Source organism: Acidobacteriota bacterium (assembly GCA_004299485.1).
Taxonomy (GTDB): Bacteria; Acidobacteriota; Terriglobia; order Terriglobales; family SCQP01; genus SCQP01.
The window spans coordinates 115,344-168,991 of sequence record SCQP01000014.1; the positions used below are offsets into that span (position 1 = coordinate 115,344).

The following is a 53,648-nucleotide window of genomic DNA, read 5'->3' on the forward strand; positions in this document are numbered from 1 at the left end:
CCGAACTCGGTGTTATCGCCTCGGTGCAGCCCTATCACTGCATGGACGACGCCCGCTGGGCGGAAGCGCATATCGGACCCGAGCGTGCCAAAGGCACCTACGCCTTTCGCTCGCTGCTGGACGCCGGCGCCCGCCTCGCCTGCGGTTCCGATTGGTTCGTTGCACCTCTCGATCCTCTCGCCGGGCTCTACGCTGCTGTGACCCGCCGCGTGACCGGCGCCAGCCAGGAAACCTGGCACCCGGAACAGGCGATCACACTGACAGAGGCGCTCCACGGCTATACCAGCGGATCCGCCTTCGCCTCTGGTGAAGAAAGTGTCAAGGGAACCTTGAGCCCCGGGAAACTCGCAGACCTGGTGGTTTTGTCCAGCGACATTTTCGTGCTCGACGCCGGGCATATCCGCGACGTTCAGGTCGAATTGACCATCTGCAACGGCGAAGTCGTCTACCAAAGGGAAGCAAAGTCAGTTCCGGCTTAGACCCGCTCGAGGATGGTGGCGATGCCCTGGCCGACGCCGATGCACATAGTACAGAGGGCGAAGCGGCCGCCGGTGCGCTGGAGCTGGTAGGTTGCTGTCGCGGCCAGGCGGCCGCCGCTGGCGCCGAGCGGGTGGCCGATGGCGATAGCGCCGCCGTTGGGATTCACGCGCGGGTCGTCGCCGGCCAGGCCCAGATCGCGCAGCACGGCGAGCGATTGCGATGCGAAGGCTTCGTTGAGCTCAATGACGTCCATTTGATCGAGTGTCAGGCCGGCGCGGGCCAGCACCTTGCGCGTCGCCGGCGCCGGGCCCATGCCCATGATGCGCGGCTCGACCCCGGCGACGGCGCTGGAGACGACGCGCGCCAGCGGGTGCAAGTTAAAACGCTTGACGGCTGCGGGCGAAGCCAGCAGCAGGGCGACGGCACCGTCATTGACGCCGCTGGCGTTGCCGGCGGTGATGGTGCCTGTGGGCTTGACAATGGGCTTGAGCTTGGCGAGGGCAGCGAGGGTTGAATCGGGACGTGGATGCTCGTCGGTATCGACAATATGCGGCTCGCCTTTGCGCTGCGGGACCGGGACGGGCATGACTTCCGATTTGAAGAAGCCACTGTCGTGCGCGCGCTTCCATTTGTGCTGGGTGGCGCAGGCGAATTTGTCCTGATCTTCGCGGCTGATGTGGAATTGTTCGGCCACGTTTTCGCCGGTCTGGGGCATGGAGTCGCTGCCGTACTGCGCATGCAGCGCCGGGTTCACGAAGCGCCAGCCGATGGTAGTGTCGAAAATCGAAGCGGAGCGGCTAAAAGCAGTTTCGGCCTTGCCCAACACGAAGGGTGAGCGCGACATACTCTCGACGCCACCGGCAATCATCACTTCGGCCTCGCCGCACTTGATGGCGCGCGCGGCCTGCGCCAGGGCATCCAGGCTGGAGCCGCAGAGGCGGTTGAGCGTGACGCCGGCCACGACCACCGGCAAGCCCGCCAGCAGCGCGGCCATGCGGGCGACGTTGCGGTTGTCCTCGCCCGCCTGGTTGGCGCAACCATAGAGCACGTCCTCGACCGCGGCGGGGTCCAGGCCGGAGTTGCGCCGCAGCAGCTCGCGGATCGGGTGCGCGGCCAGGTCATCGGTGCGCACCGGCGCCAGCGCGCCGCCATAGCGGCCGAACGGCGTGCGCACGGCATCACAAAGGAGAGCTTCGGTCATCGTATTTCAGGTTAACAAACGCAGTGGCGCCACGGCAGCAATCGAGGTGAAATCGCGGTCGGAGGTCAACAGCGCATATCCCCAGCGTATACATGTCTGAGCTATGAGGCAGTCGACGTAGCCGCGAACGCTCCGCCCGCTGTGGCGAGCTTGTACAAAAAGCTCCGCAGCGGCTACAAAGTCCCAACGATCCAATTCTGGAGCTGGTCTGAGTTCCGCCATTTGTGCCCGGATTCCCATCGCCTGCGCGCCTTCGGCTCCGCAAAACACCTCGCCCATCACGATACTGGCCACCACCAAATGCTCCGCGCTCTTCAGCTCCCGGCTGAGGCGCGCCACTGCTGTGGAGTCGCGGTTACGAAAAAAGTCGATCCATACAGACGTGTCGGGCAGGACCAGCTCCCTCATCGCTTGAACCGGTCCCGCCGCAACTCGTCCAGATCGCCCTCCCACTTCACCTTGCCGCGGAGCTCGAGCAATCTTCGCCCCGCCATTTTTCTGACGTATGCCTGAAGAGCCGCGCGAACCGCTTCGGTCCGGTTCTTGCACCCGCCGAGCTCGACCGCAGTTCGAAGCAGGTCTTCGTCGATATCCAAGTGTGTTCTCATGGGACTATTTTAGGCCGATTTAGTCCCACTGGGTTCCGTGCCGGGGGAGCGGTGGTGGGCGGCGAGCTGGGCGTAGCCGAGGGCAGCGACCAGGGCGACGCCGCCGATGATATTGCCGACGACGGTCGGCAGGAAGAACGCGCTGAAGTAATGACCGGGCGAAATCTCGCGGGTCACCACCAGGTAGAACATCGCAGTTGAACCCGCGATGATGTGATTGAACGAGCCGAGGCCAATGATGTAGGTGATGATGATGATGATGGGCACGCGGCCGGTTTGGGCGCTGGGCAGGAGCCAGACCATCAGGGCGATGAGCCAGCCCGCGAAGATGGCGCGCCAGAGCGCAACGCCGAAGCCCAGGCCGAGGTGGCTGCGGCCAATCTGCAAAAACGCCTGATGCACGATGGGATCGAACATGCCCGTGCGGCCGACGATCAGCGCAAACAGGAAGGTGCCGATCAGATTGAGCAGCAAGACAATACCCCAGAGACGCAGCATCGCGATGAGCGTTTTGCGGTCTTTGCGGATCAGGAGCGGCAAAACGGAGGTGAGGGTGTTCTCGGTGAAAAGCTGCTGCCGTCCGAGGACGACGATGAGGAAGCCCAGGCAGTAGCCAAAGCGGGTGATAAGCGGCGCCCAGGCGCGGTGGGGCAAATGCGCGACCAACAGACCTTCGGCCACCAGCGAAAAACCCATGGATAGACCGGCAGCCAGTGCTGACCAGGCGAGGGCTTGCCAGCTTCGGTTGAGCTCGGCATCGCCCTCGCGCCGGATAGTCTCGTAGACGACGTTGGCGCCAATCGCCTCGCGCTCCTCAACCTGCTTGCGCTCAGCGGGAGTGGATATCGTTGCATCGGAAGGCGGCACTTCGTCCGGCATACTCGCCGGTTGGATGCCTACGCAGAGTTCACACGACGGGAGCGGCCGCGAAACAGAGCGACCACTTCGCCGGCCTGATTGGCTACGGAAACCTCGTAGACCCCGCTGCGTCCGACGAGCGCGGTTTCGACGGCCTCGGCGGTGAGCAGCTCATCCAGCAGTACGGGGCGGAGATACTCGATGGAGCAGCCGGAGGCGACCGCGGCGTAGCCGTGGCTGTTGCAGGCGAAAGCAAAGGTCGAATCGGCCAGCGTGAAGACATAGCCGCCGTGGCAGGTATTATGGCCCTGGAGCATTGCGGCGGTGACGCGCATGCGGACGCGGGCGTAGCCGGGGCGCACTTCGAGCAGCTCCATGCCGAGCGCCTGGGAGGCGCGGTCGCGGTCGAAAAGTTCACTCGTGGACATGAAAACGGCCGGATAGTACCTGTTGGCGGAGGAAGGGCGAGATGCGGTAGCGGTCTTCGCCATAGAAGGCGCCAAGCGCAGCGAGGACGGCATGGATGCGGGACAGACCGATCTTGTGCGCCCATTCCAGCGGCCCCAGAGGATAGTTCACGCCTTTGCGCATGGCCAGGTCGACGCTGGTGGCATCGGCGACGCCGAAGTGTACGGCATCGGCGGCTTCATTGGCGAGCATGGCGACGGTCCGCATGACGGCGAGGGCGGGCAGATCGCGCAGCCGCACGACGGCGATGCCGGCGGCTTGCAAGGCGCCAGCGACCGAGGCCCAGGCGCCGGGGCCGCAATGGGGCGAGACGGCCAGCGCCAACCGCTTCACCGTGCCGTAATCCAGAGCGAGATCGGCGACGACGGTGGGTTGCGGCTGATCCCCAGCCGCCAGCTCACACTCGAGCGCGGTACGGCCATCGGTGACCTGGAGCAGCGTATCAGTGGGCAAGCGAGGCTCGCGGGTGACGTTGATGCCGGCGGCTCCGATGCGGGCGGCGAGCGCATCCGTCAGAGCGTCGCTGCCGGGTGTGCCGGCGATGGCGATGCGATCAGGTTTGGGATGCGGGGGCTCGACCTGAGGCTGCGGCGGCGCGGCACTCTCGCCATAGCGGAAAAAACCGCGGCCAGACTTGCGGCCGAGCCAGCCAGCTTCGACCAGCTCCTGCTGCACGAGCGAAGGCTGAAAGCGCGGATCGCCGAAGTAGGCGTGGAAGACGGAACAGGTGACGGCAAAGTTGACGTCCTGGCCGATCAGGTCGGTCAGCTCGCAGGGGCCCATGCGGAAGCCACCAGCGTCGCGCAGCAAGGCATCGAGCGTGGCCGGATCGGTGGCTTGCTCGGCGAGCAGCCGCAGGCCTTCGGCATAGTAGGGTCGCGCGACGCGATTCACGATGAAGCCGGGGGTGGCGCGCACGCGCACCGGCGATTTTCCCCAGCCGACGGCAAGGCGCTCGATGGCATCGAGCGCGGCAGGGGCGGTGACGACGCTGCCGACAACTTCGACCAGCGCCATGAGTGGCGCGGGGTTGAAGAAGTGCATGCCCACGAGGCGTTCGGGCGCGCGCAGCGCGGTGGCGATGGCGGCGAGCGAGAGCGAGGAGGTATTGGTGGCGAGCAGGCAATCGGCGGCGACGATGGCGTCGAGCGATTGGAAGAGTTGGCGCTTGACGGCCAGGTCTTCGATGACGGCTTCGATGACCAGGCCGGCATTCGCAAAATCCGAAAGCGCGGTCGCGGCGGCCAGCCGCTGCGACGCGGCGGCGGCATCGGCAGCGGTCATCCTGCCCTTTGAGGCAAGCTGTTCGAAGCGCTTGCGAATGGAGCCGAGGGCGGCCTCTGCCGCGCCGGTGCGGGTATCAAACAGCAGCACGGACTCGCCGGCGGCGGCGGCGACCTGCGCGATGCCGGAGCCCATCGCTCCCGCGCCCACAATGCTCACCTTCATTGGCCGGTGAACCTCGGCGGACGCTTTTCCAGGAAAGCGGCAACGCCCTCGGCGTAGTCGGCGCTGTGGCCTAACTCGCGGTTCAGATCGCGTTCCATATCTAGCTGTTGATCCAACGAGTTGGAGGCCGAACTATAAAGTGCATATTTAATCGCTGCCAGGCCGCGCGTGGGTGCTTGCGCGAGCTGGAGGATGAGGGTGTCGACGGCGGTGGCGAAGTCGGCGTCGGGCACTGAACGCCAGATCAGACCCCAGGCTGCGGCCTGATCGGCGGAGATACGCTCACCCAGCAGGGTCATGGCCATAGCCCGCGCCGTGCCCACGAGACGAGGCAGGAAGTAGGTTCCGCCGGTGTCGGGCACGAGGCCCAATTTGCAAAAGGGTTCGTAAAAATAGGCCGATTGGGTGGCGATCACGAGGTCGCAGGCGAGGGCGAGGTTGACGCCAGCGCCAGCGGCGATACCGTTGACAGCGCAGACGACGGGCAGGGGCAGATCGCGCAGGCTGCGGACCAGCGGCGCGTAAAACTTTTCGATCGACGCGCCGAGATCGACGCCCTCGTCTCCGGGCTTCATGGCGCGATCGCCCAAGTCCTGGCCGGCACAAAAACCGCGGCCGGCGCCGGTGAGCAGGAGGACGCGGGCGTGGGCGTCGCGGGCGCGGGCGATGGCGTTGCGCACCTCCAGATGCATGGCCTCGTTGAAACTGTTGAGCTTGTCGGGACGGTTGAGGGTGATGCGGGCCCGGCCGTCGCTCAGCTCGAAGACGATGTTCTGATAGGGTTCCATGCGGCGAGATTCAGCGGTGCTTGAAGTTGGGCTTGCGCTTTTCCGCGAATGCCGCCATGCCCTCGCGGCGGTCGTCGGTAGCGAAGGTGGACTGGAAGGCGCGGCGTTCGAAACGCAGACCCTCGGCGAGCGGCATTTCGTAGGCGGCGTTGATTGATTCCTTGATCATCATTACAGCGGGCAGCGAAAGCGAGGCGATTTTGGCGGCGACTTTGCGGGCCTCGGTCATGAGCTCCGCGGCTGGTACGACGCGGCTCACGAGACCGGAGCGTTCGGCTTCGGCGGCATCCATGCGGCGGCCGGCGAGGCACATTTCCATGGCTTTTGATTTGCCCACCGCGCGGGTGAGGCGCTGGGTGCCGCCGGCTCCGGGCATGGTGGCGAGGTTGATCTCGGGTTGGCCGAAGACGGCGGTGTCGGCGGCGAGGATGAGATCGCAGGCCATGGCCAGCTCGCAGCCTCCGCCGAGGGCGTAGCCGGCGACGGCAGCGATGATGGGCTTGCGGATGGTTGCGAAATGCTTCCAGGCGGCGGCGCGGCCGGAGGGGAAATCACCCAGGAAAACGTCGGTGAAGCCGGCATCGGCCATTTCCTTGATGTCGGCGCCGGCGGCAAAGGCCTTTTCGTTGCCGGTAAGGATGATGGCGCCGATGCCGGGGTCGGACTCGAAGGCTTCAAGCGCCTCACCGACTTCGCGCATGAGCGGGGTGGAGAGCGCATTCAGCGCCGCGGGACGGTTCAGGGTGATGAGGCCGACGCGGTCTTCCCTGCTGACCAGAATATTCTCGTAGGCCATATCAGATGTGGGCGCGGCTTTGGGTGACGCGGTAGCGGCCAGCGACGAAGGCGGGATCGGTGAGAGAGGCGTTAGCGGAGGGATTGGCGCCGGTGCCGTGGAAATCGCTGTAGGCGGCGGACTGGTTGACGTAGACGCCGCCGGTGAGGTTTTCGGAAAGCGAGACACCGGTATCAGCGGCGATGTCGCGCGCCTGGTCGAGCACCGCGGGATCGGTGGCGTAGACCGAGAAGGTGAGCGCGCCGCGTTCGCGGGCGCCACGGCCAGCCAAGGCCAGGCTCTCGGCGGTGGAGGCGGTCGCAATCACGAAGGCTACGGGACCGAAGATTTCATGCATGAAGCTGGCCTCGTCTTTGGCGGCGGCGCGCAGCAGCAGCGGGGTGCGCACCCGCGCTTCGGGAAACTGCGGATGGGCGATGGTTTCGCTGGCCAGTAAAACCGCGCCTGCGTGCGCGGCTTTTTCGAGGCGCGCGAGGATAGCCGGGCTTTGAATGGCGCCCAGAATTTCGACGGCGCGGGCAGGATCGCTGAGCAGCTTGTGCAGCGCCTGCGCGATGCCGTCGGCCACGGCGTCGAAGCTCATGGGGCCTTCGGGCGTCTTGATACCGGCGCTGGGGACGAAAATGTTTTGCGGCGCGGTACACATCTGGCCGGAATAGAGAGCCAGCGAGAAGGCGATGTTTTTGGCGAGGCCGGAAAAATCTGCGGTCGAGTCAATCACGATGGGATTGACGCCGGCTTTTTCGGTGAACACCAGGGCCTGGCGGGCGTTGCGCTCCAGCCATTCGCCATTGGCCGGGCTGCCGGTGAAGTCGATGACTTTAACCGACGGATTCAGCGCCAGCCGCTCGGGGATATCATCGCCTTCAGCGTGGGCGGCCAGCAGCGCCAGATTGGGATCAAAACCTTGTTCGGTCAAAACCTCGCGGATGGTCTGGACGGTCAGCGCCAGCGGCAGAATCACGGCGGGATGCGGCTTCACGATCACGGCGTTGCCGGTGGCGAGACTCGCGAACAGGCCGGGGTAGCCGTTCCAGTTAGGAAAGGTGCTGCAGCCGATGACCAGGGCGACGCCGCGCGGCACGATGCGGAAGTGCTTTTCCATTTTGAGCGGCGGGTTTTTGCCTTGCGGTTTTTCCCAGACGGCGCTCGAGGGCACGCGGCGCATTTGCTGCCAGGCGTAGGCGACGGCTTCGAGACCACGGTCCTGGGCATGCGGGCCGCCGGCCTGAAAGGCCATCATGAAGGCCTGACCGGTGGTGTGCATGATGGCGTAGGCCATTTCGAAGCTGCGCTGATTGATGCGGAACAGAGATTCCAGGGCGACGCCGACCCAGGCTTCGGGGCCAGCATGTCTCCACGACGTGATCGCCGTTTCCGCGGCGGCAACCAGCGCGTCGGGGTCGGCATGGGAATAGCGGATGCCGAGTTTGGGGCCGAAGGGCGAGACTTCGTTGCCGACAGTTTTGCCGTCTCCCGGCTCCTTGAGCGCGAAGGGTTTTTGCAGCAGGGCCTCGTAGGCGGCTTTGCCGTCGTCGTTGGCGGTGGCGCCATAGGCTTTGGCGCTGGGCATTTCGACGAAGGGTGACCAGTAGCCGCGCTCCTCAATCGCCTTGACGGCGGCGTCGAGCGTGGCTTGATATTTGGCGAACAGTGGGTGGGGCATTGCTTAATCCTGATCGAAATCCACGGTCACCTTTTCCGTGACCGGATAGCTCTGGCAGGTAAGGACGTAGCCGCGGGCGACTTCGTAATCTTCCAAAGCAAAATTACCGTCCATATCGACCTCGCCCGACACCAGTTTGGCACGGCAGGTGGCGCAAACACCACTCTTGCAGGAAAAGCGCAGGTCGAGGCCGGCACGCAGGCCAGCTTCGAGGATGGTTTCGCGGCCGCGCTCCATCGGGAACTGGTACTGGCGGCCATCGAGGATCAGCATGACCTGGGTGGTTTCCGGCTTCGCGGCCACGGGCCTGAGCGCACGCAGGGGCTGCTTCTGCTGGCTGCTGGCGAACTGCTCGGTCTTGATGCGCGCGGCTGGATAGCCAGCCTGTTGGAACGCCTGCGCCAGCTCGCGGTTCATTTCATGCGGACCGCACAGGAAGACTGAGTCCATCGCCTCGAGCGGCCCCCAGTAGCGCAGCAGCTCCTGGCATTTTTGGGCGGTCAGGCGGCCATTGAGGAGATCGAGATCCTGATGCTCACGTGTCATCACGTGCACGAGGCTGAAGCGGTTGAGGTAGGTGTCTTTCAGATCGGCCAGCTCTTCCCGAAACAGGATGGAGCTGGAGGCGCGGTTACCGTAGAAGAGAGTAAAGTCGCTGTGCGGTTCGGCGGCAAGCGTGGTTTTGAGGATTGAAAGTACGGGCGTGATGCCGCTGCCGGCCGCGATGGCCAGGTAGCGGCCGTGGCGCTCGGGCGCGAGAGGGATATGGAACAGGCCCGCGGGCGGCATGACCTCGAGAGTTTGGCCGGCCTGCAGGGCATCGTTGGCCCAATTTGAGAACACGCCGCCGGGCTGGCGCTTGACCAGAATGCGCAAGCGGCCGGCCTGCACGGCTTCGCAAATGGAATAGGAACGGCGGACCTCTTCGCCCTCGATGCGCGCACGCACGTTGAGGTGCTGGCCCTGGGTGAAGCGGAAGGCGTCGTGCAGTTCAGGCGGGACGGCGAAGGTGACGGTCACCGCGTCGCGTGTCTCGGGCGTCACCGCGGCGATCTGCAGAGGGTGGTAAACGCTCATCGCAGGGGTTTGAAGTAGTCGAAGGGTTCACGGCAGGCGCGGCAGCGGTAGAGAGCCTTGCAAGGGGTCGAGCCGAAGGCACTGACGCATTCGGTCTGGGAGGAGCCACAGTGTGGGCAATGCACGCGCGGAGCGATGGCGTTGAGTTCCGGGGGGGCGATTCCGAAGCCGTGCAGCTTTTCCCTGCCCTGCGGGCTGAGCCAGTCGGTGGTCCAGGGCGGCGAGAGGCGGGTGGTCAGCTTGACGCGCGCGACACCGTGCGCGTGCAGCGCGGCTTCGATATCGTGGGCGATTACGGCAACGGCGGGGCAGCCGGAATAGGTGGGCGTGATGGTAACTTCCAGCTCGTCGCCGTGCCAGGCGGCATCGCGCAAGATGCCCAGGTCCACGACCGAGACCACGGGGATCTCCGGGTCGGGCACAGCCTCGAGCCATTCGCGGATTTTCCCGACCTCTACCATTGCGCTCCCGGATAGGCGCGCTGCAGGAACTGCATTTCGGCGAGCAGCGTACCGAGTTTTTCGGTATGAACGCCTTGCTTGCCGCCGTGCTGCATCCAGGCATCGGAGGGCACGGCCAAGGTCGCATGGGCAAACGTAGATTCAATTTCGGATTGCCAGCGCGGGCGCAGAGCTTCCAGATCGATCACGCTGCTGTCGACCGCATCGGCGGCGAACATTTCACCGGTGAGGGGCCAGAGGGCAGCGATGGCGGTTTCCATGCGCCGGTGGCTTTCTTCGGTGCCATCGCCAAGGCGGATGATCCAGTCGCGGCTGCGGCGCAGATGATAGGCGGCCTCGCGCGAGGCCTTGGCGGCGATGGCGGCTATGGCTGCATCGGAGCTCGACCCGAGCGTTTCCAGCAAGGGCAGGTGCCAGGCGTCAAAGAAGAACTGCCGCGTCATCGTGTGGGCGTAATCGCCATTGGGCTGTTCGACCAGCAGCAGATTGCGGAACGCACCCGCGTCGCGCAGGTAGGCAAGCTGATCTTCACTGCGTCCGCAGCCTTCGCGCTCGCCCGCGAGCGTGAGCCAGAGCCGCGCCTGGCCGAGGAGATCGAGAGCGACGTTGGCGAGCGCCAGGTCCTCTTCCAGCACTGGGCCGTGGCCGCACCACTCGCCCAGGCGTTGGCTCAGGATCAGGTCCGTATCGCCCAACCTTAGACAGAACTCGAACGGCGCGGTCATATGTTTTTGACCTCGGGAGGGACTTTGAAGAAGCCGGGATGGCGATAGACCTTGGTCTGGGCGGGGTCGAAGAGGGGTTGTTTGTCGCCGGGGGCGCTGGCGGTGATCGCCTCCGAGGGGACGACCCAGATGCTGATGCCTTCGTTGCGGCGGGTGAAGATGTCGCGCGCATTGTTCATGGCAATTTCGGCGTCGGGGGCGTGGAGGCTGCCCACGTGCTTGTGCGCCACGCCGTGCTGGCTGCGGATAAACACTTCATAAAGCATGGCTACTCTCCAGCATGTTTGGCGGCGTGAGCGTCAAGGGCGGCGCGGACCCAGGCGCCTTCCTCGTGCGCGCGGCGACGGGTTTCGAGGCGGTCGCGGTTGCAGGGGCCGTGGCCGCGAATGACCTGGTTGAACTCCTCCCAGGGAATGGGACCGATGTCGTAATGGCCGCGCTCTTCGTTCCACTTGAGCTGTTCATCGGGAACGCGCAGGCCAAGGTAATCGGCCTGGGGCACGGTCTGGTCGATGAACTTCTGGCGCAGGCCGTCGTTGGAGATGAGCTTGATCTTCCAGGCCATCGACTGCGCCGAGTGCGCCGAGGCGACGTCGGGCGGGCCGAACATCATCAGTGAAGGCCACCACCAGCGGTTGAGGGCGTCCTGCGCCATGGCTTTTTGCTCGGCGGTTCCCTGAGACAGCTTCACCAAAATGTCGAAGCCCTGGCGCTGGTGAAAACTCTCCTCTTTGCAGATGCGGATCATGGCCCGCGAATAGGGGCCGTAGGAGCAGCGGCAGAGCGGGATTTGATTCATGATCGCGGCCCCGTCGACGAGCCAGCCGACAGCGCCGATGTCGGCCCAGGTGAGCGTGGGGTAGTTGAAGATGCTGGAATACTTGGCTTTGCCGGTGAGCAGGTCGTCAATGAGTTGGGCGCGTCCGACGCCCAGGGTCTCGGCGGCGCAGTACAGATAGAGGCCGTGGCCGCACTCGTCCTGCACTTTGGCCAGGAGGATGGCTTTGCGCTGGAGCGTGGGGGCACGGTTGATCCAGTTGCCCTCGGGGAGCTGGCCGACGATTTCGGAGTGGGCGTGCTGCGAGATTTGGCGGATGAGGGTCTTGCGATAGGCATCGGGCATGGGATCGCGCGGTTCGACCTTGATGCCCTCGTCGAGGCGGGCCTGGAAGGCAGCATCGGCCAGGCTGGATTGTGTCACGCTCGCCACAGCTCTATTTTACGATGGGTGGCTCGCCACTTTTTGCCCTGGTCGCTCCCGTTGGTCGCTTGGAGGGCAGGCTCCGATTCCCGGCAGGGTTCGCCCGCTGGCGCTCAGGGATCCTCCAAGCCGCCGCAAGCCGTGCGGCGCGGTGTTCCATTGGTTGTTCCATTCGCGCTCCAAAGTGTGCCACTTTGCATCGCAAAGTGGCGTGTTTGCCGGAGTTCTTGCTGGAATGGGGTGGCACATGCCGAAAAATAGATGGAACAGAGGAAGGGTCTGTCGGTCTGGCGATCGATGGGTCTGGGGGTCGGCGAGAGGGGCGGGCATAGCTTGACTGTTGGATCGGCGGTGCGCACCCACGAGGCTGCGGCACACACGGGGGCGCGCTGGCAGAGCGGGGCCGGCGGGCTGCCCGGCGCTGATCCGCTATGAATAGTTAGACGTGAAAAGCCGAAGGAGGGTTGGCCAGTGGTGCAGAATTACAGGCCGGCGGAGCCGTAGATGAGGTTGAGGACCTCATTGCGGCTGGCCTGGCTTTCGACGAAGATGCCGCGGATGGCGCTGGTCACCATGGCGGTGCCGGGCTTCTGGATGCCACGGATGGTCATGCAGGTGTGGGAGCCTTCGAGGACGGCGAGGGCGCCGAGCGGCTGCAGTCCCTCCATGATGGCATCGGCAATTTGGTCGGTGAGCCGCTCCTGGACCTGGGGGCGGAGGGAAAAGGCTTCAACCACGCGGGCGAGCTTGCTGAGGCCGACCACGCGTTTGTCGGGCAGGTAGGCGACGTGGGCGTGGCCGACGAAGGGCAGAAAGTGATGCTCGCAAATGGAGTGGAAGGGGATGTTGCGCAGCAGAACGATCTGGTTGTACTTCACGTGGAAAATGGTTTTGAGGTAAACGCGGGGGTCCGTGCGCAAACCGGCGGTCAGTTCGGCATAAGAGCGAGCGATGCGGCGCGGGGTGCGTCGCAGGCCTTCGCGTTCTGGATCTTCGCCGATGGCGATGATAATTTCGCGGACGGCACGCTCGATGCGGGCGAGGTCGATTGAGTGGCGCGGGGCCTGGCGTGGCTGCGCCCGTAAACGACGCACTGCGTCATTGACCCCGGCTTGACGCTCGGCCGAGCTGGAGGCCCCGAGAGCCCCAGCTCGGCCTGCGCGTACTGTCTTCCGGCTGGCGGTGCGCATCGGGCGGGTGGTCGCCATGCGAGAATCATAACATTCGGCATTCGCACGACCCCCAAACCATGTGGACCTTGGCGCTGGAAACAGCATCGCAACACGGCAGTCTGGCGCTATTCGAGGGAGACAGATGCGTGGGGTGCGAGGGGCTGGAGGGGCGGGCGTACGCGGCCACATTGATTCCAGCCATTGAGCGGCTGCTGCGGGCGCAGGGACTGAGGCCGGCAGCATTGGGCTTGCTTGCCGTGGCGGATGGGCCGGGTTCGTTCACGGGAGTCCGGATCGGGCTGGCGACGGTGAAGGCGCTGATGGAGACGAACCATACGCCCGCGGTTGCCGTGGGAACGCTGGAGGCGGTAGCGGGCGCGAGCGAGGACGAGCACACGTTGGCGGTGATGGATGCGGGTCGGAATATGGTCTATGTGCGGCGGGACGGTGTTGAAGAAGAGGAAGCAGCGGAGGCGTTCGCCTCGAAACTGGAGCAATGGAGAGGCAAGGCGGTGACGCCGGATGCGGCGCTAACGGCGCGCTGGCCGGTGCTCGAAGCCATCGAGCCCCGGCTGGCGCCAGCGGTGGGGCGGCTGGCGCTGGCGCGCTGGCGGCGGCAGCCGGGGGCAGCCGATGATGTGCTGAGGCTCGATGCGCGCTATCTGGGAGCGCGCTGGGGCACGTAATGGAAGAGACTGCGGTTTTCCAGATCCGGCGTTCGACGCCGGCCGACGTGGACGCGATTGTCAGCGTGGCGCAGACCTGTTTCGGCGCGAGCGCCTGGGGAGCAGCGCATTTTGCGCCGCATCCTTCCCGGGTGACATTTGTTGCCGATGTTGCAGACCAGACCTGCGTCGGTTACAGCGTGCTGGAGTTTGCGGCCGATCAGGCGGAGCTGCAGGCGATTGCGGTGTCGCCCAGCTTCCGCCGGTTGCATATCGGCTCGGCGTTGCTGGAGGCGGCGCGAACGCTGGCGCGCGAGCGGGGCGTGCGAACGATGTTTCTGGAAGTACGGGAGGGTAACGCGCTGGCGCAGGAGTTCTATCGCGGCTTTGGGTTTGCGCCCTGCGGGCGCCGGCCGGCGTATTACCGCATGCCGGAAGAGGCCGCGCTGGTGATGAGCGCGGCGCTGTAGCGGTGGTTCGCCACTTTGCCCTTGTCGCTCCCGTTGGTCGCTCGGAGTGCGGGCTTCGTATCCCGGCAGGGTCCGCCCGCTGGCGCTCCGGGCTCCGCCAAGCTGCCGCCATCAGCGCGGCGCGATCATAGCCGCTGCATGGCGTCTTTGACTTGGAGTTTGAGTTTTTTTAATCGGATAGCTTCCAGTTCTTCTTCCGGCGTAAGGAAGCGCTTTTGGTGGAGATGTTCGAGTTGCGTGTCGAGCAGGGTGTGCTCGTCGGCCAGTTGCTGTTTGGAACCCGTCGCCAAAACCGAGGACTGCATGGTTGCCATCCCAAATCCTCCGTAAACTTGCCGGATAAGCACAAGCTACCACCGCTCCGTGGTAGGATCAAGCCCTTGACGGGGGCTCTAATAGTCAACAAACCAGCCGGGCTGACCTCGCATGATGTAGTGGCGAGGGTGCGTCGCATTTGCCAGGAACGCTCGGTGGGGCATTTGGGCACGCTGGACCCGGCGGCAACGGGGGTGCTGCCGCTGCTGCTGGGGCGATTGACGCGGCTGGCGCAGTTCTTTCAGGGACGGGAGAAGGAATATCAAGGTGCGATCCGTTTCGGATTTGCTACAGACACCTACGACGCTGCGGGGTCGACGGTGAGCGAGACGAGCAGTTCCCTGCCGGAGGCGGCAGCCATCGAGGCAGTACTCGTGCGCTTTCGCGGCAGTATCCAACAGACGCCGCCGCCGTTTTCGGCCAAAAAGGTGAACGGGGTGCCGGCCTACAAGCTGGCGCGGCGTGAGCAGCCGGTAGTACTGAAGCCCGTTCAGATTGAGGTGCGAGCCTTCGAGTTGCTGAGGTTCGAGGGCGACCGGATGGAGTTTCGGGTGGTCTGCTCGGCGGGCACCTATGTCCGCTCGCTGGCACACGATTTGGGTCAGGCGTTAGGGGTGGGCGCGCATCTGGCCGAACTCGAGCGCACGCGCGTGGGCGAATTCACGCTGGCGCAAAGCCACACGCTGGAGGAGCTGGCGGCCGTGGCGGAAGCCGGAACGCTTGCCGGTGCGTTATTGCCTGCGCTGCAATTGCTGCCGGAGATGCCGGCGGTGGTGGCGCCGCCGGAAGCTGCGGCGCGGCTGCTTCACGGGCAGGCGGCGAACCTACCCGAGTTCAGCAAGGCGCCGCGGGTGCGCGCTTTCAGCCCGGATGGCAACCTGCTGGCTATCGGCCGGCGCATCGCTGGGACGCTGTTTCAGCCGCAGATCGTGCTGGCTGGTTGAATCGCCATCGGTTGAGCGCTTACGGGCTGCGGCGCCAGCCGGCGCGTTCCAGACAGTCGCGCAACATCGCGTAGGCGCGGTGCAGGAGGACGGCGAAATGACTGGGAGTGACGCCGAGGCGGCGGCTGTGTTCGGAGCGGGGGGCGGAGTCGAGTTGCTCGAGGTGGAAGGCGCCGCGCTGGCGCTCCGGCAAATTGGCGAGGCAATGGCGGATGGCCGCGCCGGCTTCGGCGGCGGCGGTCAGGTCGGGGGCGGGTTGCGTGCCAGGATCAGTGGAAAGCGGCTCGAAACGGCGGGTGCGGCGGTAGGCGCGCATTTTGTTGCGCAAAATGCCGCACAGCCAAGTGCGGAAGCTGGCTGCGGCCTTCGAAGCGGTCGAGGCCGGAGAGAAAGGTGACGAAGGTCTCCTGGACCAGATCGTCGGCGTCGGCTTCGGGCACACCCCAAGCGCGCGCCACGCGGTAGAGCACCGGCGCGTTCTCAGCGACCACGGACGCCAGCACTTCCGGATCGTGGCGGCGGAGGGCTACCAGATCCGGGAGGCTGGGAGTGAATGGTAGTGCGTTGGCCAAGCTTCAGTTTAGTGCGATCAGCGAGCGACCGACATCACCGCAAGGGCGTCGGAGCCATGGCGATGGACGATGGTTCCCTGCACCGTGACACCGGGCACACCGAGGTCATCGTAAGCGGCCTCCGGCAGCGGCATGCCATCGGTCGCGGTTAGCACGGTGTAGACGTGATTGCCGTGAATGAAGACGACGGGCGAGCCCGCGGCCACGCAGGCCTTGGCGCACATCGCATGATTGTGGCCGTGCAGGCCCTGGCTGAGATAGCAGTTGGCACCGGTCAACTCGCCGGTCCAGCTCACTTTCTCGCCCTGGACGGGCATGCCGGCCATGAGCAATACGTGGTTCATTTTGGCCATTTTCATGGCGTTCATCTTCATGGCGGGGTTGGACAACATGGCCTTGATTTTGGCGTAGGGCATGTCATTCATATCCATTTTTTGCATGCCCATGGCCTGTTGAGCGTGGGCGAACAGCGCCACTCCGAACATGGCGATGAGGGCGAGCAGAAGCCAGCGGTTACATTTGCAGCACATAGGGAATCGGTCCTTTCGTTTATGCTCGCGCCGGCCTGGCGGGTATGCTTTCCAAGCCGGCGCGAGTCAGGAGAATGGTCGGACAGTAGATATGTGCCGGTGGAGCGATAGAAATTACAGAGATGGGGGATTATTTCGTGGCTTGGGGCGGTGGGAGAGTTTCCGGGCTTGGGCGAGAACCTTTTCGACCGGTTCGCGCAGGCGGAAATTGCTGGCCTGATGAATCCAGCGGATGATCCCCTGTTGATCAATCAGCACCAGTGTCGGCGTGTTGACGCTGATGCCCAGGAGATTTCGGTACTCCGGAGAGCGGGTGCCATACAGTTTCATGACCTGTTGTTTCGCATCCGACAGAATGGGGAAAGGAGTGTGGAGGTGATCGTGTACCCAGCGGGCTTTGGCGATGGGATCAACGCTGATCGCCAGGATTTGGACATCAAGAGCTCTAAACTCGCCTGCGTGCTTCGCGAACTCACCGAGTTCGCCCATGCAGTAGGGTCACCAATAGCCGCGATAAAAGTCGATGAGCACACTGTGCCCGCGATAGCGGCGCAGCTTAACCAATCCACTCTCCGCTGAGGGCAAGACAAAAGCGGGCGCCTGCTGGCCGACATGGATATGCAGGGGGGCGATTTTGTCTTGCCCTCTGGCGGAGGCAGGTCCGAAAATCGCCGTGATGGCCGCGAGGCACAGCACAACGCTGAGAGCGGTGTGGCGAGATCTTAGTTGTCGTAGCGGCTTCACAGCAGGTAGGGCAGGTTGGAGGCGTGGGTAGGATAGGTAAAGAGGGGATCGGCGAGGGCCTGGATGCGGAGGCCGGAGCGAATCGCCAAGGCGAAGAGATTGATCGTCTCTTCGGCGCCGGGGCCGAGGAGATGAGCGCCGAGGATTTTGTTGCTGTCCTCTTCAATCAGCACTTTGAAGCCAGCGTAGTTTTCGCCGACACGACGGGAGGAGTACCAGCCGCTGGTGTCTTCGCGGTGGGTGCGGAAGCGTAGGCCTTTGGTTTTAGCTTCCTGTTCGCTCAGGCCGGCGGTGGCCAGCGGCGGCACGGTGAAGACGACCGAGGCCAAGCCGGCGTAATTGGCGGTGGTGTGGTTGCCATGGAGCAAATTGGCTGCCACGACCTGACCCTCATAGCCGGCCACGGGCGTCAGTGGCGCACCGGCGGTGGCGGCCGCATCGCCGGCGGCGTAGACGGACGGGTTGGAAATGCTCTGCAAAAACTCATTGACCGCGACGCCGTGGCGGTTCCAGGTCACGCCGCCTGCGTCCAGGTTCATATCGTCAATGTCGGCGATGCGACCGGCGCCGTGCACCGCCAGATCCGTGAGGAACGAGCGGGGCGCTGACTCCGGTCCGGCACGGACGGTGAGGTCCTGGCCGGTACGCTCCAGGGAGCGCACCGGGGTATCGAGTTCGACCCGGACACCCAGGGCGCGGGTTTTGGCGACGAGCACCTCCACGAGGTCGGGATCAAAATGCGCCAGCGGGCGGGCGTCGCGATGCAAGATCGTTACTTCGGCTCCGGCACGTACAGCAATGTGGGCGAATTCGAAGGAAACGTAACCCCCACCCACAAAAGTGATCCGGCGTGGGAGCGTGTCAAGATCCAGGAACTGTTCGCTGGTGGTCAAGAGCTCTGCGCCAGGGATAGCGAGCGGCACGGGCTTGGCGCCAGCGGCAATCGCCACACGGCGCGGCTCGAGCTGTTCCTCACCGATACGGATTGTGGTTGGAGTGACGAACCGGGCGCGGCCGTGGTAGGCGGTGATGCCAGCCTTGCGGAAACTGTCTTCCCGGGCGGCAGGAACGGGGTCGGTGAAGGTGCGCTTGAAGCGCATAAGGGCGGGCCAGTCGATGGTGGGCGGGGCCAAGATCCCCTTGCCTTGCAGGCGCCGTCCCCAAGCCACCGCTTCGGCAGCGCCCGCCAGAACTCTTTTGGGGTCGCAACCGCGCAAAGCGCAGGTTCCGCCGAAGGGCCGCGAGTCCACGATGGCCACTTGCCAGCCGGCCGCACGGCACTGGTGAGCGATCGTCTGGGCAGCGGATCCGCTGCCAATTACGAGGAGATCGAGTGGCCTGGTCACGGTTCCTTATGGATGATGCGCCCGGCGCAATCCGGTTACGGTTTTTTAAGCAGCGCAGCAGGATAGTTTTTTTACATCTCGAGTGAATGTTTGTGCGGCGAGCTTCAGGCCTTCCGCGTTGGTCAAGTACGGGTGGAACATAGAGGCGAGTTCGTCGACGGGGATATGGAAGCGGATGGCGGTCGCAGCCGCCTGGACCATTTCCCCTGCTTCTGGCGCGAGAAAGTGAGCACCCAGGAGTAGACCGTTATCGCCAGCCACGAGTTTGATCATACCCCGGGTGTCGCGCGCCGCCAGCGCGCGGGGCACATAGGACATGGGCAGCCGGGCAACCCTGATGTGGCTCGCCACTTTTTGCCCTGGTCGCTCCCGTTGGTCGCTTGGAGTGCGGGCTTCGATTCCCGGCAGGGTCCGCCCGCTGGCGCTCAGGCCTCCTCCAAGCTGCCGCCATTCGGTTGCATTTTGCTCCCGGGCCTGCGCCTCGGTTAAGCCTACGGAAGCCACGGCAGGATCGGTAAAGGTCACCCGAGGCAACGCGCTCAGGTCATAGCGCCGCTGGTTACCCTGCAGGGCGTTGGTCGCAGCCAGATTTCCGGCGTAGGCCGCCACGTACACGAACATGGGATCGCCGATTACATCTCCGGCAGCGTAAATTCCGGCGTGGTTGGTTTCCAGATGATCGCTCACCAGGATCTCGCCCTTGGCGCCCAGGCGGATTCCAGCAGATTCCAACCCCAGGCCGGCCGTATTGGCGCGCCGACCCGTAGCGACGAGAAGCTGTTCGGCTTCCAACACTGTATTGGCGCTACCTTCGCGGAGGCGCAACTGGTATGCCCCCGGCTGCCCGGTGACCCCGGTCACCATGGCGCCCGCACGGATCGTCATGCCTTCGCCGCGTAGATAGTCCACCAACAGCTCACTGATTTCGGCGTCCTCGCCGGGAAGGATCCGCGGTGCGGCTTCTAATACGGTCACCTGACTGCCCAGGCGCGCGAACATCTGCGCCAGTTCCAGCCCGACTGCCCCGCCGCCCAGCACAATGAGGCGACGGGGAATGGTGCTGAGCGCCAGAGCCTCGGTGCTGGTCAGGTAGGGGACGTCAGCCAGCCCTGAGATGGGCGGCGCCCAGGGCCGCGCACCGGTGGCCAGGAGCACTTTGCCTGCGGGGACGGGTTCGCCTCCCACGCTGACGAGGCCATCCCGGCCCAACCGCGCGCTGCCGACCGCCAGCTTGACGGAAGGATATGCGGCCAGCACATCCCTGTATTTGCTTTGGCGCAAGGAGGCGACGAGTTCGTCTTTTTGCGCCACGATAGCCTCCAGCGCTACGGGCTCCGCGTGGGTACGGACGCCGGCAAAGGCGGCGTGGCCAGCGCGATGGGAAGCCTCAGCGGCTCGAATCATGGTCTTGGAGGGAACGCAGCCTACATTAACGCAGGTGCCACCCAAAGTTCCCCGCTCCACCATGGTGACCGAGGCTCCTAATTCCGCAGCCGCGATGGCCGCCGCGAACCCTGCTGACCCGCCGCCGATGATGAGCAGGTCGACTGCATCCGTGTGAATGGTTTGGGGCATCGAGACTCCTCCTATTTTTGCTTGGCTTTTTCGACGTGCGAAGGGTAACCGGCTCGAGCCGTAACCTTCTCCAAGGCTGCAACATTGGTTTTGGCGTCGTTGTAGCTGACGCGAATTTCTTTGCGGCTGAAATTGACCGTGACCTGTTCAACGCCGGGGGAGCGCTGCAGTGCCGTCTTGACGGTTATCGGACAAACCGGGCAGGTCATTCCGGGAACGGAAAGTACCACGGTGCGCGTTGCTGCCCAAGCGGGGGCGGAAAGAAAAGAGAGCAACGCGAGTGAGAGAACGGAATTGAGAACGAGACGTTTCATTGCGAGCCTCCTGAGTATCGATCAGTAAAACACTGGCGCCAGATAGGGAAAAGCAAATGCCAGCAGCAGCAGCGCGGCCACGACGAAAAAGAGGGAGCGGTAGAGCCGGCGCACCGGCGGCCGGGCGCACATTTTTGCGGGTGCGCACGCCGGGGAAGAGCGAAATATGACACGGTAAGCCAGAGCAAGCGCAATCGCGGCTACCGCCAGAAAGATGGGGCGATAGGGTTCGAGGTTCTGCAAGTGGCTTAGCCAAACGCCGCCCAAGCCTACGGCCACAAAAAGCAATGGTCCCAGGCAGCAGGCTGAGGCCAGAATGGCGAGTACGCCTCCCGCCGCCAGCCAGCCTTTGCCAGTTCCGCGCGGGTTGGATGCTTCCGTTGTTGGGTTCGCCGCCATCGCTTTTTCTGCCTCCACTGCTAGACTAGAACCGTACTTAAGTACGGAGTCAAGGGGAATGTTTGCATGCTCCTCACAGTGGATACGGCCCCGAGGATGACGGTTGGCGAACTGGCCCGGCGGGCGAGCGTCAACGTGGAAACGATCCGCTTCTACCAGCGTCGGCGCTTGCTCGCCGTGCCCTCCCGGCCACTGGGAGGGATCCGGCGCTATGGCGCCGAGGATCTTGCACGGCTGGAGTTCATCAAACATGCGCAACGGTTAGGTTTCAGCCTGGGTGAGGTCCACGAACTGCTGCGCCTGGAGGACGGAACCCATTGCCGGGAGGCGCGCTCGCTGGGCGAAAGCAAGCTGGCGCTGGTGCGCTCGCGCCTGGCCGATCTGCGCCACATCGAGCGGGCGCTGCGCGACCTGGTGCACCGCTGTGGCGACGGCGGCGGGCGCTTGTCGTGCCCCTTGATCGCTGCCCTGCAAGACCCGGGCAAGCGCGGCCGGCGCCTCAGGTAGTGGCTCGCCACTTTTTGCCGTGGCACGGCCACCTCTTTTTGGAGCCGCCCTCCCGCTGGTCGGGCTGTGGCCGAACGTCGCTCCCCGGCAACGGACGCCCGCTGGCGCTCAGGGCGCCTCCAAGTTGCCGCGACTGGTCGCTCCCGTTGGTCGCAGTGCGCACAAAAATAACGCTTGCTCCTACACCCGAGTGCAGGAATTAGCCTGAAGTTGAAAGGAGGCAATATGCCATTGGTGGAAGGAGAAGTCTACCGCTGCCCGGATGCGAGCTGCGGATGTGAGGTCCGCGTGACCCATAGCGCAAATCCGAAATGTGCGGGCCAAGGAAGCCCGCACTGCTGCTGTGGGAAGTCGATGATCAAACAGTGACACTCTCGGGCCCGGCGCGAGCCGGGCCCGTTTTCTTATGCGACTGCGAGGACAGTTCATTTTGGGATGCGCGCTGGCGCTGACAGTGACGCCTGCACTGGCGAACGGCCACGGGCCGGTGTTTGGGCTGGCCACGCCGACCAATGGTAAGGGCGCCTGGACACTGGATTTCGCGCCCATGTTCCGAGCCGGACGCGCGGGCGAGGCGGCCGAGGCAGAAATGATGCGTGCCATGCTGACCTATGGGTTAACCGCGAACTGGGAAATCTCGTTCTCAGCGCCGGCGATGCTCGGGAACACGCGCCGGCCAGCGGCGCGGCTTACCGGGATGATGGCGGCGAATGGCGAGTTTGAGGCATTGACGGGCTGGCGCTTTCAGCGGCGGGAACCCGCTGTGGGCTTGCGGCGGGAGAGCACGGCGTATTTCGGCGTGGACGTACCGGGGCCGCAGGCATCGCAGGGCAAAGGCGTTTACGCGGCGGTGGCAACGGGACTGGCCTCGCGCACGAACTATCTATGGGCGGGGGTTGGCGACCAGTACCTGAGCGCAGGTGGCCAAAAGGCGGCGCTGAACACGGCGTTCTACAGTCTGGTGTATGGGTATCGGCCGTTTGCCGCGCGGCAACACTATCCCGGGCTGGACTGGCGGGTTTTTGCCGAGCTCACGGGTGAACACGACAGCACGGTGCGCAGCTCTGGCGATCAGGTGTTTCTGGGACCTTCGGTGTTGCTGATTCATAAAGACATCGGCTTCAGCGCGGGCGTGCAATGGCCAATCTATTCTGGCGGCGGTGCGGGGTTTCGGCCCGAGCGGCACCGGGTGGTGATTGACGTGAGCTATTTTTTTTGAGGAGGGTCTATGAAGCGAGCGGGTCTGACATTGTTGCTGCTGGTGGCCGCGTTGGGCGTGGGCGCGCGGGCGCAGTACCAGCATATTCAACAGACGATCTACGGAATGGATTGAGGGGTCTGCGCCCACGCCGTGAGCGTGGCCGTAGGCAAGATCCCGGGCGTGACGGGAGTCAAAGTTGAGATAAATCTGGGGCTGGCGGAAATAACGCTGGCGCGTGTCAACCGGGTTGGATTACGTCAGATTCGCAAGGCGATCCGGGCGCAGGGGTTCAATCCGCGCCAGGCGCTGCTGAGCGCCACGGGCAAGCTGCGGCAAGAAGACGGGCACTGGGTGTTTCAGGTGAGCGGCAACGCGGAGGATCTGCGGGTTACCGGGCCGGTGCCGCGCGCGTGGGCGGAGCTGGCGGGCAAGCCGGTGCTTATGCACGGCGAGGCGCCGGCGCCGGGCAGGGACGGCCCGACAGTTCATATCTTTTCGATCGGCCCGTGAGGGCGCTCGATCAGGCCACAGATTTCGCGCGAGGAGCAGGTGGGCTGCGGCTGCTGCTGCCAGCGGGCAAGCGTGCGCTGCAGCTCGCGGCGGTACGCTCGCAGGTGCTCGAGTTTGTAATCGGTGCGCGCCAGCTCGCGCTGGGCCAGAGTCTGCACTTCAGAACAGACGGCCCCGCCGTGTTCGCGGGTTGCGAGCAGGTGGCGGATGTCGTTCAGGGCAAAGCCGAATTCCTGCGCCTGGCGGATGAAGCGGAGCCGCTGCAGATCACGCGCCTGGTAGAGGCGGCGGCCGCCCTGGCTGCGGCCGGGCGCAGGCAACAGCCCCGCACGCTCGTAGAAACGTATGGTGGAGATCTTCACTTCCGCCTTGGCCGCCAATTCCCCGATTTGCATAGTTATGAATCCTTAAGCGATGGATGCAGGCTTCTTTACTATCCTCGCCCTGAAGGCGGCGTTGGCGATAGCCGGAGTGGCTCGCCACCTATTGCCATGATCGCTCCCGCTGGCCGCCTAGTGTACGGGCTTCGATTCCCGGCAGCGTCCGGCCGCTGGCGCTCAGGGATCCTCCAAGCTGCCGCCATTTGAGTACACCCTAGACGTAGCTGAGTGCGCTAACTTAGCGAGAACAGGTCGAGTTTACCGCCGCCGAGGCAGGCGAGAAGGGAGTGGTCGAGGCAGGTGGCGAGGCTGTGGAAGGCGAGATCGACCTGGGCTTCGCCGAGGAGTTTGAGGTCGCTGGTGCGCCAGAGGCGGATGAGGTTGAAGTTGGCCTCGGCGTCTTCTTTCATCACCAGGAAGTAGTCGGAGCCGGCACCGAAGGCGAGGACGGGGAGAGTGTTGGCCTCGAGCGGCAGGAGGTTGGCTTCGACGCCGGTTTCCACGTCGATGAGGGAGACATGGCGCTCGTTGTTCTTGAAGTCGACCATTTCGGCGGCGAGGAGTTTGCCGTCGGGCGAGAGGGCGTGGACGCCGGCGCCGATGCCGAGATCGAAATTCTTCTGGACGGCGCCCAGGCGGTCGAGAGTGAGGACGCGGAACTTGCGGAAAATGAGATCGGCGCCTTCGACCTGCTGGACAGCGCCGACGGTTTCGCGGCCAAAGCAGACCCAGCCGCCATCTTTGCAGGCGAGGGCGCGGATTTGCAGGTTGGGCACGGGAAGGGCGGCGAGCGCGGCTTGCGGGTCGCAGTGCGCACCGGCGAGGGATTCGCCGGCGTTCCAGAAGAGATCGCCGGCATTAAAGGCGCAGGTTTCGACGGGACGCTGCGATTCGGAGGTCCAGAGCTGAGCACCGGTTGCGGCCTGAAACAGGCTCACGCGGCCGCGCGTGGCGGGGTGGTTGTCGCCCACGTTAGCGGCAGCGACGAAGCGGCCGTCGGGGCTATAGGCCAACTGTGCCAGCAGTTCCGGGAAGACGAAACTGGCGTGGGGGGCGCCGGTCTCGACGGCGTAGCTTTGAAATTGCTTGTGGCCAACGGCGATTTCGGAGCCGTCGGGGGAGAAGGCCAGGCGGGTGAGGAGGAACTCCTCGACTTCGAGTGAGTGAACGAGGTCCAGTTTAATCATGCCGCACGCTTCCGTGCTACGGCGACGCCGTCGCGGAGGGGCAGGATCACGGGCTCGAGGCGGGGGTCAGCATAGAGCAGGCGGTTGAATTCGATGATGGCCCGCGTTTCTTCATCGGTTGCAGGCTCGGCGACCTGGCCGCGCCAGAGAACGTTGTCGGCGACCAGCAGGCCGCCGGTTCGGAGGCGCGGGAGGGCTTGGCGGAGCGCGGCGGGATATTGCGGCTTGTCGTGGTCGATGAAGATGATGTCGAGCTCACCGGGTGTCGAGGCGAGTGACTGGAGCGCATCGCCAACGCACGTACGAATGCGATCGGCAAGGCCGGCGCGCTCGAAGTAGCCGCGGGCTTCGGCGGCCAGATCGGAACTGAGGTCGGTGTAGAACACTTCCCCGCCCTCGCCGACCGCCGAGGCCCACCAGAGAGTGGAGTAGCCGATGTTGGAGCCGAGCTCGAAGACGCGCTTGGCGCCCACGAGGCGGGTGAGGAGCGCGAGGCAGCGGGCGACCATGGGGCCGATGATGGGGAGCGAACGCTGCTTAGCCTGGGATTCCATTTCCGCCAGCACGGGCGGGCTGGGCGGCAGCAGGCCGTAGAGATAGTCTTCGACGGGAGGGTTGACAATCATATCGTCTGGCCGGGCTTTATCTCGCAGACTTCGCAGGGCGTGCCGGCGGCCTGGAGTTGCTGGCGCAGGCCGGCGGGCGTGCCAGTGAGCACCGGGAAGGTGGCGAAGTGATTGGGCACGACGTAGGGGACGCCGAGCAGGCGGCAGGCGTGCGCGGCTTCCATGGGACCCATGGTAAAGAAATCGCCCATCGGCAGGAAGGCGACCTCGGGCTGATAGATTTCGGCGAGCAGGCGCATGTCACCAAAGACGGCGGTGTCGCCGGCGAAGTAGGTGCGCAGGCCTTCGGCAAAATGAATCATGAAGCCGGCGGCCTCGCCGGTGTAGATGGCGAGCCCATCCGGACCCTTCACGCTGCTGGAGTGATCGGCATGGACCATGGAAATTTTGGCGCCGCCCAGCTCGATGGTGGCGCCTTTGTGGCAACCGATGATCTGGTCAGCGGGAATGCCTTCTTTTTCGAGCCAGAGGCCGAGTTCGAGCATGCAGACCACTTTGGCGTGCGTACGCTTGGCGAGCGCCACCAAGTCACTGGTGTGATCGGCGTGACCGTGGGTGACCAGGATGAAATCGGCCTGAGTGGGGTTCTTTTCGCTTTCCGGACAGAACGGATTGGGCGTCAGGAAGGGATCCAGATAGAAGGTTTTACCGTTGGACTGGATGCGGTAGGTAGACTGGCCCAGCCAAGTGAGTTTGATGCCGCGGGTGTTGAACATTCCCTTTTTTCTCCTATGCCAAATATAGCCCACCGTTGACGGCGAGCGTTTCTCCGGTGATGTAGGCGGCGCGATCACTGGCCAGAAAGGATACGGCGGCGGCGATATCGGCTTCACTGCCCATGCGGCCGAGGGGCACGCGCGCGAGCAGCGCCTCCTGCACCTTGTCGCCGAGCGATGCGGTCATGGCGGTCGCAATGAAGCCGGGGGCGACGGCGTTGACGGTGATCTGACGCGAGGCGACCTCGAGCGCCAAAGCTTTGGTGAAACCGATGAGGCCGGCTTTGGCGGCGACGTAATTGGTCTGGCCGGGATTGCCGCTCTGGGCGACCACACTCGCGATATTGATGATGCGGCCCCAGTGGGCGCGCACCATGCCGGGCAGGACGGCTTGCGAGGTGAGAAAGGCGCCGGTGAGATCGGTGGCGAGGACGGCGTCCCAGTCCGCTTTTTTCATGCGCAGCAGGAGCTGATCGCGTGTCATGCCGGCGTTGTTGATCAGGATGTCGCATTTGCCGAGCTGGGCGATGACTTGCTGCACGCCGGCTTTGACCTGGGCTTCGTCGGCCACGTCCATAGGGACGGCGAGGGCGCGGCTGCCGGCGGCTTCAATTTCAGCGACGACCGCGGCCAACTTTTCGGCGTTGCGCGCGGCGCACGCGATGGCGCAACCGTCGGCGGCAAGCGCCAGCGCAATCGCGCGCCCAATGCCCTGCGAAGCGCCGGTCACCAGAGCCACGCGACCACCCGACTGATGGCTGATGACTGATGACTGATGACTGATGTCAGGCATGTGCCATCGCCTCCAGAGTTTTTTCGAGTGAGGAAGAATCTTCGACGTTGCAGGTGACCGCGCCGCGGTCGATGCGGCGCATGAGGCCGCTCAGGACCTTGCCGGGGCCGACTTCGATGAAGTGGGTGACACCTTTTTCGAGCAAACCGCGCATGGAGCGCTCCCATTGGACGGGAGCGGTGACCTGACGGATGAGGCCGTCGCGGGCTTCTTCGGCGGCTTCGATCAGCTCGGCATCAACGTTGGTCATGAGCGGCATTTCCAGCTCGGAAAAATAGGTGTTCCAGAGGTCCCACTGCAGCGTTTCCTGCGCGGGGGCCATGAGGGCGCAATGGAAGGGAGCGCTGACGGGCAGCGGAATGGCTTTGACGCCACGCGAGGAGGCGAGCTCGACGGCGCGATCGACGGCGGCCTTGTCACCGGCGATCACGATCTGGCCGGGGGAGTTGAAGTTGGCGGGCGAGCAGACCTCGCTCTGGGCGGCTTCGGCGCAGAGGGCGATGACGGCCTCGGCTTCCATACCCAGGATTGCCGCCATGGCGCCTTGGCCAGCGGGGACGGCTTCTTGCATCAGTTCGCCGCGGCGGCGGACAACTTTGACGGCTTCTTTGAAGTCGAGACAGGCGGCCGCCACCAAGGCCGAGTATTCGCCCAGGCTGTGACCGGCGACGTAATCGGGCTTGAGGCCGCGTTCGGCGAGGACGCGCGCGGCGGCGACCGAGACGGTAAGAATCGCTGGTTGCGTGTTGGCGGTGAGTTTGAGCTGCTCTTCGGGGCCCTGAAAGCAAAGCTGGGAGAGGGGCTCGCCGAGGGCCGCATCAGCGGTGGCGAAAACCTCCGCCGCAACCGGAAAGTGCTGCTGTAGGTCGTGGCCCATGCCGGCGTATTGGGAGCCCTGGCCGGGGAAAAGGAAGGCAATTTTCATGGGAAGTATTTCAGTATTTCAGTAGATCAGTATTTCAGTATCAGGCTCGGGAGTCATGCCAGGGGGCGGGGGGCGGGATCGGCATCGGGGGCGGAGGCGCTGGGGGCGGGTTGGAGGCGGCCGAGTTGGGTTTCGATCTGGTGGTTGATGGCGTGGGTGGCGGAATCGGCGGCGACGCGGATGGCGCTCTTGATGGCTTTGGCGTTGCTGCGACCGTGGCAGATGATGACGCTGCCGCGCACGCCCAGCAGCGGGGCGCCGCCATATTCGGAATAGTCGAGGCGTTTTTGCAGGGCGGCAAAGGCGGGGCGGGCCAGGAGGTAGCCGATTTTGTTGCGCAGGGTGCGGGAGAGCTCGTGGCGGAGGGTGCTGCGCACGGCTTCGACCAGGCCTTCGCTGATTTTGAGGGCGACGTTACCGACAAAGCCGTCGCAGACGATGACATCGACCTTGCCGCGATAGATGTCACGGCCCTCGACGTTGCCCACGAAATTGAGGGGCAATTGGCGGAGCAGGCCCAGGGCTTCGCGGGTCAACTCGTTGCCTTTGATTTCCTCTTCGCCGATCGACAACAGGCCGACACGCGGTCCTTCGACGGCGTCTTTGCGGTCGCAGCCCAGAATCACGCGGGCATAGATCGAACCCATGATGGCGAACTGCTCGAGGTGCTCGGGACGGCAGTCGACGTTGGCGCCCACATCAATGAGGATAGCGGCGCGGCCGCCGGCGGTGGGCACGACGGTGGCGAGGGCGGGGCGCTGAACGCCTTCGAGGCTGCCCAGCATGAGCTTGCTGGTGGCCATCACGGCACCGGTGTTGCCGGCGCTCACCAGCCCCACGGCGCGGCCGGATTTCACCAGGCGGGCGCAGACATGGATGGAGGAGTCGCGCTTGGTGCGGACCGCGCGCACGGCCTTGTCCTCCATGGTGATGACTTCGGTAGCCGGGACGATTTCGATGTGCTGACGGTCGGCGGGCTTATAGGAGTCGAGAGCGTGGCGAAGGCGGTCCTCCAAACCGACGAGGAGGATTTTAACTCCGTACTCCCGAACTGCGGCGACCGCGCCATCCACCTCCGGCGCCGGGGCGTGGTCGCTGCCCATGGCATCCAAAGCAATTGTCAGTGGAGTGGACACGGAAGGGTGGAGCTACTTCTTCTCCTTGACTTCGAAGATCTCGCGATCCTTGTAAAAACCGCAGCGCGGGCAGGCGCGGTGGGGCAGCTTCTGCTCATGGCAGTTGGGGCATTCCGACAGCGAGCCCGCGGTAAGAAAATCGTGCGCCCGGCGGGTGCTGGTGCGCTGATGGGAATGGCGTCGTTTGGGATTAGGCATTGAAAATTCTCCAGATCGCTATTTGTTTTGGCCGGGCGGGCGCAGCGATTTGAGGGCGCTCCAGCGGTCGTCGGCGGCGGGCGCGCATGGGCACGGCCCTTGATTCAAGTTGGCGCCGCAGCGGGCACAGAGACCCCTGCAATCTGACTTGCAGAGCGGCTGCATGGGCAGCGCCAGCAGGATCTGCTCGCGCGCCACTTCCTCCAGGTCGACGCCGGGGCCGGAAAAGAAGGCCACTTCGGTATCGGCGGCGTGAATTTCCGCTTCGGCGCTATCGCCGATGAGGGCTTCGGGCTCGTATAAGAGGTCCACGTCGCGGTCGACCGTCATAGAGATGGGTTCGAGGCAACGCGCGCAGGCGGGGGCGATGTCGCCGCGGACATGGCCTTGCAGGCGCATGCCTTCGCCGACCAGGCGCGCTTTGCCTTCGAAATGCAACTCACCGGTGACTTCCGGCACTTCGGCCAGAGCCTCATCTTTGCCGGCGGTCCAGTGCAAAGCGAAAGGCACCGGGTGCAACCGCAGTTCCTGGACTTCAATCATCCGCACGGAATATTCCTGGTGGGCGCCACTGGGCTCGAACCAGTGACCTCGGCCGTGTGAGGACCGCGCTCTAACCAACTGAGCTAGGCGCCCCAAAACCTACAACAGTATAGGCTATCAGCCGTCAGCAATCAGCTTTCCGCCGCGACGGGCAAGCTGAAGGCTGATCGCTGATCGCTGGGTGTCCTTAGTAGCCGAGAAGGACGATGACGAAGGTGTAGAGCGCCAGCGACTCAATCATGACAATACCGAAGATGAGGGCAAAGCGCACGTGGGCAATGGCGCCGGGATTGCGGGCCGCGCCTTCAGCGGCGCCTTTGGTCGCCATGCCCTGGCCGATGCCGCAGATGCCGGAGGCAATGCCCATGCCGACGGCGCCGAGCTTAATGGCCGAAGAACCGGCAGCGCCGCCTTGCGCGAGCAGGGGCTGGGCGGCAAACAAAATGGCACTGAGAGTGGCAAAAAGGTACATCAATTTAGTACGCATGAGAGCTCCTTGTTTGAACGGCAATGAAATTCCCCACTGGAGGTGGTTCCCGTAGGCGCGGGGGCGTTACGGTCTCACGCGGCGGGGTGCTGCGGGACGGGCATGGCCTAGTGCTCCTCGGCGGTGGCGCCGGAGAGATAGACCATCGCCAAAACCATGAAGATGTAGGCCTGCAAGATGGCGATGAAGACGTGCAGGCCCATGAAGGCGATGCCGGCGATGGGCAGCAGCGCCAGAAAGATAGTGGTGATCATCTCGCCCGCGAACATGTTGGCGAAGAGACGAACGCTGAGGGAGAGGATGCGGGCGAAGCTGCTGATGATTTCGAGCGGCACCATGAGTGGGGCCAGAAAGATCATGGGCCCGGCGAAGGACTTGGCGTACTTCACGATGCCGAGCTTTTTCAAGCCGACGGCGTGGAAGTAGACAAACGTGGCGAGAGCCAGACCGAGCGTGGTTTCGATGCCGGCGGTGGGCGAATCGAGACTGGGTACCAGGCCCATCAGATTGCCGATCAGGATGAAGAAGAACAAGGTGAACAGGAAGGGTAGAAAGCGCTTGCCGCCATGGCCGATGACTTCTTCGCCGTGATCGCCGATGGCGTTCCAGCTCAGCTCGACCGATTGCTGGATGGCGCCGGGACGCTCGACAGAAAGGCGGCTGCGCACGAGGGTGGCGATAATAACCAGAATCAGGGCGGTCAGGACTTCGAGGGCGAAGGTATTGGTAATGGGCGCGGCAGGATAGAGGACGGGAATGCCGAGGAGGTGGAACAGACCGTCGACCGGCGCCGCGAAGAGGGCGTTCAGGATGTGGGTGAACCAGATTTGTTCAGGCATGCTAAACGGTCACAGTCAAAGTTTCTATTCGGAAGCCTGGGGTGCGGCCAAGAGCCGCAGTCCCTCCAGCAGCGCGGCCGCGGGAACGACAAACAAGCCTCCCAGAACCGGCGGCAGAGGCACCAAACGACTGATTAGTATAGCGTAAACGCAGAGGCCGAGCAACGCGAAGCGGACCAGAAACATCACCGCGCCGCGGTACATGGGCCGCGTCATTTGCTGCCCGGCGGCGGCGGCGAGGAGCGCATTGGCGCCCGAGCGCAGCCAGACGTAATTCAGGATGCTGAACACCGCGCCTACGAGCACGCCACTGCCGGCGGCAGCGCCACGCCAACCGCCGACGGCCACCGCGGCCACGAGGGCGAGGGCGATGGCGCCGTAGAAGATGCGCCCTTCGGGGGTCGAGGTGTCGAGAGGCATGGCTCTCTTCCATCCTATACCGGCCTATACCCGCTGTGACTTACTTGGCCGGTGGCGGACCGCCGTTGCCGCTGTTGCGGCGCATTATAGGCTCGCCATAGGCTCGCCGGCGGGCTAGATGTCGTAGTAGAGGGCGAACTCGTAGGGGTGAGGACGGAGGCGGACGGCGTCGACTTCGTTTTTGCGCTTGTAGTCGATCCAGGTGTGGATGACCTCTTCGGTGAAGACGTCGCCTTTGAGGAGGAACTCGTGGTCGGCTTCAAGGGCGTCGAGGGCGGCATCGAGGGAGGCGGGGAGCGAAGGCACATCTTTGAGCTCTTCCGGTTTGAGGTCGTAGATGTCGCGGTCGAGCGGCTCGCCGGGATCGGTGCGGTTCTCGATGCCGTCGAGGCCAGCCAGCAGCAGCGCCGAGAAACAGAGATAGGGGTTGGCCGAGGGATCGGGCGGGCGGAACTCGACGCGCTTGGCCTTGGGCGAGGACGAGTACATGGGAATGCGGCAGGCGGCGGAGCGATTGCGGCGCGAGTAGGCGAGGTTCACTGGGGCCTCGTAGCCGGGGACGAGGCGCTTATAGCTATTGGTGGTGGGCGCCATGAGGGCGGCAAGGGCGGGGGCGTGCTGCAGCAGGCCGCCGATATAGTTGAGCGCCATGGGTGCGAGGCCGGCGTAGCCGTCGCCAGCGAAGAGCGGCTTGCCTGACTTCCACAGCGACTGGTGGACATGCATGCCGCTGCCGTTGTCGCCAAAGATAGGCTTGGGCATGAAGGTCACGGTCTTGCCGTACTCGTTGGCGACGTTGCGGACGATGTACTTGTACTGCATCATGTGGTCGGCGCTCTTCAGCAAGGTGTCAAAGCGGAGGTCGATTTCGGCCTGGCCGGCGGTGGCGACTTCGTGGTGGTGGCACTCGACGTGGAGGCCGGCGGCCTGGAGGCGCATCACCATCTCGGTGCGCAGGTCCTGGTAGTGGTCGGTGGGTGGGACGGGAAAATAACCTTCTTTGACGCGCGGGCGATAGCCGAGATTGTCGGCCTCGCGGCCGGAGTTCCAGCGGCCCTCCTCGGCGTCAATGAAGTAGAAGCCGTGCTGCTCGCGCTGATCGAAGCGGACATTGTCGAAGATGAAAAACTCGGCTTCGGCGCCAAAGAAAGCCTCGTCGGCAAGGCCGGTCGAGAGCAGGTAGGCTTCCGCTTTTTGTGCGATGTAGCGGGGGTCTTTTTCGTAATGCTGGCGGGTGAGCGGGTCGCTAATGCTGCCGATCAGCACCAGCGTGGCTTCGGTGCAGAAGGGATCCAGCATGAACCAGGACGCGTCGGGGGTAAGGAGCATATCGCTCTCATGGATGGCGGCCCAGCCGCGGATGCTGGAGCCATCCATGCCGAAGCCATCCTCGAAGCTGGCCTCGCTGAGCTGGACGATGGGGAAGGTAATGTGATGCCACAGGCCCGGGAGGTCGGTGAAGCGGATGTCGACCATCTTGACGTCGTTCTTTTTGGCGAAATCGAGGATCTCTTTGGGCGTGGGCACGGGCGTCTCCTTTGGGGATAAAATACTTGGTCATCGTAAGCGGCCTGACGCGGCGGGCGCCAATCGATTCTTTTTATAGCGGCTATGGATTTTGACCAGCTTCATGCGTTTCTTGAAGTCGCACGGCTCAACTCATTCAGCCGCGCCGCCATGAGCTGCTTCCGAACGCAGCCGGCGATCAGCGCGCAGATTCGGCTGCTGGAAGACGAGCTGGGCGAACGGCTGTTCGACCGCAGCGGCGGCCGGGTGGCGCTGACCGAAGCCGGCCGGGTGTGGCAGGACTTTGCCCAGCGGCTGGTGGCCTTGCGGCAGGAGGGGCGGCGGGCGCTGGCGGATCTGGCGCAGAGCCCGCGGGGCGAATTGCGGATTGCGGCCAACGAGGGCAGTTGCCTGCACGTGCTGCCGGAGGTGTTTGCGGCATTCAAGCGGCAACATCCAGCGGTGGCGGTGCATATCCGGCGCGGGGAGCACAACGACATTCTGGAGGACGTGCTGGAGCTCCGGGCGGACTTTGGCGTGGTTTCCCTGCCGGTGCGGGATGCACGGCTCAAGGTCGTACCCTTGCAACGGGATGAGATCGTGGCGGTGGTGGCGCCGGGACACCGACTCGTGCGGAGCGGGACGGTAGACGCCGGAGAGCTGACAGGAGAGCCGCTGCTGTTGCCGCGCTCAGGACAGACGCGGGAGGCGATTGAGCAACTGCTGGCACCGTTGGGGCCGATGCAGATTTCGATGGAGTTGGACTCGACCGAGCTGCTGAAAGGGTTTGCCGCAGCGGGGTTGGGGGTGGCCTTTGTAGCGCGGTCGTTGGCGGCGGCCGAAGAACGGGCAGGAGAGTTGGTACTGATGGAAATTGCCGGGCGCAAGCTCTACCGCGAGCTGGGGCTGATTTTTCGGCGTGATCGTGCCTTGGGGCGGGCAGCCTTGGCGTTCATTGAGATCGCGGTCAGCGGTAGAGGCCGGCAATAACGTCGCGGTAGTTGGCCTCCACGGCGCGGCGGCGGACCTTGATGGTGGGCGTGAGCTCGCCACTTTCGATGGTGAAGTCGGAGGGGATGAGGGCGAACTTCTTGATGGTCTCGAAACGGGCCAGGGTGGCGTTGACGCGCTCGACTTCGGTGGAGAATACGGCACGAACGGAATCACTGGTGCAGGCGGCGGGGTGGTCGGCGCAGGCGATGTTTTGCGCTTCGAGGGCGGGCCAATTGGGCACGAGCAGGGCCACGGCGTAGTTGTGACCGTCGCCGATGACGACGGCTTCGGCGATCAGGCCGGAGGCTTTGAGTTTCGCCTCGATGGGTTGCGGGGCGATGAATTTGCCGCCGGAAGTCTTGAGCAAGTCCTTCTTGCGGTCGGTGAGGTAGAGAAAGCCGTCGGCATCGAGACGACCGACATCGCCGGTGTGGAACCAGCCGTCCTGGAGGGCGGCGGCGGTTTCTTCACGCAGATGGTAGTAGCCGGCAAACACGGCGGGGCCGCGCACCAGAATTTCGCCGTCGGGGGCGATTTTGACCTCGACGTTCTCCAACGGACGGCCGACGGAGCCCAGGCGGCGGCCGCCGGGGCGGCTGAGGGCGATGACGGGCGAGGTCTCGCTCAGGCCGTAGCCTTCATCCACCATGACGCCGAGCGCGAGCAGCAAGCGCGCAACCGCAGGCGCAAGGGCGGCGCCGCCGCTGATGATTTTGCTCAGGTGGCCACCGAGCTTGGCGCGCAGCTTGCGGCCAGCTACACGGTCGGCCAGCGCCGCCCGCAAGCGGAGCCAGGCGGGGGCGGTGCGACCTTCGAGGCGATAGGGGATCATGGCCTCGCCCGTTTTTACGGCCCAACGGAACAGGAATTGCGCCAGGGCGGATTTTTGGGCAACTTGCGCCTGGACGGCGTCAGCAACTTTTTCGTACAGGCGTGGCACGGAGACCAGCGCCGTGGGTTGCAACTCGCGCAGATAGTCGGGCACGCGGTCGAGGCTTTCGGCGAAGTACATTTCCCCGCCGTAGAGCATATCGACGTAGGCCATGTGCCGTTCGGTGATATGCGACAGGGGCAGGATCGACAGCCTCCGTTCGTCGTGACCGTAGTCGAAATCCAGGGTCGAGTAATTCAGGTTGGCGCACAGGTTGGCATGGGTGAGCAGAACGCCTTTGGGGGAGCCGGTGGTGCCGGAGGTATAGAGCAGAGTGGCGGGCTGCTCCGGCGGGGTGGTGCGCAGGCGGCCGGCGAAAGCGGCGGCGGAGTCGCCGGGTTCGTGCGCGAGCAGTTCAGTCCAGGTGGCTCGCCACTTTTTGCCCTGGTCGCTCCCGTTGGTCGCTTGGAGTGCGGCCTTCGACTCCCGGCAGGGTCCGCCCGCTGGCGCTCCGGGCTCCTCCAAACTGCCGCCATCGGAATCGGCGAAGCAGCAAATCCAGCGCAAGGCCGGCAGTGCGGATTGTTGGGCGTGGATTTTGGCGGCTTGGGCGGGAGTGGAGACGAAGGCGCCGACGGCGGCGCAATCGTTGAGGATGAAGGCGACTTGCTCGGCGGTCAGAGTGGGATAGATGGGAACGTCGATGACTCCGGCAGCGAGGCAGGCAAAGTCGGCGAGCAGCCATTCCGGGCTGCTCTCGGCGAGGATCGCGACGCGCTCTCCGGGCGCCGCACCCAAGCGCAGCCGCAGACCGGCTTCGAGGGCGCGGACTTGCGCGTAGAAGACCGCGGAATCGAGACCCTGCCAGCAGCCGTGGCGCTTGGCGAAGCGGCGCAACGGGATGCGGCCCTCGCCATGCCAGAGCAAGAGCTCGTTCAGAGTGCACAGACCCGGGGAGTGGCTCGCCACTTTTTGCCCTGGTCGCTCCCGTTGGTCGCTTGGAGTGCGGGCTTCGATTCCCGGCAGGGTCCGCCCGCTGGCCTTCCGGGATCCTCCAAGCTGCCGCCAAGGTGCTTTTATCAACGCACGCGCTGCCATGAATTGAGTGTAAACGGAGGCGCGGCCGCGCGGCTCTGCGACGCCCTCCGCTGGGTTGGGATCGCTGGCACAGCCAGGGCAGTCACGGCGGCGGTGCCCGATGCTGCTGCAAAATTACCGCTGATCGCGCTACCATAACGGATGTGAAAACCAATGCTGCGGAAAGGATTGCGCCCGCCAAGGGCAAGCTGGGAGTGCTCATTCCCGGGCTGGGCGCGGTCAGCACGACCTTTATTGCCGGGGTGGAGGCGGTGCGGCACGGTCACGCCAAGCCCATCGGCTCGCTCACCCAGATGGGGACCATTCGGCTGGGCAAACGGACCGATAAGCGCACGCCGTTGATCAAGGAATTCCTGCCTCTGGCGGGGTTGGACCAATTGGTGTTTGGCGGCTGGGATATCTACAACGACAACTGTTTTCAGGCGGCGAGCCACGCCAAGGTGCTGGATAAGGATCTGCTGCAGCAAGTGAAGCCGCTGCTGGCCTCCATCCGGCCGATGCCGGCGGTGTTTGACAAGAACTTCGTCAAGCGGCTGGATGGGCCGAATGTGAAAACGGGCGCCAATAAACTGGCGTTGGCGGAGATGCTGCGCGAGGATATCCGCAACTTCAAGGCCAAAAACGCCTGCGACCGGCTGGTGATGATCTGGTGCGCCTCGACGGAGGCCTATCGCGCACCCGGCCCGGTGCATGCCACACTGGAAGCGTTTGAAGCGGGGCTCAAGGCAAACCATCCCGACATTGCCCCGAGCATGATCTACGCCTACGCCGCGCTGCAGGAAGGCGTGCCCTTTGCCAACGGAGCGCCCAACCTGACGACCGACACGGGCGCGCTGCTGGAGCTGTCGAAGCGGATGCAAGCGCCGATTTGCGGCAAGGACTTTAAGACCGGCCAGACGCTGATGAAAACCATTCTGGCGCCCGGGCTGAAGGCGCGCATGCTGGGCCTGCACGGCTGGTTTTCGACCAACATCCTGGGCAACCGCGACGGCGAAGTGCTCGATGATCCGGAGTCGTTCAAGACCAAGGAGGAGTCGAAGCTGTCGGTGCTCAACCACATCCTGCAGCCGGATTTGTATCCGGACCTGTACAAGGATTTTTACCACAAGGTGCGGATCAACTATTACCCGCCACGTGGTGATAACAAAGAAGGTTGGGACAATATCGATATTTTCGGATGGCTGGGCTATCCGATGCAGATCAAGGTTGACTTTTTGTGCCGGGACTCGATTCTAGCGGCACCGGTGGCACTCGATCTGGTGCTGCTGATGGATCTGGCGCAGCGGACGCCTTCGTTGCGGGGCATTGGCATTCAGGAGTGGCTGTCGTTCTACTTCAAGAGCCCAATCACGCCGCCGGGGCTGTACCCGGAGCACGACCTGTTCATTCAGTCGATGAAGATGAAGAACACCATGCGGCACATCAAGGGCGAAGAGATGATCACCCACCTGGGGCTGGAGTATTACGACTAAGGGCTCGCGCCCGTGCGCACACAGGTAACACAAGTGTTACAACGGTTGCATGGATACCACAATCCGCAACCTGGACGCGAAGCTGTACCGCCGGTTCCGCGCACGAGCCACCGCAGAAGGTAAAACCGTGGGGGCGCTCGTCAACGATGCGTGGCTCGCCACTTTTTGCCCTAGTCGCTCCCGTTGGTCGCTTGGAGTACGGGCTTCGATTCCCGGCAGGGTCCGCCCGCTGGCGCTCCGGGTTCCTGCAAGCTGCCGCTTTTGTTAGGTGTGGGCAAGCGTCAAGCTGGAGGGCGCAACCATAGCAGAGGCTCCTCGAAGGAGCAGGAGCCGAAACCAAGAAAGAAACGGCGGCCGGCTTCGATGCTTGACAGGGGCCAGGGGTCGGGGGTCAGGGACCAGGGGTCGGCGGCCGCGAGCAGCTCGGCGGCGCGGGCGGGGTCGGCGCCACTTGCGAGGGCGGTGGCGGCGAGGGCCAGATTGAGGAAGCCGTACATGAGGGCCTGCGGGGCATCTGGCTCATAGGTCAGGGGATAGGAGCCGCAGAATGGGTGGTGCAAGCCGGCGGTGGCTTTGAAGCTGATGCCGAGGTCGTGGCAGGTGGTCAGGAAATGCAGCACCAGCTCGAGGCTGGGGATGGCTTCGGCGACGACGCCGCCGGTGCGGAGCTTGGCATGGACGCCGGCGCGCTGCACGGCTTCGGCGGTAGAGCGGAATTCCGGAGCAGCGGGGTTGAGCTCACAGAAGCATTCCAGGCCGCGATGAGCCGCCACGCGCGTGGCAACCGCGTGGGCATCGGGGGTTTTGGCTTCGATGGCTTCGACGCGGAGGCGGCCGTAATAGTCCTGATTGAAACGGGCGATCGCCGCGGCTTCTTCGTAGGGCTCGCCCGAGCCTGCGGCGGCGATGCGCCAGGGATCGCCGCCGTGGCCGCGGGCAATCGCCAGCTCCTGCAGGCGGCCGACGGGGCAGATGAAACGGTTCAGCGCCCAGCGATCTTCGCTCGCCAGGTAGCGGCGGTAGTTCCCTGCCGCCTGCGCCATGTCGAGCGAGGCCGGGGGAAACAGGCCTGCGTAGTCGATGGCTCCGGCGAGCAGGGCGCGTTGCGAGTCGATCATAGGCCGCCGGTAAGCGGGTGCGCGCCGCTGTCTTCGACCCAGGAGCGGTAGTAATCGGTGTCTTCGATGGCGAGGGCGGGTGCGGCGACTTGTAGCGGGCGGAAGGTATCCATCATGACGGCGAGTTCGTTGGTTTTAGGCTTGCCGAGGGAGTCTTCGGTACGGCCGGGATGAGGGCCGTGGGGGATGCCATCCGGATGCAGGGTAACGGAGCCGTATTCGATGCCTTTGCGACTCATGAACTCGGCGTTGGCGTAGTAGAGCACCTCGTCAGACATGACGTTGGAGTGGTTGTAGGGCGCGGGAACGCCCTGGGCGTCGAAGTCGAACGGGCGCGGGCAGAAGGAGCAGACGACAAAGCCATCGCCTTCGAAGGTCTGATGCACCGGAGGCGGCAGATGGAAGCGGCCGACGCGGGGTTCGAAGTCAGCGATGTTGAAGGCGTAGGGGTAGTAGTAGCCGTCCCAGCCGACCACGTCAAGGGGGTGGTGATCGAGCGTGACTTCCTGGATCTGATCGCCCTTCTTGATGACCATTCGGAATTCGCCCGCTTCATTGTGCACGGGCAGCTCGGAGGGCGCGCGGAAATCACGTTCGCAATAGGGGGCTGACTCCAGCAGTTGGCCGAATTCGTTGCGGTAGCGTTTGGGGGTGCGGATGTAGCCGGCGCTTTCAAACACCACGGCACGAAGTTCGCCCGAGAAGACGAAGCGGTGCAGGATGCCGCGCGGAATGAGGACGTAATCGCCGCGGCGGACGGGAATCGAACCCAGGAGTGACTCCAGCGTGCCTTCGCCTTCGCTCAGATAGACCAACTCGTCGGCGGAGGCATTGCGGTAATAGAACGAGTCGGGGCGGGTGGCGCGGACGACGCTCATGGCCACGTCGGCATTGAACAGCAGCGGCCGGCGGTCGAGGGTGGGACTGGCGGCCAGAGCGAGCTGGCCCGTCTTGAAATGGCGATGGCGGAAGGTGGGATCGGTGTCGGCCTCCAGCGCCTGGGTGAGCAGATGGCGAATGGCGGTGACGCGGGTGGGCGCGTGGAGGTGATAGAGCAGCGAAGAGGGACCGGTAAAGCCGTGGTTGCCGATGAGTTCTTCCGGGTGCAGCGAGCCATCCGCCTGGCGGAAGATGCTATGGCGTTTGGCGGGCAACTGCCCTAAACGATGGTAAACGGGCATGGAGAGGCGGCTCGCTTCCTAGAGATTACCGCGCACGGCCTGCTCGCGCTCGATGGCCTCGAACAGGGCCCGGAAGTTGCCCTTGCCGAAGCCGCGGCAGCCGTGGCGGTCAATGATTTCAAAAAACAGCGTAGGGCGGTCTTCGACGGGCTTGGAGAAAATTTGCAGCAGGTAGCCGTCCTGGTCGCGGTCGACGAGCACGCCGAGTTTCTGGATTTCGTGCATGGACTGGTCGATTTTGCCGACGCGGGCGGGCAGCAGCTCGTAATAAGCGTCGGGCACGCGCAGGAACTCCACGCCATCGCGCGCGAGGGCGGTCACGCTGGAGAGGATGTCGCGGGTTTGGAGCGCAATGTGCTGCACGCCGGGACCGCCATACCACTCGAGGAACTCGTCGATCTGGCTCTTTTTGCGGCCGGGCGCGGGCTCATTGATGGGGAATTTGATGGACTCGGACTCGTCGGCCATGACGATGCTCATGAGGGCGCTGTAATCGGTCGAGATGTCTTTGTCGTCGAAGCTGATGAAACGCTTGAAGCCGAGGACGTTGCTGTACCAGTCGGCCCACAGGTTCATCTCGCCCAGTCCGACGTTGCCCACCACGTGATCGATGCGCAGGATACCTTTGCCTTCCGCCTTGATTTCGGCGCGCTTGTAGCCGGGCAGGAAGGGGCCGGAGTAGCCATTGCGCGAGATGAAGGAATGCAGCGTCTCGCCGTAGGTGTGAATGGCGGCGTGGCGGACGACGCCCAGGTCATCTTCCCAGTCATGGGGCTCGATGGCCGGTTTGGCGCCGCGGGCAACGGCGGCGACAAAGGCAGCGTCAGCATCATCCACTTCGAAAGCCACGTCGTGGACGCCGTCACCATGCTGGCGGATGTGCTCGGCTACCGGGCTGTCCGGTGTAAGCGGAGTGGTGAGCAGGAACCGCGCCCGGCCCTGTTCGAGCACGTAACCGGAAAGCTTGCGATTTCCGGTCTCCAGGCCGGTATAGGCGGTCTGCGAAAACCCAAGCGCATTGCGGTAATAGAACGAGGCCTGCTTGGCGTTGCCGACCCAGAACTCGATGTGATGCACGCGCTTCAGCTTCAACGGGTTGTCCGGCATGGTGGACTCCTTCCCTAGTCATTTTACTCATACCTGTGGCGGGCAGCAGCTACGCTCATGCAACAGGCCCGCGCGTCCACGCTTCTCCTAGGTCCAATGGCTGAAAACCGAGGAGTTCTTATGCCCCAGCAACAATTCCGCAGTGTTGTTTCCGCGCTGGCCACAGCGCTGGTGCTCATGACCTGCGGCGCAGTCGCCCGCGCCCAATCAAGCCGGTCGCAGGATGTACAGCGCATCCAGAACGCGACGGCAATATTCCGCTCCGCTTTTGAGGGTGCGGGCGCGCAGATCCCAAAAGACATTCTGCGGAATGGCCAGTGCGTGATGATCATTCCGGGCTACAAAACGCTGGCGCTCGGCTTGGGCGGCACATATGGGAAAGGCATCGCCATGTGCCGCAACACGTCCACGCCGCCGGGCGCCCAACCGAAGCAACCGGCGGCGGCAACGACGGGCATGAAGGGCTGGAGCGCGCCGATCTTCGTTGCCATCGGCGGCGCCAGCCTGGGGCCGCAGATCGGAGTGGAATCGGCGGACCTGCTGATTGTCTTCAAGGATCGGCACGGGATGGAGAGCATGCTCAACAATAAGGTGCGGCTGGGGGTATCGGCCGCCGCTGCCGCCGGACCCATCGGGCGGCGCGTGGAAGCAGCCACGGATGCGGCCATGCGTTCCCAGGTAATCGCCTATGCGCGCAGCCGGGGCATTTTCGCGGGCGTCAACGTCAACGGCGCGATTGTGCAGCCGGATGAGAGTGGCAACCGCGCCATGTACCCGCATCAGTACTGGCAGGACGTGCTGGAGGGCAAGATCAAACCGGCTGCGGAATCCACTCACCTGATCGCCGAACTGAACGGTTCGCCATACACCAACCCCGCCCTGCGGACTCCGGCCTCAGCGGCGGGCGTACCCGCGGGACGCATGGGGGTGTCGCCCACCATGACCATTGGGCCAGGCACGCAAGCGCCGATGCCGTATCAGATCGGATTTGGCTATGAGCACATCACCGGTTCCATGGGTCTCAATGGCTGGGATCTGCGGGCCGGCTGGCGTCCGCTGCTGCATGAGGCTGCCGGACTGAGTTTGATTGCCGATGTCGGCCGCGCCTCGGGCTCGCAAGCTTTGCTGGCGACGAGCGTCAAGAGTACAGAATGGACGTTTCTGTTCGGACCCGAATTTGGAATGCCACACCGGGTGTTCGATCCCTACGCCAATGCATTATTTGGCTACGCGCATTTGTCGCAGGACACGTTGTCGCCGAACGCCTCGAGTTCGGCAGGATTTTCGACGTTCGCGTGGCAGTTGGGTGCGGGACTGAAGCTGAACATCACGCGCTGGGCATCGATCCGGCTGATCGAGGTGGATCTGCTGCATACCTCGTTCGCCTCCAGCGGAGCGAGTCATGCGCGCATCATTTTAGGCGGGACGCTCAATTTTTAGTTCACAGTTGTCAGTTATCAGTAAACGCTCGTCAGGACGGGCACCCCGAGGGCGCGGCCGCAGAACTGAGAACTGACGACTGAGAACTGATAACTTGGTTTCATGGCCCTCAGGTTTGCGCTAGCGCTGCATGCGCATCAGCCGGTGGACAATTTCGACGAGGTGATCGAGGAGGCGTACCGCTCTTCCTACCTGCCGTTTATCAAGGCTGCGGGCGAGCGGGAGTGGCTGAAACTGAACCTGCACTTTTCTGGCTTTCTGCTGGACTGGCTGGCGGAGCGTCATCCGGAATACATCGCGCTTTTGCGCGGCCTGGTGGAGATGGGGCGGCTGGAAATGCTGGGCGGGGGGTATTACGAGCCGATTCTGGCGGCGATTCCGGCAGCGGACCAGCAGGAGCAAATACGGCGGCTGAACGCAGCCCTGCAGCGGCATTTTCATGTCCGGCCGCAGGGGGCCTGGCTGGCGGAGCGGGTATGGGAGCCGGATCTGCCGGCAGTGCTGGCGCAGGCGGGAATGCACTACGTGCTGCTCGACGATGGCCACCTGCAGCAGGCAGGCTTGCAGGCCGACGGCCTGCATGGCTACTGGCTCACCGAGGCACAGGGCGCTACGGTAGCAGTGATCCCCTCGAATTATTTTCTGCGGCAGGCGCTGCCGTTCCGGCCGGAGCCGGAAGGGCTGGCATTTTTGGCGGCGGCAGCGGAACGGCAGCCGGAGAGTCTGCTGACCATGGGGGATGACCTGGAAAAGTTCGGGAGTTGGCCGCATACGGCGCAGCATGTGTATGCGGACGGCTGGCTGCAACGGTTCCTGGACGGCCTCGAAAGCATGCAGACCCAGGTCGAAACCGTGCGGCTGAGCGGCTACCTCGAGACACATCCGGCGCGCGGTCTGGTTTACATTCCTTCGGCGTCGTACCCGGAGATGATGCGCTGGGCAGGCAGCCATAGCTGGCGCGGGTTTCTGACCAAATATCCCGAGGCCAATCTGCTGCACAAAACGCAGCAGGATTTACACCGGCGGCTGACAGGCTATCGTGGCAGTGCCGAGGGGGCTGGCACGGCGCGAACGCACCTGCTCGCCGCAGAGTGCAACGATGTCTACTGGCACGGCTGGTTTGGAGGGCTGTACTCGCCGCATTTACGGCAAGTCGCTTTTGCACATTTACTCGCGGCCGACCGGGAGATCGACAAGCTGGCGCCGGCGCCGGCGCTGCGGCGGTTAGACCTGCTGCGGGACGGCAGCGAGATCGTCGAGATGCGTTCGCCGGAGCTGCGGGTACTGCTGGCGCCGGCGGACGGCGCAACCACGCTGGAGATTGATGCGCGCGCTGCTGATGCCAATCTGGTCAATTCCCTCCAGCGCCGCCCAGAGGCATACCATGAGGACCTGCGGCGGCGCGCGGCGGCCAACCCGGGGAACCTGCCCGGGGCAGCCGAGGCGCCAGCAGCGGAACTGGCGGGCAAACTGCGGTATGACGCCTGCGCGCCGAACGGGTTCCGGCTATACCGAGGGGCGGAAGCGGATAGCGCCGCGTACCGGGTGGTACGAGCCGAGCCCGGGCGCGTGCTAGTGCAAGGGACGGATGCGCGCAAATGGTTCCGGCTGAAGCAGGCAACGCTGGCCTGTGCAATTGCTTGTGGCGCATCAGAAAAGCCGCTGGCGCTGGAGTGGATCTTTAACCTGCTGGCGCCGCAAGCGGCTGACCGCGGCATCCTGCACCAAGACCGGCGCTTGCCGCTCGACTGGCAGGGCGAACTGGCTTCCGGTCCGCTGACACTGTGTGACGGCTGGCGGCGGCTGCACCTTGAGCTGCAAGCGCCGGCTGCCAGTCACTGGACGGTCGAGCCGCGTTACAGCGTCAGCCAGTCGGAACAAGGGTTTGAAGCGCTGTATCAGGGCAGCGCCCTGCGTGCTCACTGGCCCGCCGGCACAGAAAAAATTGCAGGCCAAGTGAAAATTTTCCCTTGTTCATGCCACTTTTAGTCTCTGCTCGTGTACAATCACCTTGATTTTCGTACCCTTCCGGAGGAGGACGCATGGCAGCACTGACCAAGACAATGATCGTTGCTCACATGGCCGAAGCTACTGGCCTGAACAAGAAAGAGTCCGCCCGCTACCTGGACGAGTTGGCCGCACTGGCGGTCAAGGAAACCAAGCGCAGCGGCCAGTTCACCCTTCCCGGCCTCGGGAAGCTGGTGAAGTCGAACCGCAAGGCGCGGCTGGGACGCAACCCGCAAACGGGCGAGACGATTAAGATCGCCGCCAAAACCGTAGTGAAATTCCGCGTGGCGAAAGCGGTGAAAGACGCCATCGCGCCGGGCAAAAAGTGAAGCCGTAAGGGCCAAATTCGTTCGGCAGTACGCGAGCGCGCATTCGCAAAGAATGCGCGCTTATTTTTTAGCGGCGATGCCGGTGGCCAAAAAGACATTGGTATTGTCGCGGCCGCGGCTCAGGGCCAGTCGGCCGTCGCGGGCAAAGGCGTAGGCGAAGATGTGACCGTCACGGAAGTGGGTGAGCGGATGCGGCGCGCTGCCACGGCGTGGCAGAGTCCAGAGGTTGTGATCGCGCACGCAGGTAGCGGCGTGACTGACCGGCCCTTTCGCGATCACGGCGCCGCCGCCGCCAATGAGCGCAAGGCCGGTCCAGCTGGTGCTCGGCGCACTCAGCGGCACGGCGGCGCTGCCATCCGCATTCGCACGCCAGACGCGAACTTCGTCGCCCGTGCGCGCGAGAAAAACAATGTGGCCGTCGGGAGCGACCAACGGATCGATCGGCTCGCCCAGGACTCCCGGCAGCGCAATGGGGCGGGCGTGGGCGCCGTCGACGCTCATGGCCCAAAGCTGGTGATCGTGGTGAAAGACGTGGGTGGTCAGCAGCCAATTGGTATTCAGCCAGGCGAGTCCGGCGACCCCATCGCGCGTGAGGCCGCCGCCAGGCAGCTCGGTGAACGGACCGTTCACCTTTGCTTGCGCCCACAAGGAGGCCTCGGGGGTGCTGTGGAGTACCGCCAGTGTACCGTCGCGCGATGCGGACACGCTGCTGTAGCCCTGGCGGTCATCGGTAATCTGGGCGACCGCACCGTTAGGCCAGGGGACTTGCCAAAGCTGCGTTGCTGCGTGGGGCGAGGTTGCGCCAGTAACGATCAGGCCACGACCATTGGGCAGCCAGACAAGGCCGGAGAGCTTCCAGAACTTCCCTTCCGCCAGGCTCGATAGCTGACCGTCGGATACCGAAATTACCTCCAACGCGTTGCCGCGTACCGCCGCAATCGATTGCCCGTCCGGCGACCAGGCCGGCGTGACCGGCGCGTAAGCGGTGGACGAGAGTTCCCGTGGCTGCGTACCGTCCGGCTGCGCTATCTCCAGGTGGCCGGAAGCGTCGATAAAGGCCATTTGCTGACCTCCCGGCGCAAAACCGGCGCTGCTGCGCGCGGGGGCAATCGCCCGCTCCATGCCGCCCGCGGCTACCGAAACCGCGTGCAGTTCGCCCTTTGCGAGGAAATAAACCCAATCGTCGTCCCTCGAGATGGCAGGCGCGGAACAGCAGTTCGCGCCGTCGCTCACCAGTTGCCGCTCACGGCCGCCGGTCACTGACCGCCAATAGAGCGATTCACCTTCGGGATCACGATGGATGGTCGCCAGATAGAGGCCATCGGGAGAAATCGCTGCGGCGGCGATATTGGCCGTGAAAGTAGCCTGGCTGAAACTGAGGTCCGGCACGGGCAAGGGGCCCGAAGACAGCGACGCCAACTTGCGCCAGGTCACGCCACCAATGAGCAGCGCGATGACGGCAAAGGCGATGATGCGCCAGGACGCTCCACGCCGTCCGGTGCCAGGGATTGGGCGGAGGCGCTCCAAGGCCTCGCGCAAGGCGGTTGTCGATTGAAAGCGGCGGCTGGAATGTTTCGCCTGGCAGCGGCGGGCGATGCGCCGCAGGGCGCGCGCTTGTGCTCCACTGGCCAAGGCCTCAAGGACGATGCCGAACGCCGGCTGGTCAGCACGCGGATCGAATTCGTCGCCCTCGACCAGACCAAAGCCGAGCAGCTTGATGTGGCCGTCTGGCAGCAGCCAGACTTTGCCGGCCGCCAAGCCGCGGTGCAAAATGCCAAGGGCGTGAGGACCTTCGAGACCTGTGGCGATCTCGATGGCGACCTCGAGGGGTTGATCGAGCGGTCCGCGCGCCAGGCGCGCAGCCAAGGTTTCACCTTCCAGCGCGTCCGCACCGAGGCTTAGATACGGCGAATGCAACGCCGCCAATGCGTCAAGTTCCTGCCGCTGGCGCGCACTGACCGGCGCTGGCCGCGCGCCTTCGCTGCTGCCATCCATCGCTCCTGATTATGGCAGGCGAGCGGGAATGGCCCAAGTGCTACCATGTGCTGCATGAGCAGTAAATCGGACCGGGTGGGCGTGCGGGAGCTGCGGCGGAACCTGAGCGAATACCTGCGGCGGGTGAAGAAGGGCGAGCGGTTACTGGTCACCGGACGCGGGCAACTGGTTGCCGTGCTGACACCGCCGGAGGGCAAGGTTTCCCGACGCGAGCAATGGTTCGCCGAAGGACTATTGCAACCGGCGACGCGTTCACTGTGCGATTTGGACCGCCCATTCAGTTGAGCCCTGAACAAACGGCAGCGTTCCACCGCGCTCTCGAAGAGGAGCGAGAAGAACGGTTGCCTTAAATGGCGCGCTACTACCTCGACTCGTCAGCCGCGGCTAAGCTGGTGCTGATCGAAGCAGAATCGGCGGCGCTGAGCGAATTTCTGCGGGGCGAACACGAGCCGGTAACCACCCGGCTTACGGTGCTGGAGGTGGGTCGCGCCGTTCGGCGCACAGCCAGCGGCGAGCCGCTGCGTGCACGATTCCAACAACATTTGGCAGCGTTTCGATGTCCAGGAACTATCGGTGCAGATGCTGGAGGCGGCGGAGGCGGTGGGTCTGCGCACCTGGTCACCGCGGTAGACCGGTGGCGAGGACGACGTCGGTATTCTGGCTGCCGCGGCTGACGGCGAGGCGGCCATCTTTGGAGAATGCGTAGGCGTAAATCGACAGGCCGGTGAAGTGGGTGAGCGGATAGGCAGCGGCGCCACTGAGCGGGAAGGCCCAGAGGTTATCCACCGAGCCCTGGCGGTGAATGTAGGTAATGGCGCGGCCGTCAGGGGTAAAGCCATAGGATCGCAGCATCGTTTTTGTATCGAGCCCGACAGGTGTGGCCGAGGCGACGTGCCCGCTGGAGTCGATATGGAGCAGCACTGGGCCCGAGCTGCCGACTTCCAGTAATACGGTTCCGTCAGGCGATGCGGCATTGGCGCTGTAGCCGATGTGATGGGACCAGAGCGGTTTGGCCGCGCCTCCAGTCACGGGCGCCTGCCAGACGGATTGATTGGCCTTGTCGTCCTCATACATGAAGGCAACGGTAGAGCCGGCGCGAATAAAGGCAAGCTGGCAGCACATGCCGTTGGGCGGAGAAACCGGCGTGGGCTGGGCGCCTTCCAGGTTGGTGCGCCAGACTCGAAAGTTAGACGAATCGGGCTCAGCGGTGTTGAAGAACACAGATCCATCAGGCGCCACCGCCGGCCCAAGCACCGGGGCGTTGAGGCCGGTCAGGGCAAGCGCGCGGGCCTGCGAACCGTCTGCGCTTTGCAGCCAAAGCTGAGGGTTGGCGCCAAAGGTCCGGGTTGCAATGATCCGCCCGTCGGGCGTCCAGGCGAGCCCACCACTCCCTTCTACATTGGCCCCGCCGCCTGGCAGTTGCGAAAACCCGCCGCCAATCTTTGCCTGAACCCAAACCGAGACTTGCGGGTTGGAGTGCAGCAACGCCATCGCGCCAGAACCAGACGCGGTGACGCGGCCATAGCCCTGCAGGTCATCCGTGAGCTGAAGGGGCTCACCTCCGGGCCAGTCGACGCGCCAGAGCTGGGGATGGGCCGGCCCTGACGAGCCGCCGGTGAAGACCAGAGCGCGGCCGCCGGGCAGCCACGCGAGATTGCCGATACCGCGAAAGAGACCGCGAGCCAACAGCGTCGTCTTGCCGTTCGCGACCGAGATGGCAGCAAGGGACGGCAAGCCCTTGCCTCCGCTTGTGCCCTGCGTTACGGCAATGGTGCGGGCGTCGGGCGACCAGGCGGGCGCGTCGGGATTGAATAAGTCGGTCCAGCAAAGGCCGTCGTAGGCATCGCCCGCAGGGGCTTGCGTGAGCATTCGCGATTGCGAACCGTCGGGCCGGGCGAGCATCAGGCGGCTGGTCCGGTTTGATCCCTCGGCGCTGAGGTACGCAATCTGGCTGCCGTCAGGTGCGACACCCGCGCCGCTGCACACGCTGGGCGCGACGGTGCGGACCGCGCCGCCGAGGACGGGAACCGATTCCAGAACGTGATTGGCGACAAAGTAGACCACACTGTCGTCCGGTGCGATGGTCGGAGCCTGGCAGCACCCGTTGCCGGGCGGAACGATCTGCACGTCACTGCCATTAGCGATGGAACGCAGGTGCAGCGAGGTTCCGGCGGGATCGCTGTGAACTTCGGCGAGAAAGCGACCATCGGGCGAGATGGCGGCATCGGCAACATCGCCGGTGAAGGTGAGCTGGCGAAAACTGAGCCTCACCGGGCCGCTGGGCGTGGCGGCGCGGGAGACGAGCCAGTAGGCCACGCCGGCGACGACGGCAATGGCGGCGGCAATAGCGATCTGGCGGCCGCGGCTGCTCTTTTTCGCAACCGGAACGGCGGCGGTGACGCCCGAGGTTGAGCCGCGGCGGAGGCGCTTGAGCTCGATGCGCAGATCGGCGGCGGATTGGTAGCGCAGATCCGGGTCCTTTTCGAGGCAGCGGGCGACCATACGGCCCAGCTCCGGTGGCAACTGCGCCATTTGCGCGGGCTCTTCTTTGAGAATGGCTGAGACGGTTTCCGCGGAGCTGCCGCGCGTAAAGGCGGCACGGCCGCTCGCCATTTCATAGAGCACGGCGCCAAAGCTGAAAATATCGGAGCGCCCATCGAGCGCCTCGCCGCGCGCCTGCTCGGGCGACATGTAGGGCGCCGTGCCCACGGCCATGCCGGGCGAGGTGAGCAGGGCGGCTTCGCCGGCGAAGGTCGCGGCTTCCGAAAGCGCTTCGCCGGTGAGGCGCGCGAGGCCGAAATCGAGAATCTTGATGTGGCCGCCGGGCAGGACCCAAATGTTCGAGGGCTTGAGATCACGATGCAGGATGCCCTGCTTATGCGCCGCTTCGAGCGCCTCGGCGATTTCGAGAGCAGCGTCGAGCAGGGCGTCGCCGGCGAGCGGACCGCGCGCCAGGCGCGCCTGCAGGGTTTCGCCTTCGAGCAGCTCAAGTACCAAAAAGGGCCGGCCGTTTTCATCCTCGCCGGTCTCGTACAGCACGCAAATGTGAGGATGGTTGAGGGCAGCGACGGCTTGCGCTTCGCGCTCAAATCGCTCGCGCGCGGCGGGGCTGGCCTCACGGGGTAGGAATTTGAGCGCAACAAAGCGGTTGAGCCGGGTGTCGCGGGCGCGATAGACCTCACCCATGCCGCCCGCGCCGAGACGCTCGAAGAGTTCAAATCGCTGCATCGTTGAGACAGTCTACTGCACTTTGCGATTGATTGCGGCGGCGACGAAACCGGCGCCGAAGCCGTTGTCAATATTGACGGTGACCACATTGGCGGCGCAGGAATTCAGCATGGTGAGCATGGCGGCGAGGCCTTTAAAACTGGCGCCATAGCCGACGCTGGTGGGCACGGCAATCACCGGCGCGGAGACCAGACCGCCGACCACGCTGGGCAGCGCCCCATCCATGCCGGCGACGACGATCACCACGCGGGCGCTTTGGAGCTTGGGCAGGTCGGCCAAAAGGCGGTGCAAGCCGGAGACGCCACAGTCGACCAAACGATCGACGGGACCACCGAACAGATCGGCGGCGAGCGCGGCTTCTTCGGCAACGGGCAGATCGCTAGTTCCGGCCGATACGACCAGGATGGTTCCCTCGCCGCGCGCGGGATCGGCGCGGCGGAGGGTGAGCACCCGCGCGAGAACGTGATACTCGGCTTCGGGCAAGACGGTCTGAACGGCCTGTGCCGCAGCCGCATCGGCGCGGGTGACCAAAAGATTGGGTGACTGGCGGGCGAGAGCGGCGGCGATGGCCGCCACCTGTTCGGGTGTTTTGCCCTGCGCCATGACGACTTCGGGCGCGCCCTGACGGGCGCCACGATGATGGTCGACGCGGGCAAAGCCGAGGTCCTCGAAGGGCCATTGGCGTAATTGCGCGAAGGCGGCCTCGGGCGTCAATTCCTGTTGCGCAACTCGATCGAGCAAACCTCGGAGTGTCTTAGGATCCACGTCTGATTTTAGGCTATGGGGATGCTACCCTAATCCAGTGCCTTCCGCGCTTACCCTGACGCTTGCGCTCACCGGCGCCAGCGGCGCGGCGCTGACGCGCACGCTGCTCCACATGCTGGACAACGACGCCCGGGTGGAACATGTGGATCTGATTGCCTCGCCGCACGGATTGCGGGTGGCGCATGAAGAGCTGGGGCTGCCGGAAGGCACGCTCGGTCAGCTCCCCGAGCGGCTGCTGGGGCAGGCGACGTTGAAAGTTCAAGTGCACGACAATCGCGATATCGGCGCCAACGTGGCCAGCGGCTCTTACCCCAGCCATGGCATGATCATCGCGCCATGCAGCATGGGCACGTGCGCCGCCATCGCGCATGGCCTGGCCGACTCGCTCATTGAACGCGCGGCGGATGTATGCCTGAAAGAGCGGCGCAAGCTGCTGCTGGCGGTGCGCGAGTCGCCGCTGAACCGCATCCATTTACAAAATATGCTCACCGTGCACGATGCCGGGGCGACGGTGTATCCGCTCACGCCCGCATTTTACGATGGCGCAGAATCGATCTCCGCCATGCTCACTCAATTCGCGGCCCGCCTGCTGGAACAGGTGGGCCTTCCCCAATCCGCTGCCTATCGCTGGCAGGGCTCCGAGCGGCGCGAGGTATGAATGAAGCCGCCCTCACGGACGCTACGCCCCAAAAGAAAAGTCCTACCGTGACTGTCTATTTTTTAATTCTGATCGCCGTCGGACTGGAGGTAGCGGGCCAAATCCTCTACAAATCCGGCATTAACCGCATGCCCGGCATGACCGGCTCGCCGTTCGACTCGTGGGCTCTGGCGATTTTCGCCTGGGAGGCCTTGCGCAATTGGCGCGTGCTGCTCGGCATTGGCATCTATTGCGCGCAAGCAGCGGTGTGGTGGGGGGTGCTGTCGAAAGTGGACCTGACGTATGCGTTTCCGCTCACCAGCCTGAGCTATGTGATTCTGCTGGGGGTATCGCGGATTTTTCTGAAAGAGCAGATCTCAACGCAGAAATGGCTCGGCACCATCGCCGTCGTGTTCGGTGTCTATCTGATTACGCGGACGACGCCGCTCACGATCCCGCGGCATTTATTCCGCCGGCATTAGCGGCAGCCACGGGCAGAGGTTCTTCCGGGATCAGGACCCAGGCGACGGCGTAGGCGAGCACGCCAAAGACAAAGGCGAATAAGACGGTGAATACGGCCCAGAGCACGCGGACCAGAGTGGGGTCCCAATCCAGCGAGTTCGCAATCGCAAGACAAACGCCGGCGATCTTGCGGCCCTGGCGCGGGCGTTCAAGCGGTCCGCGCCGCGCCGGCGCATGACGCGCTGGATTCGCGCGGCCACAGGCGTGACAGTAGGCTCCGTGCAATTCGGTTCCACATCCATTGCAGTACATAAGCTATGCCCCCGTGGAAGTAACACTCAGACTATACGCGTGGGGACACCTGGGGGTTCGCGGGCTGTCAGCTTTCAGCCTTCAGCCATGCGTCAGACCGGTGCTGGGGGCGACTGAAAGCTGTATCCTTAAGCCATGCCCTCCCTACGGGTGTGCGCCACCACTGCCGCAGGATTCCTAGCCATGGTTCTATGCCTGGTGGCGGGGGCGCAACAGACCTCGCCCAACCGTCGCGCGGCGGAACCGCAGATTCCCATCATCCGGGCGACCACCACCATTGTGGATGTGCCAGTGCTGGTGATGGGCAAGGACGGTCAGCCCATCGAAGAACTGACCAAAGCGGATTTCAAGATTTACGACGATGGCATGCCGCAGCACGTCAGCGGTTTTGACCATACACCGCGGCCGGTTTCGCTCGCCATCGTGGTCGATACCTACGACTGGAACGCCATCGGCCAGGCCAAGCGCGCAGCGCAAATGATCAGCGCCATGGTGGTGGGGGCGCAGGGGAAGGCGAGCATCTATATCCCAGGGCCAGAACCCAAATGCATCCTGCCGTTTACGAGCGACACCAACCGCATCGCCAACGTCCTGCAACACCTGGATCTGTCGCCAGCAGCGGCGCAGGGAGGGGGATCGATAGTCGGGCCGCTGAATCTGGCGATGCTGGCGCTGCGGCACCAACCGAAGACGCGGACACGGGCGGCCCTGGTAATTTCCAACTCGGGAGCCAAAGGCGAAGGCGCTGCAGCGCTGCTGGAGGGCGGCATGAGCGATGCCATCCCGATTTTCCGGATACAACCCAACGAACCCGCGGGCGCACCCCAGCACGTGAATCCCGATACGCCGGAGATGCGCGGCGTCGGCCAGGGTTCGCAGCGGGTACAACATCCTTCGGCACCGATGGATGGCCGCGGGCAGCCGTATTCCTCGCCGGGCCTGAATCTGGATCTGGCGCCGATCATTGGCGCGGCCACCGGGCTGGCCAGCAAAGTTTTTGCCGCGCATCACCTGGACTACGTCTTCTATACCGGAGGCGTGACGTACGATCCCGGCAATGACCGTCAATTCGACACGCAGCTCAACCTGATTGGGGAGGAACTGCGGTCGTACTACCACTTGTTCTATTCGCCCAATAACCTCACGCTGCAGGCGCAAGTGCATTCCATTGCGGTGGAGCTGGACCTGCCCGCCACGGCAGGGCTGGGCCACACCAGCTATCGGCGCACTTACGTGGGCGTCAAGCCGCGTTGATGCTTTCCAGCACTGAGCGTGGGGCATTGAAGGGCGCGGGGTCCCGCCCGGCTGCGCCGGGCGACCCGCTTACGCTCGGTGAGGCTGGGAGCCCCGCGGCCCCAGCTCCACCGGCGGCCGGGACGCGGCCTGCAGGCGTAGATCCGGCCGATGTGGCGGCGCACGTGCGCGGCATGTTCGACCGGATTGCTCCTACTTACGATCGCGCCAATCACCTGCTGTCGCTCTCGATTGACCGCTACTGGCGGTGGCGGTCGGTACGGCTGTTGCGGGAAGCGATCGAGCACAGCCATCTGAGCGGTGCCCCGCGCGTTCTCGATATCTGCTGCGGAACCGGCGACTTCAGCCAAGCACTGGCGGCCGGCATACCGCACTCGCGACTGGTGGGCGCCGATTTCAGCCACGCCATGCTCGCGGCGGCGCAACGCAAAGCACCACGGCTGGGCTGGCTGCAGGCGGATGCGCTGCATTTGCCCTATGCCGACGAACGATTTGCTGCGATTACTGCCGGCTTCGGGTTTCGCAATCTCACCGATTACCGGGCCGGACTGCGCGAGCTGCGGCGCTGCCTGGTGCCCGGC

The 53,648-nt window shown here is 64.3% G+C and carries 62 protein-coding genes, 1 tRNA gene and 1 pseudogene (2 of these 64 cut by a window edge); 18 read left to right on the forward strand and 46 right to left on the reverse strand.

Features of this window, described 5'->3' with window-relative positions; translation table 11 throughout:
• A protein-coding gene (locus EPN33_09325; GenBank protein ID TAN21852.1) for an amidohydrolase crosses the window boundary here: on the forward strand, positions 1-479 show its 3' end. The gene continues 1,165 nt to the left of window position 1, outside the view; 479 of the gene's 1,644 nt are visible here — the last part of the coding sequence; its start codon lies beyond the left edge, outside the window; it ends in the stop codon at positions 477-479.
• On the opposite strand, the gene pcaF is transcribed toward EPN33_09325, so the two are convergent.
• The 15 genes from pcaF to folE all read right to left on the reverse strand — a co-directional run bounded on the left by pcaF (position 476) and on the right by folE (position 12,968).
• A complete protein-coding gene (gene pcaF / locus EPN33_09330; GenBank protein TAN21853.1) occupies positions 476-1,681 on the reverse strand; it encodes a 3-oxoadipyl-CoA thiolase in 1,206 nt (401 codons plus the stop codon). The genes EPN33_09325 and pcaF overlap by 4 nt on opposite strands.
• A gap of 6 nt (positions 1,682-1,687) precedes the next feature.
• Positions 1,688-2,089 (reverse strand): PIN domain nuclease, encoded by a 402-nt coding sequence (locus EPN33_09335; GenBank protein ID TAN21854.1) that lies wholly within the window; start codon positions 2,087-2,089, stop codon positions 1,688-1,690.
• Positions 2,086-2,289 carry a type II toxin-antitoxin system VapB family antitoxin gene (locus EPN33_09340; GenBank protein TAN21855.1) on the reverse strand — a complete coding sequence of 68 codons (204 nt, stop codon included), beginning with the start codon at positions 2,287-2,289 and terminating at the stop codon, positions 2,086-2,088. The genes EPN33_09335 and EPN33_09340 overlap by 4 nt, the downstream gene beginning before the upstream one ends.
• 9 nt (positions 2,290-2,298) lie before the next feature.
• Positions 2,299-3,168, reverse strand: coding sequence for a formate/nitrite transporter family protein (locus EPN33_09345; GenBank protein ID TAN21856.1), 870 nt, complete (start codon positions 3,166-3,168; stop codon positions 2,299-2,301).
• A 17-nt stretch (positions 3,169-3,185) separates the two neighbouring features.
• The gene (gene paaI, locus EPN33_09350; GenBank protein ID TAN21857.1) at positions 3,186-3,638 is read right to left on the reverse strand and encodes a hydroxyphenylacetyl-CoA thioesterase PaaI; all 453 of its coding nucleotides are present in this window, start codon (positions 3,636-3,638) and stop codon (positions 3,186-3,188) included.
• Complete coding sequence (locus tag EPN33_09355) at positions 3,562-5,064, reverse strand: 3-hydroxyacyl-CoA dehydrogenase (GenBank protein TAN21858.1); 1,503 nt, start codon at positions 5,062-5,064, stop codon at positions 3,562-3,564. The genes paaI (EPN33_09350) and EPN33_09355 overlap by 77 nt, the downstream gene beginning before the upstream one ends.
• Complete coding sequence (locus tag EPN33_09360) at positions 5,061-5,852, reverse strand: 2-(1,2-epoxy-1,2-dihydrophenyl)acetyl-CoA isomerase (protein ID TAN21859.1); 792 nt, start codon at positions 5,850-5,852, stop codon at positions 5,061-5,063. Before EPN33_09360 ends, EPN33_09355 begins: the two co-directional genes overlap by 4 nt.
• Before the next feature lie 10 nt (positions 5,853-5,862).
• On the reverse strand, positions 5,863-6,648 hold the full coding sequence (locus EPN33_09365; protein TAN21860.1) for an enoyl-CoA hydratase: 786 nt from the start codon (positions 6,646-6,648) through the stop codon (positions 5,863-5,865).
• Position 6,649: 1 nt separating this feature from the next.
• Positions 6,650-8,314, reverse strand: a complete 1,665-nt coding sequence (gene paaN, locus EPN33_09370; GenBank protein TAN21861.1) for a phenylacetic acid degradation protein PaaN — start codon at positions 8,312-8,314, stop codon at positions 6,650-6,652.
• Positions 8,315-8,317: 3 nt separating this feature from the next.
• A complete protein-coding gene (gene paaK, locus EPN33_09375) occupies positions 8,318-9,391 on the reverse strand; it encodes a phenylacetate-CoA oxygenase/reductase subunit PaaK (protein TAN21862.1) in 1,074 nt (357 codons plus the stop codon).
• Positions 9,388-9,852: a phenylacetate-CoA oxygenase subunit PaaJ gene (paaJ, locus tag EPN33_09380; GenBank protein ID TAN21863.1), complete on the reverse strand. Its 465-nt coding sequence runs from the start codon at positions 9,850-9,852 to the stop codon at positions 9,388-9,390. Before paaJ ends, paaK begins: the two co-directional genes overlap by 4 nt.
• Positions 9,846-10,577, reverse strand: a complete 732-nt coding sequence (gene paaI, locus EPN33_09385; protein TAN21864.1) for a phenylacetate-CoA oxygenase subunit PaaI — start codon at positions 10,575-10,577, stop codon at positions 9,846-9,848. The genes paaJ and paaI (EPN33_09385) overlap by 7 nt, the downstream gene beginning before the upstream one ends.
• Positions 10,574-10,843, reverse strand: coding sequence for a 1,2-phenylacetyl-CoA epoxidase subunit B (locus EPN33_09390; protein ID TAN21865.1), 270 nt, complete (start codon positions 10,841-10,843; stop codon positions 10,574-10,576). Before EPN33_09390 ends, paaI (EPN33_09385) begins: the two co-directional genes overlap by 4 nt.
• A 2-nt stretch (positions 10,844-10,845) precedes the next feature.
• Positions 10,846-11,787, reverse strand: coding sequence for a 1,2-phenylacetyl-CoA epoxidase subunit A (locus EPN33_09395; protein TAN21866.1), 942 nt, complete (start codon positions 11,785-11,787; stop codon positions 10,846-10,848).
• A 473-nt stretch (positions 11,788-12,260) separates the two neighbouring features.
• Positions 12,261-12,968: a GTP cyclohydrolase I FolE gene (gene folE, locus EPN33_09400; GenBank protein ID TAN22160.1), complete on the reverse strand. Its 708-nt coding sequence runs from the start codon at positions 12,966-12,968 to the stop codon at positions 12,261-12,263.
• Positions 12,969-13,027: 59 nt separating this feature from the next.
• On the opposite strand from folE, the gene tsaB reads away from it, so the two are divergent.
• Together tsaB and rimI are read left to right on the forward strand one after the other, a co-directional pair.
• Positions 13,028-13,636 (forward strand): tRNA (adenosine(37)-N6)-threonylcarbamoyltransferase complex dimerization subunit type 1 TsaB, encoded by a 609-nt coding sequence (gene tsaB / locus EPN33_09405; GenBank protein TAN21867.1) that lies wholly within the window; start codon positions 13,028-13,030, stop codon positions 13,634-13,636.
• A complete protein-coding gene (gene rimI / locus EPN33_09410; GenBank protein ID TAN21868.1) occupies positions 13,636-14,085 on the forward strand; it encodes a ribosomal-protein-alanine N-acetyltransferase in 450 nt (149 codons plus the stop codon). Before tsaB ends, rimI begins: the two co-directional genes overlap by 1 nt.
• A gap of 125 nt (positions 14,086-14,210) precedes the next feature.
• Here the strand turns inward: rimI and EPN33_09415 are convergent, their stop codons facing one another.
• On the reverse strand, positions 14,211-14,399 hold the full coding sequence (locus EPN33_09415; GenBank protein ID TAN21869.1) for a DUF465 domain-containing protein: 189 nt from the start codon (positions 14,397-14,399) through the stop codon (positions 14,211-14,213).
• A gap of 66 nt (positions 14,400-14,465) precedes the next feature.
• Here EPN33_09415 and truB point away from each other — a divergent pair, with 66 nt between their 5' ends.
• A complete protein-coding gene (gene truB, locus EPN33_09420; GenBank protein TAN21870.1) occupies positions 14,466-15,344 on the forward strand; it encodes a tRNA pseudouridine(55) synthase TruB in 879 nt (292 codons plus the stop codon).
• 19 nt (positions 15,345-15,363) lie between these two features.
• Here truB and EPN33_09425 read toward each other — a convergent pair whose 3' ends face one another.
• From EPN33_09425 to EPN33_09460, 8 genes are all read right to left on the reverse strand, one after another.
• Complete coding sequence (locus tag EPN33_09425; GenBank protein ID TAN21871.1) at positions 15,364-15,660, reverse strand: hypothetical protein; 297 nt, start codon at positions 15,658-15,660, stop codon at positions 15,364-15,366.
• Positions 15,614-15,916, reverse strand: a complete 303-nt coding sequence (locus tag EPN33_09430; protein ID TAN21872.1) for a sigma-70 family RNA polymerase sigma factor — start codon at positions 15,914-15,916, stop codon at positions 15,614-15,616. The genes EPN33_09425 and EPN33_09430 overlap by 47 nt, the downstream gene beginning before the upstream one ends.
• Before the next feature lie 17 nt (positions 15,917-15,933).
• A complete protein-coding gene (locus tag EPN33_09435; protein ID TAN21873.1) occupies positions 15,934-16,446 on the reverse strand; it encodes a hypothetical protein in 513 nt (170 codons plus the stop codon).
• A gap of 114 nt (positions 16,447-16,560) precedes the next feature.
• Positions 16,561-16,935 (reverse strand): redoxin domain-containing protein, encoded by a 375-nt coding sequence (locus tag EPN33_09440; GenBank protein TAN21874.1) that lies wholly within the window; start codon positions 16,933-16,935, stop codon positions 16,561-16,563.
• Between the two features lie 251 nt (positions 16,936-17,186).
• Positions 17,187-18,536: an NAD(P)/FAD-dependent oxidoreductase gene (locus EPN33_09445; protein TAN21875.1), complete on the reverse strand. Its 1,350-nt coding sequence runs from the start codon at positions 18,534-18,536 to the stop codon at positions 17,187-17,189.
• Positions 18,537-18,581: 45 nt separating this feature from the next.
• A complete protein-coding gene (locus EPN33_09450; protein ID TAN21876.1) occupies positions 18,582-20,111 on the reverse strand; it encodes an FAD-dependent oxidoreductase in 1,530 nt (509 codons plus the stop codon).
• Between the two features lie 11 nt (positions 20,112-20,122).
• Entirely contained in the window at positions 20,123-20,425 is a 303-nt protein-coding gene (gene merP, locus EPN33_09455; protein TAN21877.1) for a mercury resistance system periplasmic binding protein MerP, read from the reverse strand.
• Between the two features lie 21 nt (positions 20,426-20,446).
• Entirely contained in the window at positions 20,447-20,824 is a 378-nt protein-coding gene (locus EPN33_09460; protein ID TAN21878.1) for a mercuric transport protein, read from the reverse strand.
• Between the two features lie 96 nt (positions 20,825-20,920).
• On the opposite strand from EPN33_09460, the gene EPN33_09465 reads away from it, so the two are divergent.
• The 3 genes from EPN33_09465 to EPN33_09475 all read left to right on the forward strand — a co-directional run bounded on the left by EPN33_09465 (position 20,921) and on the right by EPN33_09475 (position 23,042).
• Positions 20,921-21,331: a MerR family transcriptional regulator gene (locus EPN33_09465; GenBank protein TAN21879.1), complete on the forward strand. Its 411-nt coding sequence runs from the start codon at positions 20,921-20,923 to the stop codon at positions 21,329-21,331.
• A 406-nt stretch (positions 21,332-21,737) separates the two neighbouring features.
• The gene (locus EPN33_09470; GenBank protein TAN21880.1) at positions 21,738-22,550 is read left to right on the forward strand and encodes a hypothetical protein; all 813 of its coding nucleotides are present in this window, start codon (positions 21,738-21,740) and stop codon (positions 22,548-22,550) included.
• A 132-nt stretch (positions 22,551-22,682) separates the two neighbouring features.
• On the forward strand, positions 22,683-23,042 hold the full coding sequence (locus tag EPN33_09475) for a hypothetical protein (protein TAN21881.1): 360 nt from the start codon (positions 22,683-22,685) through the stop codon (positions 23,040-23,042).
• On the opposite strand, the gene EPN33_09480 is transcribed toward EPN33_09475, so the two are convergent.
• From EPN33_09480 to glnA, 14 genes are all read right to left on the reverse strand, one after another.
• Positions 23,018-23,437 (reverse strand): MerR family transcriptional regulator, encoded by a 420-nt coding sequence (locus EPN33_09480; protein ID TAN21882.1) that lies wholly within the window; start codon positions 23,435-23,437, stop codon positions 23,018-23,020. The two genes, EPN33_09475 and EPN33_09480, sit on opposite strands and share 25 nt — an antisense overlap.
• 218 nt (positions 23,438-23,655) lie before the next feature.
• Positions 23,656-24,609, reverse strand: a complete 954-nt coding sequence (locus EPN33_09485) for a hypothetical protein (GenBank protein TAN21883.1) — start codon at positions 24,607-24,609, stop codon at positions 23,656-23,658.
• The gene (locus tag EPN33_09490) at positions 24,606-25,235 is read right to left on the reverse strand and encodes an O-methyltransferase (GenBank protein TAN21884.1); all 630 of its coding nucleotides are present in this window, start codon (positions 25,233-25,235) and stop codon (positions 24,606-24,608) included. The genes EPN33_09485 and EPN33_09490 overlap by 4 nt, the downstream gene beginning before the upstream one ends.
• A complete protein-coding gene (locus tag EPN33_09495; protein TAN21885.1) occupies positions 25,232-25,951 on the reverse strand; it encodes a metal-dependent hydrolase in 720 nt (239 codons plus the stop codon). Before EPN33_09495 ends, EPN33_09490 begins: the two co-directional genes overlap by 4 nt.
• A 13-nt stretch (positions 25,952-25,964) precedes the next feature.
• The gene (gene fabG, locus EPN33_09500) at positions 25,965-26,744 is read right to left on the reverse strand and encodes a 3-oxoacyl-[acyl-carrier-protein] reductase (protein TAN21886.1); all 780 of its coding nucleotides are present in this window, start codon (positions 26,742-26,744) and stop codon (positions 25,965-25,967) included.
• Positions 26,737-27,669 (reverse strand): [acyl-carrier-protein] S-malonyltransferase, encoded by a 933-nt coding sequence (gene fabD, locus EPN33_09505; protein TAN21887.1) that lies wholly within the window; start codon positions 27,667-27,669, stop codon positions 26,737-26,739. Before fabD ends, fabG begins: the two co-directional genes overlap by 8 nt.
• A 53-nt stretch (positions 27,670-27,722) precedes the next feature.
• Positions 27,723-28,805 (reverse strand): phosphate acyltransferase PlsX, encoded by a 1,083-nt coding sequence (plsX, locus tag EPN33_09510; protein ID TAN21888.1) that lies wholly within the window; start codon positions 28,803-28,805, stop codon positions 27,723-27,725.
• Positions 28,806-28,817: 12 nt separating this feature from the next.
• The gene (locus tag EPN33_09515) at positions 28,818-29,003 is read right to left on the reverse strand and encodes a 50S ribosomal protein L32 (GenBank protein TAN21889.1); all 186 of its coding nucleotides are present in this window, start codon (positions 29,001-29,003) and stop codon (positions 28,818-28,820) included.
• Positions 29,004-29,021: 18 nt separating this feature from the next.
• The gene (locus EPN33_09520) at positions 29,022-29,552 is read right to left on the reverse strand and encodes a DUF177 domain-containing protein (protein TAN21890.1); all 531 of its coding nucleotides are present in this window, start codon (positions 29,550-29,552) and stop codon (positions 29,022-29,024) included.
• Between the two features lie 10 nt (positions 29,553-29,562).
• Positions 29,563-29,639 (reverse strand) — tRNA-Val (locus EPN33_09525).
• Between the two features lie 94 nt (positions 29,640-29,733).
• Complete coding sequence (locus EPN33_09530; GenBank protein ID TAN21891.1) at positions 29,734-30,033, reverse strand: hypothetical protein; 300 nt, start codon at positions 30,031-30,033, stop codon at positions 29,734-29,736.
• 107 nt (positions 30,034-30,140) lie between these two features.
• A complete protein-coding gene (gene atpB / locus EPN33_09535; GenBank protein ID TAN21892.1) occupies positions 30,141-30,872 on the reverse strand; it encodes an ATP synthase F0 subunit A in 732 nt (243 codons plus the stop codon).
• A 24-nt stretch (positions 30,873-30,896) separates the two neighbouring features.
• On the reverse strand, positions 30,897-31,292 hold the full coding sequence (locus EPN33_09540) for a hypothetical protein (protein ID TAN21893.1): 396 nt from the start codon (positions 31,290-31,292) through the stop codon (positions 30,897-30,899).
• 114 nt (positions 31,293-31,406) lie between these two features.
• Positions 31,407-32,768 (reverse strand): type I glutamate--ammonia ligase, encoded by a 1,362-nt coding sequence (gene glnA / locus EPN33_09545; protein ID TAN22161.1) that lies wholly within the window; start codon positions 32,766-32,768, stop codon positions 31,407-31,409.
• A 135-nt stretch (positions 32,769-32,903) separates the two neighbouring features.
• On the opposite strand from glnA, the gene EPN33_09550 reads away from it, so the two are divergent.
• Complete coding sequence (locus EPN33_09550) at positions 32,904-33,788, forward strand: LysR family transcriptional regulator (GenBank protein TAN21894.1); 885 nt, start codon at positions 32,904-32,906, stop codon at positions 33,786-33,788.
• On the opposite strand, the gene EPN33_09555 is transcribed toward EPN33_09550, so the two are convergent.
• Entirely contained in the window at positions 33,766-35,760 is a 1,995-nt protein-coding gene (locus EPN33_09555) for a long-chain fatty acid--CoA ligase (GenBank protein TAN21895.1), read from the reverse strand. The genes EPN33_09550 and EPN33_09555 overlap by 23 nt on opposite strands.
• A gap of 134 nt (positions 35,761-35,894) precedes the next feature.
• Here EPN33_09555 and EPN33_09560 point away from each other — a divergent pair, with 134 nt between their 5' ends.
• Positions 35,895-37,232 carry an inositol-3-phosphate synthase gene (locus tag EPN33_09560; GenBank protein ID TAN21896.1) on the forward strand — a complete coding sequence of 446 codons (1,338 nt, stop codon included), beginning with the start codon at positions 35,895-35,897 and terminating at the stop codon, positions 37,230-37,232.
• A gap of 394 nt (positions 37,233-37,626) precedes the next feature.
• On the opposite strand, the pseudogene EPN33_09565 reads toward EPN33_09560, so the two are convergent.
• Positions 37,627-37,707 (reverse strand): annotated as a pseudogene (locus EPN33_09565) (transglycosylase).
• Between the two features lie 76 nt (positions 37,708-37,783).
• Here EPN33_09565 and EPN33_09570 point away from each other — a divergent pair.
• Entirely contained in the window at positions 37,784-38,401 is a 618-nt protein-coding gene (locus tag EPN33_09570; protein ID TAN21897.1) for a hypothetical protein, read from the forward strand.
• Here EPN33_09570 and EPN33_09575 read toward each other — a convergent pair.
• A complete protein-coding gene (locus tag EPN33_09575; GenBank protein ID TAN21898.1) occupies positions 38,347-39,531 on the reverse strand; it encodes a homogentisate 1,2-dioxygenase in 1,185 nt (394 codons plus the stop codon). The genes EPN33_09570 and EPN33_09575 overlap by 55 nt on opposite strands.
• 18 nt (positions 39,532-39,549) lie before the next feature.
• On the reverse strand, positions 39,550-40,638 hold the full coding sequence (gene hppD, locus EPN33_09580; protein TAN21899.1) for a 4-hydroxyphenylpyruvate dioxygenase: 1,089 nt from the start codon (positions 40,636-40,638) through the stop codon (positions 39,550-39,552).
• Positions 40,639-40,695: 57 nt separating this feature from the next.
• Between hppD and EPN33_09585 the strand changes: the two genes are divergently transcribed.
• The 3 genes from EPN33_09585 (at position 40,696) to EPN33_09595 (ending at position 44,414) form a co-directional block, all read left to right on the forward strand.
• Positions 40,696-42,078, forward strand: coding sequence for a hypothetical protein (locus tag EPN33_09585; protein ID TAN21900.1), 1,383 nt, complete (start codon positions 40,696-40,698; stop codon positions 42,076-42,078).
• A 102-nt stretch (positions 42,079-42,180) separates the two neighbouring features.
• Positions 42,181-44,067 (forward strand): DUF1926 domain-containing protein, encoded by a 1,887-nt coding sequence (locus tag EPN33_09590; GenBank protein ID TAN21901.1) that lies wholly within the window; start codon positions 42,181-42,183, stop codon positions 44,065-44,067.
• 53 nt (positions 44,068-44,120) lie between these two features.
• Positions 44,121-44,414 (forward strand): HU family DNA-binding protein, encoded by a 294-nt coding sequence (locus tag EPN33_09595; GenBank protein TAN21902.1) that lies wholly within the window; start codon positions 44,121-44,123, stop codon positions 44,412-44,414.
• A 60-nt stretch (positions 44,415-44,474) separates the two neighbouring features.
• On the opposite strand, the gene EPN33_09600 is transcribed toward EPN33_09595, so the two are convergent.
• Positions 44,475-46,409, reverse strand: a complete 1,935-nt coding sequence (locus EPN33_09600) for a hypothetical protein (protein ID TAN21903.1) — start codon at positions 46,407-46,409, stop codon at positions 44,475-44,477.
• 54 nt (positions 46,410-46,463) lie between these two features.
• Here EPN33_09600 and EPN33_09605 point away from each other — a divergent pair, with 54 nt between their 5' ends.
• Complete coding sequence (locus tag EPN33_09605) at positions 46,464-46,694, forward strand: type II toxin-antitoxin system prevent-host-death family antitoxin (protein TAN21904.1); 231 nt, start codon at positions 46,464-46,466, stop codon at positions 46,692-46,694.
• 333 nt (positions 46,695-47,027) lie between these two features.
• Here EPN33_09605 and EPN33_09610 read toward each other — a convergent pair whose 3' ends face one another.
• A complete protein-coding gene (locus EPN33_09610) occupies positions 47,028-49,637 on the reverse strand; it encodes a serine/threonine-protein kinase (protein ID TAN21905.1) in 2,610 nt (869 codons plus the stop codon).
• Between the two features lie 12 nt (positions 49,638-49,649).
• The gene (larB, locus tag EPN33_09615; protein ID TAN21906.1) at positions 49,650-50,402 is read right to left on the reverse strand and encodes a nickel pincer cofactor biosynthesis protein LarB; all 753 of its coding nucleotides are present in this window, start codon (positions 50,400-50,402) and stop codon (positions 49,650-49,652) included.
• A gap of 37 nt (positions 50,403-50,439) precedes the next feature.
• Between larB and EPN33_09620 the strand changes: the two genes are divergently transcribed.
• Together EPN33_09620 and EPN33_09625 are read left to right on the forward strand one after the other, a co-directional pair.
• Positions 50,440-51,060: a UbiX family flavin prenyltransferase gene (locus tag EPN33_09620; GenBank protein ID TAN21907.1), complete on the forward strand. Its 621-nt coding sequence runs from the start codon at positions 50,440-50,442 to the stop codon at positions 51,058-51,060.
• A complete protein-coding gene (locus tag EPN33_09625; GenBank protein TAN21908.1) occupies positions 51,057-51,521 on the forward strand; it encodes a hypothetical protein in 465 nt (154 codons plus the stop codon). Before EPN33_09620 ends, EPN33_09625 begins: the two co-directional genes overlap by 4 nt.
• Here EPN33_09625 and EPN33_09630 read toward each other — a convergent pair.
• On the reverse strand, positions 51,487-51,813 hold the full coding sequence (locus EPN33_09630) for a PspC domain-containing protein (GenBank protein ID TAN21909.1): 327 nt from the start codon (positions 51,811-51,813) through the stop codon (positions 51,487-51,489). The genes EPN33_09625 and EPN33_09630 overlap by 35 nt on opposite strands.
• Before the next feature lie 135 nt (positions 51,814-51,948).
• Between EPN33_09630 and EPN33_09635 the strand changes: the two genes are divergently transcribed.
• Entirely contained in the window at positions 51,949-53,067 is a 1,119-nt protein-coding gene (locus EPN33_09635; GenBank protein ID TAN21910.1) for a VWA domain-containing protein, read from the forward strand.
• 173 nt (positions 53,068-53,240) lie between these two features.
• On the forward strand, positions 53,241-53,648 hold the 5' portion of the coding sequence (gene ubiE, locus EPN33_09640) for a bifunctional demethylmenaquinone methyltransferase/2-methoxy-6-polyprenyl-1,4-benzoquinol methylase UbiE (protein TAN22162.1). 264 nt of this gene lie beyond the right edge of the window; only the first 408 of its 672 coding nucleotides appear in the window; the start codon lies at positions 53,241-53,243; the stop codon falls past the right edge of the window.

What these genes read in the sequence shown, in the direction of transcription:
- EPN33_09340 (TAN21855.1), bottom strand. Translation starts at nt 2,289, where the DNA reads ATGAGAACACACTTGGATATCGACGAAGACCTGCTTCGAACTGCGGTC.
- EPN33_09595 (TAN21902.1), top strand. Translation starts at nt 44,121, where the DNA reads ATGGCAGCACTGACCAAGACAATGATCGTTGCTCACATGGCCGAAGCT.
- hppD (TAN21899.1), bottom strand. Translation starts at nt 40,638, where the DNA reads ATGCCGGACAACCCGTTGAAGCTGAAGCGCGTGCATCACATCGAGTTC.
- paaI (TAN21857.1), bottom strand. Translation starts at nt 3,638, where the DNA reads ATGGCGAAGACCGCTACCGCATCTCGCCCTTCCTCCGCCAACAGGTAC.
- EPN33_09345 (TAN21856.1), bottom strand. Translation starts at nt 3,168, where the DNA reads ATGCCGGACGAAGTGCCGCCTTCCGATGCAACGATATCCACTCCCGCT.
- EPN33_09635 (TAN21910.1), top strand. Translation starts at nt 51,949, where the DNA reads ATGCCCTCCCTACGGGTGTGCGCCACCACTGCCGCAGGATTCCTAGCC.
- EPN33_09335 (TAN21854.1), bottom strand. Translation starts at nt 2,089, where the DNA reads ATGAGGGAGCTGGTCCTGCCCGACACGTCTGTATGGATCGACTTTTTT.
- merP (TAN21877.1), bottom strand. Translation starts at nt 20,425, where the DNA reads ATGAAACGTCTCGTTCTCAATTCCGTTCTCTCACTCGCGTTGCTCTCT.
- EPN33_09610 (TAN21905.1), bottom strand. Translation starts at nt 49,637, where the DNA reads ATGCAGCGATTTGAACTCTTCGAGCGTCTCGGCGCGGGCGGCATGGGT.
- EPN33_09485 (TAN21883.1), bottom strand. Translation starts at nt 24,609, where the DNA reads ATGATTAAACTGGACCTCGTTCACTCACTCGAAGTCGAGGAGTTCCTC.
- EPN33_09515 (TAN21889.1), bottom strand. Translation starts at nt 29,003, where the DNA reads ATGCCTAATCCCAAACGACGCCATTCCCATCAGCGCACCAGCACCCGC.
- EPN33_09355 (TAN21858.1), bottom strand. Translation starts at nt 5,064, where the DNA reads ATGAAGGTGAGCATTGTGGGCGCGGGAGCGATGGGCTCCGGCATCGCG.
- EPN33_09495 (TAN21885.1), bottom strand. Translation starts at nt 25,951, where the DNA reads ATGTTCAACACCCGCGGCATCAAACTCACTTGGCTGGGCCAGTCTACC.
- EPN33_09600 (TAN21903.1), bottom strand. Translation starts at nt 46,409, where the DNA reads ATGGATGGCAGCAGCGAAGGCGCGCGGCCAGCGCCGGTCAGTGCGCGC.
- glnA (TAN22161.1), bottom strand. Translation starts at nt 32,768, where the DNA reads ATGGTCGACATCCGCTTCACCGACCTCCCGGGCCTGTGGCATCACATT.
- EPN33_09555 (TAN21895.1), bottom strand. Translation starts at nt 35,760, where the DNA reads ATGGCAGCGCGTGCGTTGATAAAAGCACCTTGGCGGCAGCTTGGAGGA.
- EPN33_09360 (TAN21859.1), bottom strand. Translation starts at nt 5,852, where the DNA reads ATGGAACCCTATCAGAACATCGTCTTCGAGCTGAGCGACGGCCGGGCC.
- EPN33_09435 (TAN21873.1), bottom strand. Translation starts at nt 16,446, where the DNA reads ATGTGCTGCAAATGTAACCGCTGGCTTCTGCTCGCCCTCATCGCCATG.
- atpB (TAN21892.1), bottom strand. Translation starts at nt 30,872, where the DNA reads ATGCCTGAACAAATCTGGTTCACCCACATCCTGAACGCCCTCTTCGCG.
- fabG (TAN21886.1), bottom strand. Translation starts at nt 26,744, where the DNA reads ATGCCTGACATCAGTCATCAGTCATCAGTCATCAGCCATCAGTCGGGT.
- EPN33_09490 (TAN21884.1), bottom strand. Translation starts at nt 25,235, where the DNA reads ATGATTGTCAACCCTCCCGTCGAAGACTATCTCTACGGCCTGCTGCCG.
- EPN33_09550 (TAN21894.1), top strand. Translation starts at nt 32,904, where the DNA reads ATGGATTTTGACCAGCTTCATGCGTTTCTTGAAGTCGCACGGCTCAAC.
- EPN33_09630 (TAN21909.1), bottom strand. Translation starts at nt 51,813, where the DNA reads ATGTACTGCAATGGATGTGGAACCGAATTGCACGGAGCCTACTGTCAC.
- EPN33_09470 (TAN21880.1), top strand. Translation starts at nt 21,738, where the DNA reads ATGCGACTGCGAGGACAGTTCATTTTGGGATGCGCGCTGGCGCTGACA.
- fabD (TAN21887.1), bottom strand. Translation starts at nt 27,669, where the DNA reads ATGAAAATTGCCTTCCTTTTCCCCGGCCAGGGCTCCCAATACGCCGGC.
- EPN33_09440 (TAN21874.1), bottom strand. Translation starts at nt 16,935, where the DNA reads ATGGGCGAACTCGGTGAGTTCGCGAAGCACGCAGGCGAGTTTAGAGCT.
- rimI (TAN21868.1), top strand. Translation starts at nt 13,636, where the DNA reads ATGGAAGAGACTGCGGTTTTCCAGATCCGGCGTTCGACGCCGGCCGAC.
- pcaF (TAN21853.1), bottom strand. Translation starts at nt 1,681, where the DNA reads ATGACCGAAGCTCTCCTTTGTGATGCCGTGCGCACGCCGTTCGGCCGC.
- paaI (TAN21864.1), bottom strand. Translation starts at nt 10,577, where the DNA reads ATGACCGCGCCGTTCGAGTTCTGTCTAAGGTTGGGCGATACGGACCTG.
- folE (TAN22160.1), bottom strand. Translation starts at nt 12,968, where the DNA reads ATGCGCACCGCCAGCCGGAAGACAGTACGCGCAGGCCGAGCTGGGGCT.
- EPN33_09540 (TAN21893.1), bottom strand. Translation starts at nt 31,292, where the DNA reads ATGCCTCTCGACACCTCGACCCCCGAAGGGCGCATCTTCTACGGCGCC.
- EPN33_09425 (TAN21871.1), bottom strand. Translation starts at nt 15,660, where the DNA reads ATGCGCGCCTACCGCCGCACCCGCCGTTTCGAGCCGCTTTCCACTGAT.
- EPN33_09590 (TAN21901.1), top strand. Translation starts at nt 42,181, where the DNA reads ATGGCCCTCAGGTTTGCGCTAGCGCTGCATGCGCATCAGCCGGTGGAC.
- EPN33_09390 (TAN21865.1), bottom strand. Translation starts at nt 10,843, where the DNA reads ATGCTTTATGAAGTGTTTATCCGCAGCCAGCACGGCGTGGCGCACAAG.
- paaN (TAN21861.1), bottom strand. Translation starts at nt 8,314, where the DNA reads ATGCCCCACCCACTGTTCGCCAAATATCAAGCCACGCTCGACGCCGCC.
- EPN33_09585 (TAN21900.1), top strand. Translation starts at nt 40,696, where the DNA reads ATGCAACAGGCCCGCGCGTCCACGCTTCTCCTAGGTCCAATGGCTGAA.
- tsaB (TAN21867.1), top strand. Translation starts at nt 13,028, where the DNA reads ATGTGGACCTTGGCGCTGGAAACAGCATCGCAACACGGCAGTCTGGCG.
- paaK (TAN21862.1), bottom strand. Translation starts at nt 9,391, where the DNA reads ATGAGCGTTTACCACCCTCTGCAGATCGCCGCGGTGACGCCCGAGACA.
- EPN33_09460 (TAN21878.1), bottom strand. Translation starts at nt 20,824, where the DNA reads ATGGCGGCGAACCCAACAACGGAAGCATCCAACCCGCGCGGAACTGGC.
- EPN33_09480 (TAN21882.1), bottom strand. Translation starts at nt 23,437, where the DNA reads ATGCAAATCGGGGAATTGGCGGCCAAGGCGGAAGTGAAGATCTCCACC.
- EPN33_09465 (TAN21879.1), top strand. Translation starts at nt 20,921, where the DNA reads ATGACGGTTGGCGAACTGGCCCGGCGGGCGAGCGTCAACGTGGAAACG.
- EPN33_09625 (TAN21908.1), top strand. Translation starts at nt 51,057, where the DNA reads ATGAATGAAGCCGCCCTCACGGACGCTACGCCCCAAAAGAAAAGTCCT.
- EPN33_09530 (TAN21891.1), bottom strand. Translation starts at nt 30,033, where the DNA reads ATGCGTACTAAATTGATGTACCTTTTTGCCACTCTCAGTGCCATTTTG.
- EPN33_09415 (TAN21869.1), bottom strand. Translation starts at nt 14,399, where the DNA reads ATGGCAACCATGCAGTCCTCGGTTTTGGCGACGGGTTCCAAACAGCAA.
- EPN33_09575 (TAN21898.1), bottom strand. Translation starts at nt 39,531, where the DNA reads ATGCCCGTTTACCATCGTTTAGGGCAGTTGCCCGCCAAACGCCATAGC.
- EPN33_09605 (TAN21904.1), top strand. Translation starts at nt 46,464, where the DNA reads ATGAGCAGTAAATCGGACCGGGTGGGCGTGCGGGAGCTGCGGCGGAAC.
- paaJ (TAN21863.1), bottom strand. Translation starts at nt 9,852, where the DNA reads ATGGTAGAGGTCGGGAAAATCCGCGAATGGCTCGAGGCTGTGCCCGAC.
- EPN33_09365 (TAN21860.1), bottom strand. Translation starts at nt 6,648, where the DNA reads ATGGCCTACGAGAATATTCTGGTCAGCAGGGAAGACCGCGTCGGCCTC.
- EPN33_09450 (TAN21876.1), bottom strand. Translation starts at nt 20,111, where the DNA reads ATGCCCCAAACCATTCACACGGATGCAGTCGACCTGCTCATCATCGGC.